Here is a 54,696-nt window from a genome sequence, read left to right on the forward strand (position 1 = left end):
CGGTCCGCCGGGCCGACACCTTCCCCGGCCTCGACGGCAGCTGGATCCGGATCGCCGTGCGGCCGCCCGCCACGACCGCCGTCCTGCTGGCGGGGCTGGCCGGCTAGGAGCCGCCGGCCGCCCCGCCGGCGGCGGACGCGACCACGGCCGCGGTCACCGCCGCGGTGACCGCGGCGTTGGCGGACGCGACGGCGGCGTTCACCGCCGCACCCGCCCACTCCCCGCGCGCAACGTCCTTGGCCCGCCGGACCGCGGCCCTCCGGTCCGGGCCGCCCACCAGCCTCGGCACGGCGCCGCCCGACGACAGCAGCCCGACGAGCGGACCGGTCACTTCGTCCGGCTCCGCCCGCCCCAGCAGGACCGCCAGCACCGGCGCGAGGAGCGCGTCGCGCCGGGCGATGTCGACGACGTCGTACCGGGTCGTGGTGAAGACCCACAGCACCTTCTCCCGCCGCGGCGCGAGCGCCTCCTCGGCGACGAGCTGGCCGAGCAGCCGCTGGCGGGCGCCCTTGCCGAGACGCGGGACGACGGTGGCGGCCTTGACGTCGCGCCCGGGCCGCAGGCGGGCCAGCGCGCCGTCGTGCGCCGCGGACCCGACCGGCGTCGTCGTCACCACCCGGACCCGCGCCCGCTTCGGCGGCCCCACCACGGCGCAGCGCCCGGCGAGGACCAGGTCGACGAGCAGCGCGCCGCCCACCACCGGATCGGTCTCGGTGCCGCCCAGCAGACTGCGCCCCGACACGGGGTCGGTGGTGATCAGGACCAGGTCGCCGGCGACGGTCATGTTTGCAAGCATAGGCAGGCCCCGACGGCCCCGGACGCCGCCGATTGGGCAGAAACCGCATGCCAACTGCCCGAATTGTTGCGGTTTGGGACCAAACCGCAACAACCGGAGCCCCGCAAAGCGGACAGCTCCCCACCACCCCTCGCCATGCCCTAGGCTCGCTCCCGCAGGCACGAGGAAGCCGGTGGGAATCCGGCACAGTCGCGCTACTGTGACACCGCCTCCGCCCTCGGACGGTGCGGTGAAGTCAGGAACGAGTGCCTGCACACCTCACATCCATTGACCAGGGACGCTGAATCCCTGAGGAGGCACCATGTCGCAGTCCCCTGCCACCCCTCTCGCCCCGACCGCGGTCGGCACGGCCGTCCAGGTCCCGGTCGTCCCGCTGCTGCAGCTCGGCAGCTGGGTCGTCTTCTTCGGCCTGCTGGCGATGCTGGCGATCTTCTTCGTGAGCGCCGACCAGGGCGCGATCTCGCTCCCGGCCGGCAACGCCGTGCACGAGTGGGTGCACGACGCCCGGCACCTGCTCGGCTACCCCTGTCACTGAGCGGGGCGACACGATGAGCAACCTTCCCGGGGACAGCCCTGCCCCCAGCCCCACCCCCAGCCCCACCCTCAGCCCTGCCGCCTTCCTGATCCGCGGTCTCGCCGTCGGCGTGGTCGCCGGTCTGATCGCCTTCGTCGTCGCATTCGCCTTCGGTGAGCCGCAGGTCGACGACGCCATCGCCCTCGAGGAGGCCGCCGCGGCCCAGCTGAGCCCCGCGGAGGTGGCGGCGGAGGAGGCCGCGGCCGCCGAGGAGGACCACGCGGGGATGGTGGAGGTCTCCCGCGACGACCAGAAGAGCTGGGGCCTGCTGACCGGCATGCTCGCCGTCGGCGCGGCGCTCGGTGGCCTCGCCTCGCTCGCCGCGGCAGCGGCGCTCGGCCGCCTCGGCCGCCTGTCCGCCCGCGGCTCCACCGCCCTGGTCGTGCTGATCGGTTTCGTGGCGGTGGCCCTGGTGCCGTTCGCGAAGTACCCCGCGACGCCACCGGCCGTCGGCAGCGGCGACACGATCGGTGGCCGCACGGCGGCGTACTTCGGGCTGCTCCTGGTCTCCGTCCTCGCCGCGATCGCGGTGGTGGTGCTGGCCAACCGGCTGGCGGCGCGGTTCGACGGCTGGACCGCCGCCTTCCTCGCGGCCGGGGCCTACCTGGTGATCGTCACGGTCACCGCGCTGCTGCTACCCACGGTCAACGAGCTCGGCGACTTCCCGGCCGACACGCTCTGGTACTTCCGGCGGGCCTCGCTGATCACCCTCGCCGTGCTGTGGGCCGCGATCGGCGTCGGGCTGACCGCCCTCGTCGGCCGGATGACCGACCAGGCCTCGGCCGAGACGGCGCGCCGCGAGCTCGCCGCCAGCCTCTGAACGCGCGCGCCGCGGGGCTGCTGCTCGGCTACGCCGCGGACCGGCTGCTCGCCGACCCACGGCGTGGTCATCCCGTCGCGGGCTTCGGGCAGGTCGCGGCCGCACTGGAGCGGAGGGTCTGGCGCGACGACCGCACCACCGGCGCCCTGTACGCCGGCGCGCTGGTCGGGGGCGCCGTCGTCCTGGGCGTCGGGGCCGAGCGGGCCCTCCCCCGCACGCTCGCCACCGCCGTCGCCGCCTGGGCGGTGCTCGGCGGCACCTCCCTGGACCGCGAGGCCGCCGCGGTGTCCCGGCTCCTCGCGACCGACAGCCTCCCGGCCGCGCGGGTCCGGCTCACCCACCTGGTCGGGCGCGACACACGCCGGCTGGACGAGGCCGAGGTGGTCCGCGCGACGCTGGAGTCGCTGGCGGAGAACACCTCCGACGCGGTCGTCGCGCCGCTCGTCTGGGGCGCCGCCGCGGGCGTTCCCGGGCTGCTCGGCTACCGCGCCGCCAACACCCTCGACGCGATGGTCGGGCACCACAGCGCCCGCCACGAGCGGTTCGGCTGGGCGGCGGCGCGCCTCGACGACCTGCTCAACCTGCCCGGCTCCCGGCTGACGGCCGCCCTCGCCACACTGCTCGGCCCCGACCCGCGCGGCGCGTGGCGGTCCTGGCGACGCGACGCGGCGGGACACCCCAGCCCCAATGCCGGACCGGTCGAGGCCGCCTTCGCGGGTGCTCTCGGCACCCGGCTGGGCGGCACCAACGACTACGGCGGCCGGATCGAGCACCGGGCGGTCATGGGCGACGGCCCGCCCCCCGATCGGGCCGACCTCGACCGCGCCCGCACGCTGGCCCGGCGCATCGGCGCGGCTGCCGCCCTCGTCGCCGCGGCCGTCGCCCTCCTGCCCCCGTCGTACCGGACAGAACGGTCGTGAATTCGCCGAGAACACGACCCGGATGTCCGGTACGACGGCGTCAGGTCCCGATGACCTCGTCGGCGTGCCGCCCGACCCAGCGCAGCAGCGGCACCATCACCTCGGCCAGCTCCTCGCCCAGCGGGGTCAGGCTGTAGTCCACCCGCGGCGGCATCACCGGCTGCTGCTCCCGGTGGACCAGGCCGTCGCCCTCGAGGGTCCTGAGCGTCTGGGCGAGCATCTTCTCGCTGATCCCCTGGGCGCGCCGGCGCAGGTCGCTCCAGCGCTGCGGCCCGTCGGTGAGGGAAACGAGCACCAGCACGCCCCACTTGCTCATCACGTGGTCGAGCAGCACCCGGCTCGAGCAGGCGGCCGGGAACACCCCGCCGGGGAACTGCTCGAAGATCGTCTCGGTACTTTCCGTCACGGAAGTACCTTACTTCAAAGTGCGTACTATCCAATGGGAAGCAACTTCCCAAAGGGTCGGTTGAGGACGTCGACAGCACGATCTCCCACCGTTCGAAAGGCGCCCCACCATGTCCCTCGTCGTCACCGGAGCCACCGGCCAGCTCGGCCACCTCGTCGTCACCTCCCTGCTCGCCAAGGGCGTGCCGGCCGAGCGGATCGTCGCGCTCGGCCGCGACGAGGAGCGGCTCGCCCGGCTCGCCGACCTCGGCGTCGCCACCCGTCGTGTCGACTACGCCGACCTGGCCGCGCTCGCCGACGCCGTCGCCGGTGCCGAGCGGGTGCTGCTCATCTCCGGCAGCGAGGTCGGCCAGCGCCTCCCCCAGCACCAGAACGTCATCGACGCCGCGAAGGCCGCGGGCGTGGACCTGCTCGCCTACACCAGCATCGCCAACGCCGACACCAGCGGGATCGTCCTCGCCGCGGAGCACCAGGCCACCGAGGACGCCATCGTCGCGTCCGGCCTCCCGCATACCTTCCTGCGCAACAGCTGGTACCTTGAGAACTACACCGGCCAGCTCGCGACGTACGCCGAGCACGGCAGCGTCCTGGGCGCCGCGGGTGACGGCCGGGTCAGCGCGGCCACACGCGCCGACTTCGCCGAGGCGGCCGCGGCCGCGCTCCTGCTCGAGCGGCCGAAGGCGGTCTACGAGCTCGGCGGCGCCGCCTTCAGCCTGAAGGAGCTCGCCGCCACCGTCGGCGACGTCCTCGGCCGCGACGTCACCTACACCGACCTGCCGGCCGAGGAGCTCACGAAGGTGCTGGTCGGAGCGGGACTCCCGGAGGCGTACGCCGCCGTCCTCGCCGACGCCGACCTCGGCTTGGGCCGCGGTGAGCTCTACGTCGAGCCGGACGACCTCGAGACGCTGCTCGGCCGTCCGAGCACCTCGCTCGCCGACGCCCTCCGCGCCGCACGCTGAGCCGCCCCGGTGGTCGAGCAGGTCGCGCAGCGGCCGTCGCGAGACCCCGGGCTCAGGACGCCAGGCGGGGCACGTCGAACCGATCGGCGTGCTCCGCCAGCCAGTCCGCGAACGTCCGCGCCGGGCGCCCCAGCACCCGCGCGACGGTGTCGACCGGCGTCCACGACGCCGCCGGCGGGTCGGCGTGCCACCCGACGACGTACTCCGCGTCGGCCGGGGACACGCCGTCCGCGACCAGCCGGGCCAACGCCTGCTCGCGGGTGATCCGGACGAGGTCGACCGGGTGCCCGATGGCCGCGGACAGCAGCGCGACGCGCTCCGACGACCGCAGGGCCTCGGGCCCGGTCAGGTTGTAGGCCTTGCCGGCGTGGCCGTCCTCGAGCAGCGCCGCCGCCGCGACCGCCCCGATGTCGCCCTCGTGCACCACGGCGCTCGGGAGGTCGAACGGTTCGCGCACCACGCCTTCGGCGCGGACGGAGTCGACCCAGGTCAGGGCGTTGGACATGAACTCCTGCGGCTCGAGCCGCGTCCACGTGACGCCGGAGTCCGCGACCGCCTCCTCGACCGGTCCGACGTAGCCGCCCCAGAGCACGGTGATCCGGCGCACCCCGGCGGCCACGGCCCGGCGCACCAGCTCCGGCCCGGTCTCCACGAGTCCTGCCGTCGCCGTGATGTGGAGGCGGTCCACCCCGTCGAGCGCGCCGCCGAGCGTCGCGAGGTCCGTGTGCGTGCCGGCCACCAGCTCGACGCCGTCCGGCAGCACCGGGGCCGCCCGCTCCGGGTCGCGGGTCAACGCCCGCACGCCCTCCCCGCGTCGTACCAGCTCTGCCACGACGTGGCGCCCGGTGTTGCCGGTCGCACCTGTCACGAGTGTCGTCATGGTCGATCTCCCTTCGTCGGGATCGACGCTAGAACCTCAAGTGATCTTGAGGTCAACGCCCACCCGTGTGCCGTGCCGGTCTGTGGGCATCGTCGTTGCATGGCGAGCCATGAGGAGCACACCCGGCCCGACGGCGTCGACGACCTGACGGTCGAGGCGCTTGGCAAGATCTCCGAGGCCCTGGAGGCGGCGGAGGTGGCCCGTGGTCATCTCTACGCCTTCCACCGGCTCAGCGGCACCGCCGACCTGACCCTCGGCGAGGGCGTCGACCGCCTGCGCGAAGCCGGCCACGATGCGCTCGCGGACCGGCTCGAGACCGAGCTGGTCGGGCGCAACGTGCTGCGGGGACGGTGGACCTTCCAGATCGTCGAGGAGTACGACGACGGCTACTACGCCGACTTCAAGCGACTCGAGTCCGCCGCCCGGGACGAGCTCGTCGCCGGGCGGCGGCACCTCTACGAGGCCGAGATGAAGGAGGACCGGCGTACCCACGGGCGTCCCGGCCACGGGCGCGAGCCCGCGGCCGGGAGCTGAGGAGCCACCCCGGCGTCCCCGGAGCCCGTCAGGCGACCACGAGCACCAGGTCGCCGCCCTCGGCCGCCTTCGGCCCGGCCAGCGCGACCCGCTGGACGGTCCCGTCGACGGGGGCGGTGATCGCGGCCTCCATCTTCATCGCCTCGATGGTCGCGACGGTGTCGCCGGCGCTGACCCGGTCGCCCTCGGCGACCACGACCGACACCACGCCCTGGAAGGGCGCGGCGACGTGGCCGGGCTGCGCGGGGTCGGCCTTCTCCGCGGCGGCCACCTCGGCCGACACGGCACGGTCCCGCACACTGACCGGCCGGATCTGGCCGTTGAGTGTGCAGAGCACGGTCCGGTAGCCCCGCTCGTCGGGCTCGCCGACCGCCTGGAGGCCCAGCAGCAGCTGCTTGCCCTCGGCCAGCTGGACGGCGTGCTCCTCGCCGGTCTGGAGCCCGTAGAGGAACTCCCGGGTCGGTACGACGGAAAGGTCGCCCCACCGCGACCGCGCCTCGTCGTACTCCCGGGTCGGGCCGGGGAAGAGCAGCCGGTTCAGCGTCGCCCGGCGCACCGTCGACCCGCTCGCCAGGTCGGCCTCGTCCTCGGCCGACAGCACCTCGGCGGGCGGCGTCCAGGAGCGCCCGGCGATGGCCTTGCTGCGGAACGGCTCGGGCCAGCCACCGGGCGGGTCGCCCAGCTCGCCGTGGAGGAAGCCGATCACCGACGCCGGGATGTCGTACGACGCGGGGTCGGCCGCGAACGCCTCCGGGTCGGCTCCCGCCGCGACCAGCGCGAGCGCGAGGTCGCCGATCACCTTCGAGGACGGGGTCACCTTCGGGATCCGGCCGAGGATGTCGTTCGCCGCGGCGTACATGTCCTCGACCTGCTCGAACTTCTCCCCCAGCCCCAGCGCGATCGCCTGCTGGCGCAGGTTGGAGAGCTGCCCGCCGGGGATCTCGTGGCGGTAGACCCGACCGGTCGGCGCCGGGAGTCCGGACTCGAAGGGTGCGTAGAGCCGTCGGGCCGCCTCCCAGTAGGGCTCGAGTGCGTTGACCGCGGCCAGGTCGAGGCCGGTGGACCGGCCCGCCTGGGCCGGGTGGTCGGTGGCCGCGACCAGCGACGACAGTGGCGGCTGGGACGTCGTCCCCGCCATCGACGCGGTCGCCGCGTCCACTGCGTCGACGCCCGCCGCGATGGCGGCCGTCAGGGTGGCGAGCTGCCCGCCCGTGGTGTCGTGGGTGTGCAGGTGCACCGGCAGGTCGAACCGCTCGCGCAGTGCCGTGACCAGCGTGGTCGCGGCCGGGGCGCGCAGCAGCCCGGCCATGTCCTTGATCGCGAGCACGTGCGCGCCGGCCTCGACGATCCGCTCGGCCAGGCGCAGGTAGTAGTCGAGCGTGTAGAGCTGCTCGCCCGGGTCGGACAGGTCGCCGGTGTAGCACAGCGCGACCTCGGCCACGCTGGTCCCGGTGGCGCGCACGGCCTCGATCGCCGGACGCATCTGCTCCACGTCGTTGAGCGCGTCGAAGATCCGGAACACGTCGATCCCGGTCGCGGCGGCCTCCCCGACGAACGCGTTGGTGACGCTCGTCGGGTACGGCGTGTAGCCGACCGTGTTGCGCCCGCGCAGCAGCATCTGCAGGCAGATGTTCGGCACGGCCGCGCGGAGCTTGGCCAGCCGGTCCCACGGGTCCTCGGAGAGGAAGCGCAGCGCGACGTCGTACGTCGCCCCGCCCCAGCACTCCAGCGACCACAGCTGGGGCGTGGTCCGCGCGACGTGCCCGGCGACGCCGAGCAGGTCGTGGGTGCGGACCCGGGTCGCCAGCAGCGACTGGTGGGCGTCGCGGAAGGTGGTGTCCGTGACGGCCACCGCGGTCTGCGCCCGCAGCTCCGCGGCGAACGCCTCCGGTCCCACCGCACGCAGCCGCTGGCGGGTGCCGTCGGGCGGGGTGAGCGACAGGTCGAGGGCCGGGAGCTTGGCGCGCGGGGCCACCGAGACCGGTACGGCACCGTGCGGCTGGTTGACGGTGACGTCGGCCAGGTAGGTCAGCAGCCGCGTACCGCGGTCACCGGAGGCCCGGGCCGTGAGCAGCTGCGAGTGGGTCTCGATGAAGCTCGTGGTCACCCGGCCCGACGCGAAGTCCGGGTCGTCGAGGAGCGCCTGCAGGAACGGGATGTTGGTCGCCACGCCCCGGATCCGGAACTCCGCCACGGCGCGCCGGGCCCGGGCGACCGCGTCGCCGAAGGTGCGACCCCGACAGGTCAGCTTGGCCAGCATCGAGTCGAAGTGCGGGCTCACCTCGGCGCCGGTGAACGTCGTACCGCCGTCGATCCGGACCCCCGCGCCGCCCGGCGAGCGGTACGCCGTGATGGTGCCGGTGTCGGGACGGAACCCGTTGGCGGGGTCCTCGGTCGTGATCCGGCACTGCAGCGCGGCACCGCGCAGCCGCACGGTGTCCTGGGACAGGCCGAGGTCGGCCAGGGTCTCACCCGCGGCGATCCGCAGCTGGGACTGGACCAGGTCGACGTCGGTGACCTCCTCGGTCACCGTGTGCTCGACCTGGATCCGCGGGTTCATCTCGATGAAGACGTAGTTGCCGTCCGGGTCGAGCAGGAACTCCACCGTGCCCGCGCACGCGTAGCCGATCTCGCGGGCGAAGCGGACGGCGTCGGCGCACATCCGGTCGCGCAGGGCGGGGTCGAGGTTCGGTGCCGGCGCGATCTCGACCACTTTCTGGTGGCGGCGCTGCACCGAGCAGTCCCGCTCGAAAAGGTGGATCACGTCGCCCTGACCGTCGGCGAGGATCTGCACCTCGATGTGCCGCGGGTCGACGACCGCCTGCTCGATGAAGACGGTGGGGTCGCCGAAGGCACCCTCGGCCTCGCGCATGCAGGTCTCGATCGCCTCCCGCAGCTGCGCCCGGTCGTCGACCCGGCGCATGCCGCGCCCGCCGCCGCCGGCGACGGCCTTGACGAACAGGGGCGCCGGGATCGCCTCCGCGGCGACCAGCAGCGCGTCGACGTCGGTCGACGGATCGACGCTGCGCAGCGTCGGCACGCCGGCGGCCTTGGCGGCCGCGATCGCGCGCGCCTTGTTGCCGGTGAGCTCGAGCACCGCGGCGGAGGGCCCGACGAACGTGATGCCGGCGGCGGCACACGCCTCCGCCAGCGCCGGGTTCTCCGACAGGAACCCGTATCCGGGATAGATCGCGTCGGCGCCGCACTGCACGGCCGCCGCGACGATCGCATCCGGGTCGAGGTAACTGCGGACCGGGTGCCCCCGCTCACCGATCTCGTAGGCCTCGTCGGCCTTGAGACGGTGCTCGGAACCCCGGTCCTCGTACGGGAAGACGGCCACGGTGGTGGCGCCCAGCTCGTACGCCGCGCGGAACGCTCGGATGGCGATCTCTCCGCGATTGGCGACCAGAACCTTCGAGAACAAGTGGATGACTCCTCGCTGTGCGTGTGGGTGGGGTTCCATCCCATCAGTCGTGAGCCGGGTCACGGGCTCGTGCCCACCTGGTGGAGACCCCTCACCCACACCCGTTCTGCGCTGGTCAGCCGTCGAGGAAGCGGCGCGCGTTGTCCCGCAGGACGAGCCGGCGCTCGTCGGCGTCGAGGAAGGCCGACCGGTGCACGACGCTGCCGGCCGGCCGCTCGCCGAGCGGGTAGGGGTAGTCGCTGCCCACCATCACCTGACCGGCGCCCAGCACGTCGACCAGGGTCCGCAGTGCGGCGGGTTCGAAGACCACGGAGTCGACGGAGAACCTCCCGACGTACGCCGACGGCGGCTGCGCCGACGTGCCGATGACGTCGTTGCGGTGGTGCCACGCGTTCTCGAACCTGCCCAGCCAGAAGGCGAAGGAGCCGCCGCCGTGGGCGAAGCAGATCCGCAGGCTCTCCGGCACCCGGTCGAAGACGCCGCCCAGGATCATCGCGATGACCGACAGGTGGGTCTCGGCGGGCATTCCGGCGAGCCACTGCGCCATCCACCGGTCGAGCCGGGGGGACGACGCCATGTCCCACGGGTGCACGAACACCGGTACGCCGAGCGACGCGGCGTGCTGCAGGAAGGTGACGACGCCCGCGTCGTCGAGATCGCGGTCGCCGACGTGGTTGCCGATCTCGACGCCGCGGTGCCCGGCGGCGACGGCACGCTCGAGCTCGCGGCACGCGGCGTCGGTGTCCTGGAGCGGGACCTGGCAGAAGGGCACCAGCCGTCCGCCCCCGGGCGCGCAGATCTCCAGGGCGAGGTCGTTGAAGATGCGGGCGACCTTCTCCGCCTGGCCACTCGGCTGCTCGTACCCGAAGAACACCGGCGTCGGGGAGACGACCTGGAGCTCGACGCCGTCGGCGTCCATGTCGGCGAGGCGGACCTCGGCGTCCCAGCAGTCCGACTGGATCCGGCGGAACTCGCGCGAGCCCACCATGATCATCGCCTCGGCCTCCGACTCCACCCGGAGCCAGGGCTGCTGCTCCCCCAGGTCGGGCCAGCCCTGGGGCACGTAGTGGGTGTGGACGTCGATGACGCCGTCCGGTCCGCCCACCGCGGCCTCAGCCCTTCCCGGGGTGGAGGGCGCCGCAGTGGCCGCAGGTGCGCGCCTCCTCGGAGGCGTAGAACTGCTCGAAGACCGGCGGCAGGTCGGCCACGATGTCGCGGACCTGGAGCTCGACCTCGTGCACGAGGCGGTCGCACTCCATGCAGAACCAGTTGAACTTCTCCAGCGTGCCCTCCTCGCGGATCCGCTCGATGACGATGCCGATCGAGTTCGGGTCGGGACGCTGCGGCGAGTGGTAGACGTTGCGCGGCAGCATCCACATCTCGCCCTCGCGGATGTCGATCCGGCGCGGCCCCTCGTCGGTCATCAGGTTGACGTGCATGTCGCCGCGGTACTGGTAGAACCACTCCTCGTACGGGTCGAGGTGGAAGTCGGTGCGCTGGTTGGGGCCGCCGACGACCTGCACGATGAAGTCGCCCATCGGCTCCCACATCTGCTGGTTGTTGACCGGCGGCTTGAGCTGGTCCTCGTGCTCGGCGATCCAGCGCTCGAAGTCGAGGACGGGTGGGATGGCGGTCATGGCTTCTCCTTGGTCGAGGGGGTCGATGAGGGGGTCGGGAGGCAGGCGACGGCCTGGATCTCGATGAGCAGGTGCGGGTGGGGCAGCTGGTGGACGGCGACGGTCGTGCGGGTGGGACCGGTCTCGTCGAAGTACTCCCCGTAGACCTCGTTGTAGCCGCCGAAGTCGTTCATGCTCACGAGGTACGTCGTCACCTGCACCAGGTCCTCCAGGCCGGCCCCGACGGCACCGAGGAGGTCGGCGATGTTCTCGATCACCGCACGGGTCTGGGCGCGGATGTCGAGGTCGGTGACACCGAGCGCGTCGACGCTCACGCCCTCGAAGGTGTTGTCGGGACGCCGGCTGCTGGTGCCCGACACGAACACCAGGTCGCCGACGACCTTCACGTGCGGGAACCGGCCGCGCGGGGTCGCCTTGCCGGCGACGACCTTGGCCTCGGCCATCACCGGGCTCCTTCCGTGAGCAGGCCGACGTCGCCGAGGCCGGCGACCGTCGCGGTGACCCGGGCCCCTGCGGGCAGCGGTACGGCGGCCGTGGCCGCCCCCGCGAGGAGCACACCGCCGCGCCGCAGCGCCTGTCCGTGTCGGGCGGCCATCCGCAGCGTGGCGGGCAGCGCGGCCCACGGGTCGCCGAGGATGTCGGCGCTCGAGCCCCGGGCGGCCTCGGCGCCGTCGACCGACAGCACGACCTCCAGCCCGGCGAGGTCGATCCCGGCGCGCACCCGCTCGACGGGCACCCAGTCCCCTACGGCGTACGCCGATGCGGAGGTGTTGTCGGCGACGACGTCGGCGAGGCTGAACCGGAAGTCGCGGTAGCGGCTGTCGATCACCTCGAGGGCGGGCGCGACATGGGTGATCGCCGCGGTCAGGTCGGCATCGGGGTCGGCCGGGTCGACGTCCGCCCCGAGCAGGAAGGCGATCTCGGGCTCGACTCGCGGATGGATCGAGCGGGTCAGGTCGAGCGAGGCGCCGGCCGGCACGGCCATCGCATCGGTCAGCGCACCGATGATGACGTCGGAGACGCCCATCTGCTCGGCCTTGGCCTTGCTGGTGAAGCCGAGCTTGGCGCCGCTCACCCGCTCGCCGCGGGAGGTCCGCAGCGCGACGCCGGCCCGCTGGACGGCGTACGCGTCGGCGAGGGAGAGCTCGCCCTCCGCCGACAGCTGCGGGATCGGCACCCCCGTCCGGACCGCACGGTCCAGACGCTCCGCGAGATCCTCGATAAGGGCGCTCACAGCTGCACGCACACGTTCGTGGGCTCGGAGTAGAAGTGCAGCGAGTGGGTGCCGCCCTCGCGGCCGATCCCGGACAGCCCGACGCCGCCGAAGGGCGACCGCAGGTCGCGCAGGTACCAGGTGTTGACCCAGGCCATGCCCACGCGCATCCGCTGCGCCACGCGGTGGCCGCGCTCCAGGTCCGTGGTCCAGACGGCGGCGGCCAGGCCGTAGTCGGTGTCGTTCGCGAGCCGGACCGCCTCCTCCTCGGTGTCGAACGGGATGAGCGCGGCGACCGGCCCGAACACCTCCTCGCGCACGACCCGGCAGCTGTTGTCGAGCCCGACCCAGAGGGTGGGCTCGATCCAGGCGCCGTCGCGCAGCTCCTCGCCGAGGTCGGGGACGCCGCCGCCGACGACCACCTTCGCGCCCTCCTCGATCGCGAGGTCGAGGTAGGACTGCACCTTGGCGCGGTGCTGGCGGGAGATGAGCGGTCCCGTGGTGGTGCCCTCGGCGTCCGGGCGACCGAGCCGGAGCGCCCGGGCCCGCTCGGCGAGGCCGTCGACGACCCGGTCGAAGACCGACCGCTCGACGTAGACCCGCTCGGTGCACAGGCACACCTGGCCGGTGTTGAGGAAGATCGAGCGGGTGAGCCCGTCGAGCGTGCGCTCGAGATCGCAGTCGGCGAAGACGACGGCCGCGTTCTTGCCGCCGAGCTCGAAGGACACCGGCCGTACCCGCGGGGCGACCGCCCGCATGATGGCCGAGCCGGTGCGGGACTCGCCGGTGAAGGTCACCCCGTCGACCCCCTCGTGGGTCGTCAGCAGCTCCCCGGCCGAGTCGGGCCCGAAACCGTGCACGACGTTGTAGACACCGTCCGGCACGCCGGCCTCGGCCATCACCTCGGCCAGCAGCGTGGCCGTCGACGGCGTCTCCTCCGACGGCTTGACCACCACCGCGTTCCCGCAGGCGAGGGCCGGGGCGACCTTCCAGGTGAGCAGCAGCAGCGGCAGGTTCCAGGGGACGATGATCGCGACCACGCCGAGCGGCTTCGGGACCGCGTAGTTGAGCGCCTGCCGGCCGTCCGCGAGGTCGGTCAGATAGGCGTCGAGCCCCTGGGCCGCGATCGTATCGGCGAACGAGCGGAAGTTGAGCGCCGCCCGGGCGACGTCGAGCTGACGGACCAGATGCTCCGGCTTGCCGGTGTCGCGGACCTCCGCCGCGACGAAGTCCTCGAAGCGCGCCTCGATCCGCTCGGCGACCCGGCGCAGCACGGTGGCCCGCTCGCCGACGGTCAGGCTCGCCCAAGGGCCGGCCAGGGCATCGCGGGCGGCCGCGACGGCGGCGTCCACGACCTCGGGCCCGGCCTCGTGGACCTGGGCGACCAGGGCGCCGTCGACGGGGTCGTACTTGGGGAAGGTGCGTCGCCCGTCGACCGGCCGTCCGGCCACGACGTTGCGCAGCTCGACTGATGTCATGGCACCGAGCGTAGGAAGCCTGGACATGCCTGACCAATGCTCTTTGCGGGGTTTGCCATGCTGTTTAGACATGGCGCAGCCCCTCGGCCTGCCGTAGCGTTCGGCCATGGACAGCCCGCGACTCCTCGACGGCCGGCTCAAGCTCCGGCACCTGCTGATCGTCGACGCGCTCACCGAGCAGGGCAGTGTGGTCGGCGCCGCCGCCGCGCTCCACGTCACGCAGCCGGTGGTGACCCGCGGGCTGCACGACCTCGAGGCGATCTTGGGGGTCCGGCTCTACGACCGGGGCCCGCGCGGCATCAGCCCGACCGAGTTCGGCACCGCCTTCACCGGTCACGCCCGCGCGGTCCTCGCGCAGCTCACCCAGGCGACGCGCCACGTCGAGGAGATCGCCGACGCCCGGCGCGGCCATGTCGTCGTCGGCACCCACCTCGCGGGCTCGAACCTGCTGCTCCCCCGGGCGATCGCCCACCTCAAGACGTCGCGCCCGCTCCTGACCGTGATCGTCCGGGAGGGTACGCCGGACTCCCTCCTCGTGGAGCTCACCGCCGGCCGGGTCGACCTCATCGTCGGGCGGCTGACCGGAGCGGTCGCCGAGGGCACCCGCCGGCGCACGCTGTACGACGAGTCGATCCGCCTGGTCGCCGGCGCCCACCATCCGCTGGCCGGGGCGCGGGACCTGGCGCTGGCCGACCTCGCGGCGTACCCGTGGATCCTGCCCGGCGCCGAGACCGTCCTGCGCGAGGAGCTGGAGACCTTCTTCGCCGCGCGGGGGTTCGAGGTGCCGCGCAACCGGGTCGAGGCGACCTCCTTCCTGACCGTCCGCGAGCTGCTCAACGAGACCGAGATGATCGCCGCGCTCCCCGGCCTGATCGGGGCCGACGACCCGCGGCTGACCACGCTGCCCGTCTCCCTGGAGCCGATCGGTCACAGCGTCGGCACGACCCTCGCCGCCGACCGGCGTCTGGGCCCGGCCACCGAGGCCCTCATCGCGTCCCTCGACACGGCGGCGGCGCGACTGCGGGACGGCTAGGGCCGGGCCCCGCCGAGTCCGCCCAGCCAGGCCACGACCTCGCCGACGCCGGCCACGGTGGGAACACCCTCGGGAGCGGCCGGCCGACGTACGACGACGACCGGGATGCCGAGCTCCGCGGCGGCCGCCATCTTGGGCCAGGTGTGCTCGCCGCCGGAGTCCTTGGTGACGAGGACGTCGCGGTCGATCATCAGCTCCCGCTCCCGGTCGATCGGGTAGGGCCCCCGGGAGGTCAGCAGCTCCCAGTCGGCGGGGATCGCGAGGTCCGGAGGGTCGACGACCCGGGCCAGCACCTGGCGCTCGGCCAGGGCCGGGACGAACCGCGCGAGCTCCTGGCGCCCGACGGTCAGGAAGGGCCTGCTGCCGAGCTCGCCGGCCACGGTCGCGGCCTGCTCGTGCGTGGCGACCCAGATCCAGGACGACGTCGCGCGCTCGGCCCAGCCGGGCCGCTCCAGGCGGAGCAGCGGCACGTCCTGCGCCGCGCAGGCCTCCGCGGCGTTGCGGCTGATCCCCCGGGCGAAGGGATGCGTCGCGTCGATCACCGCGTCGTAGTCGGCCAGCACCGCCCGCAGCCCGGGCACTCCCCCGAAACCGCCGATCCGCACCTCGCCGACGGGCAGCCGGGGCCGGGCCACCCGGCCGGCGAGCGACGACACCACCGCGACGCCGTCCGCGACCAGGCGCGCGGCGAGGTCGCGGGCCTCGCCGGTGCCGCCGAGCAGCAGCACCCTCATCGGGTCAGCTCCAGGATCGCGTCGAGATCGAGGTGCTCCTCGACCAGGTCACCGAGCAGGTCGAGCCGAGCCGCCCGCGCCGCGGGGAAGGACGCGGTGCTCGTGACGCCGAGGCTCGCCGCGAGGTACGCCGCCCGGGCCGCGTCGTCCTCGAGGCCGCCGTGCACCATCGTCCCGGTCACCGTTCCGTTCGTGGTCGCGCCGGTGGTCCGGCCGTGGTGGATCTCGTAGCCGGCGGGCTCGTGCAGCGCGAGCCGCTTCTCGGCCGCGAACCGGGTGGTCAGGTCGAGCAGGCCGAGCCCGTCGACGGCCGCGCCGACGGTGCCCTCGGTGCCGTCGGGGTCCTCGATCCGCCGGCCGAGCATCTGGCAGCCGCCGCAGATCCCCAGCACCGGGCGGCCTGCGGCGGCATGCCGCTGGATCGCGATGTCGAGTCCCCGCTCCCGCACCCAGGCCAGGTCCGCGAGCGTCGCGCGGGTGCCGGGCAGCACGATCAGGTCCGCGTCGGCCAGGCGGGCCGGGTCGGACACGAACTCCACGTCCAACGCCGGCTCCAGTCCGAGCGCGTCGACGTCGGTGAAGTTGCTGATCCGCGGCAGCCGGACGACGGCCACCTTGCGTACGCCCGCCCGCGCGTCGGCCCGGCGCCCGGCCAGGTCGAGCGCGTCCTCCGAGTCGAGCCACAGGTCGGGATGCCACGGCAGCACGCCGTACGTCGGCCGGCCGGTACGTCGCTCCAGGTCGGCCAGTCCGGGCCGCAGCAGGTCGACGTCGCCACGGAAGCGGTTGACGACGTACCCCTTGATGAGAGCCTGGTCGGCCGCGTCGAGCAGCATCAACGTCCCGTAGGCCGACGCGAACCACCCGCCGCGGTCGATGTCGCCGACCACGATCGTCGGCACGTCGCCGTGCCGGGCGAGGCCCATGTTGACGTAGTCGCTGGACCGGAGGTTGATCTCGGCCGGGCTGCCGGCGCCCTCGGCGACGACGAGGTCGAAGCGCGAGCGCAGGTCGTCGAACGCGGCGAACGCGGTCTCGGCGAGGTGGGCGCGCCCCTCCTGCCAGTTGCGCGAGGAGACCTCGCCGGCCGGCTGCCCCATCCGCACGACGTGGCTGCGGCGGTCACTGCCGGGCTTGAGGAGCACCGGGTTCATCGCTGCCTCGGGCGTCACGCCGGCGGCGATCGCCTGCACCCACTGGGCCCGGCCGATCTCGCCGGGCTCGCCGGCGGGTCCGGTGACGACCATCGAGTTGTTGGACATGTTCTGCGCCTTGTACGGCGCCACCCGGATCCCGCGCCGCGCGAACGCCCGGCACAGGCCGGTCGTCACCACGCTCTTGCCCGCGTCGGAGGTCATCCCCGCGACGAGCAGCGCCGCGCCGCGGCTCATCCGCGCTTCCCGCGGAAGACGTGGCGCTGCAGCGCGTCCGGCACCGGACCACCCTCACGCACCCAGTCGACGACCGCACCGGTCGCCGCCCCGGACAGCACGCCGCCGAGCCAGGTGTCCTTGGGCCGCCGGCCGCCGGGGAACCAGGTGAAGTCGCGCACCAGTACGACGTTGGACCGATCGCACTCGTCCAGGCAGTCGACCACCCGCACCCGGACCCGCGGGCCGCGCCGGCCGGCGGGATCGTCGAGCGCCTCGATCTCGTCGCGCTGGGCGGCATGGTCGGCGCCGGGGTGCTTCTTGGCCGTGCCGCAGCAACAGTCGCGGCACAGCAGGACGTCGCGCTCGGGCAGGGCCACCTCAGGCCTCCGGTCCGCGCAGAAGGAACAGGTCCATCACCCAGCCGGCCTCGGCCTTCGCCGCGGTCCGCGCCGCCTCGATCTCCCCGACGACCGCGCCGACCCGGCCGGCGACCAGCTGCTCCCCCGCCCCGCCGAGGTTGGCTCCCCACCAGATCGTCCAGTCCTCGAAGCCGTCGAGGTCGACGCCGGCGGTGAGCATCACGACGAGGTTGCGCTGGCCGGCGGCCACGTCGGAGCGCAGCCGCCGGGCGGTCGTGACGTGGACGGGCTGGCCGACCTCGTGCAGCACGATCCGGTGCCGCGCCGCGAGCACCTGCGGAGCGCTGACGCCGGGGAGCACGTCGCACGGCACGCCGAGCTCGCGCGCGAGGCGGATCGTGCCGTCGTACAGGGAGGGATCGCCCCAGACCAGGAAGGCGCAGGTGCCACCGCGCTCCTCCAGCACCGCGCGGTACGCGGCCAGCCGGGCGGCGTACCAGTCGGCGACGGCACCCTCGTACCCCGTCCGGTCCAGGCCGGGTGATCGGTCCCGCTCCGGATCCCGTACGACGACCAGCTCCACGCCGTGCGCCGCGGCGACCGCGCGCCGGACGTCGAGCAGCGGGTCCTCGTCGCCCTTCTGGACGGCGAGCGCGTAGTCGCAGCCGCGCAGCGCCGAGGCGACCTCGGGCGTGACGTGCTGCGGCCCCATGCCGAAGCCGAGCACCCGGACGGTCGCGCTCACCTGTCCTCCAGGTCGCCCTCGACCTCGAGGTAGGCGGCCTGCAGCGCGGCGATCACCTCGGGGTCGGGCGACTCCCACAGGCCGCGGTCCTTGGCCTCGTGCAGCCGCTCGACGATGCTGCGCAGCGCCCACGGGTTCGACCTGCGCAGGAACTCCTGGTTGGTCTCGTCGAGCACGTACTCCTTGGCGAGCGACTCGTACATCCAGTCGTGCACGACGCCGGCGGTCGCGTCGAAGCCGAAGAGGTAGTCGACGGTCGCCGCCAGCTCGAACGCGCCCTTGTAGCCGTGCCGCTGCATCGCGCCGATCCAGCGCGGATTGACCACCCGGGCCCGGAAGACCCGGTTGGTCTCCTCCTGCAGCGTGCGGGTGCGGACGGCGTCCGGCGAGGTCGAGTCGCCGACGTACGCCTTGGGCGCGTCGCCGGTCAGCGCCCGGATGGTGGCGACCATGCCGCCGTGGTACTGGAAGTAGTCGTCGCTGTCGGCGATGTCGTGCTCGCGGGTGTCGATGTTCTTGGCCGCGACCTTGATCCGCCGGTAGTTGGCACGCATGTCGTCGGCGGCCGGTACGCCGTCGAGGTCGCGCCCGTAGGCGAAGCCGCCCCACGCGGTGTAGACCTCCGCGAGGTCGGCGTCGTCGCGCCACGAGCCCGACTCGACCGCCTGCAGGATGCCCGCGCCGTAGGAGCCCGGCTTGGAGCCGAAGATCCGGGTGGTCGCGCGCCGCTCGTCGCCGTGCTCGGCGACATCGGCCTGCGCGTGGGCGCGCACGTAGTTCCGGTCGGCCGGCTCGTCGAGCTCGGCGACCATCCGGACCGCGTCGTCGAGCATCGCCACGACGTGCGGGAAGGCGTCGCGGAAGAAGCCGGAGATCCGCACCGTCACGTCGATCCGCGGCCGGCCGAGCTCGTCGAGCGGGATGACCGTCAGGGCGTGCACCCGCTTGGACGCCTCGTCCCACTCCGGGCGGACGCCGAGCAGTGCGAGCACCTCGGCGATGTCGTCGCCCGAGGTGCGCATGGCCGACGTACCCCACACGGAGAGGCCGACCGACTCGGGATAGGAGCCCTCCTCCGCCACATAGCGCGCCACCAACGACTCGGCCATCGCCTGGCCCGTCTCCCAGGCCAGCCGGGACGGGACGGCGCGCGGGTCGACGGTGTAGAAGTTGCGGCCGGTCGGCAGCACGTTGACCAGTCCGCGCAGCGGCGAGCCGGAGGGTCCGGCGGGCACGAACCCGCCGGCCAGGGCGTGCAGCGTGTGGTCGAGCTCGTCGGTCGTCCCGGCCAGGCGCGGGACGACCTCGCTCGCGGCGAACGCCAGGACCTGCCGCACCTGCGGGTCCGGGTGGAGGTCGTCGACCCGGGCCGGGGCCCAGCCGGACTTCTCCATCGCCTCGACCAGCTCGCGCGCCTCGGCCTCGACCCGGTCGACCTCGGTCGTCGGGGCATCCGGCGCGAGGCCGAGCGCGGCCCGCAGTCCAGGCACGGCGTGCGACCGGCCACCCCAGACCTGCGCGGCACGCAGGACCGCGAGCACCAGGTTGACCCGGGCCTCCCCCTCGGGGGCCTGGCCGAGGATGTGCAGCCCGTCGCGGATCTGGACGTCCTTGATCTCGCAGAGCCAGCCGTCGACGTGGAGCAGGAAGTCGTCGAAGTCGTCGTCCTCGGGCTTCTCGTCGAGGCCGAGGTCGCGGTGCAGCTCGGCGGCGTGCATGAGCTGCCAGATCTCGCCGCGGATGGCGGCCAGCTTGGCCGGGTCCATCGCGGAGATCTTGTCGTACTCCTCCAGCAGGCCCTCGAGTCGCGCGATGTCGCCATAGCTCTCGGCGCGCGCCATCGGGGGAATGAGGTGGTCGATGATCGTGGCGTGCGCGCGGCGCTTGGCCTGCGCGCCCTCGCCGGGGTCGTTGACGAGGAACGGGTAGATCAGCGGCATGCTGCCGATCGCCGCGTCGGTGCCGCAGGACGCCGACAGCGCGGCGTTCTTGCCCGGCAGCCACTCCATCGAGCCGTGCTTGCCGAGATGGACGACGGCGTGGGCCCCGAAGCCGTGCTCGACCCAGCGGTAGGCCGCCAGGTAGTGGTGCGACGGCGCGAGGTCCGGGTCGTGGTAGATCGCCACGGGGTTCTCCCCGAAGCCGCGGGGCGGCTGGATCATCAGCACGACATTGCCGGCCTGGAGCGTGGCGAGCACGATCTCGTCCTGCCCGGAATCCGGCGCCGTGTTGACGAACAGCGTGCCGGGCGACTCACCCCAGGCCTCGACCATGCCGTCGCGCAGGTCGGCCGGCAGATCGGCGGTCCATGCGTCGTAGTCGGTCTTGCTGATCCGCACGTGCGCGTCGGTCAGCTGCCCGGACGTCAACCACTCCTCGTCCTGGCCGCCCGCCGCGATGAGCGCATGGATCAGCCGGTCGCCGGCGACCGTGTCGTCGTCGAGGTCGAGGACGCCGAAACCGTCGCCGACGTCGTACCCGGCGTCGCGCAGCCGGCGCAGCATCCGCACGGCCGACACGGGGGTGTCGAGGCCGACGGCGTTGCCGATCCGGGAGTGCTTGGTCGGGTAGGCGCTGAGCATCAGCGCGATCCGCTTCTCGGCGTTGGGGACGTGGCGCAGACGGGCGTAGTTGACCGCCAGGCCCGCGACCCGGGCGGCGCGCTCCGGGTCCGCGACGTACGACGGCAGGCCGGCCGGGTCGCTCGGGTCGATCTCCTTGAACGAGAACGGCGCGGTGCTGATCCGGCCGTCGAACTCGGGGATAGCGATCTGGTTGGCGTAGTCGAGCGGCGAGACGCCGTCGTCGGAGGCCTCCCACTCGGCGCGACTGCTGGTCAGGCACAGGCCCTGGAGCACTGGGATGTCGAGCGCGGCGATCCGGGCGACGTCCCAGGTCTCGTCCTCGCCGCCCGCGCTCGCGCCGGCCGGGACGCTGCCGCCGGCCGCCAGGACGGTGACGACCAGCGCGTCGAGCTCGCCGAGCGCGGTGAACAGCTCGTCGGGCGCGGCGCGCAGCGAGCCCGCGAAGACCGGGACGCCGACGGCCTCGCCGGTCGCGTCGATGGCGTCGCAGAGCGCGTGCACGAACGCGGTGTTCCCGCTGGCCTGGTGGGCTCGGTAGAAGAGCACACCCACCCGCGCCCGTCGTACCGGACCTTTCGGTCGCTCTTCGGCCGAATTCACGACCGTTTTGTCCGGTACGACGGTGGCGCGGTCGACCAGACCCCACGCCGGGATGACCTCCGGCGGCTCGAACCCCTCACCGGTCAGCAGCACGGTGTCGGACAGGAAGGCATGCAGCTGCGCCAGGTTCCGCGGGCCGCCCTCGGCCAGGTAGCGGTGCGCCTCGGCGGCGAGGCCGACCGGCACGGTCGACGTCTCCATCAGCTCGGCGCTGGGCGTCTGCTCGCCGCCGAGCACCACGAGCGGGCGGCCTGTGGCCCGCAGCGCGGCCAGCTCGTCGTCGTACTGCTGGGGGGAGCCGAGGAGCCGGACGACGACCAGGTCGCTGTCCCCGGCGAGCGCGACGAGACCGTCGCGACCGCTCCGGCCGGGGTTGGCCCAGCGGTAGTCGGCGCCGCTGGCCCGCGCGGAGAGCAGGTCGGTGTCGGACGTGGACAGCAGTGCGATGCGCGCCATGACGCTCAAGGCCTCCTCGGGGTTCTCGCCCCTCATCGGTAGGTGTGTCCGTGGCCAGTGTCTGGCTGCCCGGCAGCACCCTCACGGAGGCTGTCGGGATCACAGTGGCGGAACCGCCCCGGTCTCACACCGGGTTCCTGGACCACGGACCTGTGGGGAGTCAGCCTACGGTGGTGGCGTGAGTTCTCCGCAGGCGCCCGGCATCTCCGTAGCCGTGCACGGCCACCCCAACCTGGACACCCTCCTGCTGTGGCACCCCGCGGTCCGCACGGACGCCGACGCCGTCGGCGCGCTGGCGAGCCGGATCGCGACCCGCGGCGGTGTCCGGGTCGTCGTACCGACCTGGGAGGACGGGCGCGACCTGCTGCGCTCGGTGCGCTACGCCCGCGGCTCGTCGGTGCACCCGCCGGACCAGCTCGCCGTCGTCGGGTACGGCGAGGCCGGCATCGCCGCGCTGAGCCTGGCCCAGCACCAGCGCCGCCTCGGCATCGGCCTGCGCCGCGTCACCTGCGTCGACGGTGCGGCCGGTCTGACCGACCCGATCAGCGGGCAGCCGCTCGACGCGCCGGCCCCGCGCCCCGACAAGGTCGCGACCGAGGTCGACGTCGTCGCGACCGGGGACGGCGACTGGGCGACGACCACCGTGACGGCGTGGCAGGCCGCGGGATGGGCCGCCACGCTCGTCCCGGCCGATCAGTTCACCTGGCGGGTGAGCCCCTCCCAGTAGGGCGCGCGCAGCTTGAACTTCTGCAGCTTGCCGGTCGCCGTACGCGCCAGCTCGTCGCGGAACTCGACCGAGGTCGGCGACTTGTAGCCGGCCAGCCGGTCCTTGCACCAGCGGATCAGCTCGGCCTCCATCTCGGGGCCCGCCGTGGCATCGGGCGCGAGGACGACGAGCGCCTTGATCGTCTCGCCCCACTTCTCGCTCGGCACGCCGATCACGGCGACCTCGGCGACGGCCGGGTGCGAGAAGAGCGTGTCCTCGACCTCGATGGAGGTGACGTTCTCGCCGCCGGTGATGATCACGTCCTTCTTGCGGTCGGCGATGGTGAGGTAGCCGTCGTCCCCGACGAAGCCGCCGTCACCGGTGTGGAACCAGCCGTCCTTGAGCGCGGCGGCGGACTCCTCCGGCTGCTCCCAGTAGCCCTCGAGGATGACGTTCGAGCGCGCGAGCACCTCGCCGGCCCCCTCCTCGGACTCGTCGATCGCCAGCCGGACGCCGATCGCAGGCGCGCCCGCGCGGGTCAGCCGGGACGCGCGCTCCTCGGCCGAGAGGTCGTCCCACTCGGCGCGGGTGCGGTTGATGGTGAGCAGCGGCGAGGTCTCGGTGAGGCCGTAGATCTGGATGAACTCCCAGCCCAGCTCCTCCTGGACCCGGATGACCGTCTTGGTCGGCGGCGGGGCCCCGGCCATGATGATCCGCACCTTGTCGCGCCCGGGGATCTCGCCCTCCCAGGCCTGCGCGGCCTCCAGCACCGCCGCCGCGACCGCCGGCGCCGCGCACATCACGGTCACGCCGTGGTCGCGGACCCGGCGCAGGATCTCGGCGCCGTCGACCTTGCGCAGGATGATGTGCCGCGCCCCGACCCCCGTCATCGCGAACGGCATCCCCCAGCCGTTGGCGTGGAACTGCGGGAGCGTGTGCAGGTAGACGTCGCGGTCGTTGATCCCGGCGTGCAGGCCAAAGGTCACCGCGTTCACCCAGATGTTGCGGTGGGTGATCTGGACGCCCTTGGGCCGCGCGGTGGTGCCGGAGGTGTAGTTGATGGTGGCGGTCGCGCCCTCGTCGTACTCCCAGGCCTTGGGCTCGGCGCCCGGGGCGGCGTAGAGGGCGTCGTCGTCGCCGAGGAGGTACTTCTGCTCGCAGGTGACGCCGGCCAGCGACTCCTCGAGCTCGGGGTCGATGTAGAGGACCCGGGCACCGGAGTGCTCGACGATGTACTGCACCTCGTCGGGGCTGAGCCGGAAGTTGACCGGCACCAGCACCCGGCCCCAGCCGCTGACGCCGAAGAAGGACGTGAGCAGCCGGCTGCTGTTGTGGCTGACGACCGCGACCCGGTCGCCCACGCCGATCCCGAGCTCGTCGAGCCGGGCGGCCTGGCGGCGCGCGAGCTCGCCGATCTCGGCGTAGGTCAGCTCACCCTGGCTGGCGGCGGGCTGGGTCGGCTCGTCGACGACACCCACCCGCTCGCCGTACACCTGCACGGCCCGGTCGAGGAAGTCGTTGACGCTGAACGGGACGAACACGCGGGGCCTCCCAGGGCAGACGGATGTGACGCCTACCACCCTAGGCCCCGTGCCCCGCTCCGTGTGCCCTCGAAAGGATGCATCCGCGTGGCGCGGGCAGCACGGCCGGCAGCGTGGCGGACGGCGGCGTAGCGCATCGAGGGCAAGGGCGGGCCCGAAGGGTCCGTCCGCCGCGCTCGATCGGCGACACGCTCGGCCCATCCCGGCCGGGAGCGTGGCGCCCGCGCGTAGCGCATCGAGGGCAAGGGCGGGCCCGAAGGGTCTGTCCGCCGCGCTCGATAGGCGACACGCTCGGCCCATCAGACATGAGAGGACTCTCATCGGTCTCTCACCGACGGCCCACGATCGGGCAGGATGGTGGCGTCATGAGCCGGGTGGGGAAGGTGCTGCTGCCGGTCGCGGCGCTGTTGCTGCTGACCGGGTTCGTCGTCGCGGCCGTGGTGCGTGCCGGAGCCGACGAGCCGGATCCGCGACCTCCCCTCGACCTCGGCTCCCTGCCGCCCGGCGAGACCCCCGCGCCACCGGCCTCGCCGCCCACCCCGCCCGCGAGCGAGCCCACCCCGTCGCGGGCCACGGTGATCACGCCGCAGCCCGAGATCGACGATGACGACGACGATGATGATGACGACGGCCGCGACGACGGCCGGTGGGGTCGGGGCGATGACCGGCGCGGTGGGGACGACCGCGACGACCGGGGCGATCGCGACGACCACCCCGACCAGGACGACGCCCCGGACGAGCCCGACGAGCCCGATGACGACTGAGCGCCGTCCGGATCGGGCGGGGCTCTCGGTCCGGACCCGGATCACCGCGGCCGTGGCGCTCCTCGTGACGGTCGCACTCGCCGGCGCCGGCCTGATCGTCTACTGGGTCGAGAACCGCGCGGTCACCGACGCCGTGCAACGGGAGGTCGAGCAGGAGCTCGACGAGTTCGTCGCGCTGCAGCGCACCGGCGACTTCACCTCCGTGCAGGACCTGCTGGAGGGCTTCCTCAAGCGCAATGTTCCCGACGACGACGAGCTGCTCGTCGGCTGGATCGGCGACGGCCGGCTGGTCCAGTTCCCGAAGGACTCCCTGGTCCAGGACCCAGCCTTCCTGGAGGCCGTGGCCCCGCTGGTCGTCGACGGCGGGACGACCTATCTCGACACCGACCGCGGCGACGTACGCATCACCGCCCAGCCGGTCACCCAGGGCAGCCAGCGCGGCGCCCTGCTCGTGGCGACCTTCCTCGCTGAGGACCGCGACGAGCTCCTCCAGACCATGCGCACCTATGCGCTCGTCGCCGCGCTGTCTGCCGTCCTCGTGACCGGGACCGCGGCGTGGGTGTCGGGGCGGCTGCTCCGCCCGCTGCGGACCTTGCGCGTGGCCGCCGAAGCGACCAGCGCCACGGACCTGTCGCGCCGGCTGCCCGAGCGCGGCAACGACGACATCACGGCGCTCACCCGCACCGTCAACGGCATGCTGGACCGGCTCGAGCATGCCTTCGCCGGTCAGCGGCAGTTCCTCGACGACGCCGGCCACGAGCTGCGCACCCCGCTCACGGTGCTGCGCGGCCATCTCGAACTGCTCGACGTCGGCAGCCCTCAGGAGGTCGCCGAGACCCGGACGCTGCTGCTCGACGAGGTCGACCGGATGGCGCGGCTGGTCGGCGACCTGATCATGCTGGCCAAGAGCGATCGGCCGGACTTCCTCTCCCCCGGGCCCACCGACCCGTCGGCACTGCTCGCCTCCGTGCTCAGCAAGGCCAGCGCTCTCGGCCGGCGGGACTGGGTCCTCGAGGCCTCCCCCGACCTGCCGACGGAGGTGGTGGTCGACGGCCAGCGGATCACCCAGGCCCTGCTGGCCCTGGCCGACAACGCCGTCAAGCACACCGTGCCCGGTGGCCGGATCGCGATCGGCGCGGCCGTCGTCGGCCCGCTCCTGCGCTGCTGGATCCACGACGACGGCGCGGGCGTGGCCCCGGAGGACCGGGAGCGGATCTTCGGCAGGTTCGGTCGCGCTGCCGTGCCTCCCGGCGACGAGGGGTTCGGGCTCGGCCTGTCGATCGTCGGCGCCATCGCGCAGGCCCACGGCGGGGCGGCGTACGTCGACCCGCACCGGGCCGGTCCCGGTGCACGGTTCGTGCTCGACGTGCCCGTCGTCCTGCCCGCCGCCCTCCCCGTGGACGCCCCCGACGGCGCCGCGGCCCCGAAGGGAGCCCCATGGCCCACATCCTGATCGTCGAGGACGAGGAGCGGATCGCGTCCTTCGTCGCCAAGGGCCTGCGGGCCGAGGGACACCGCACCACGGTGGCCGCCGACGGCGCGACGGGTCTCGACCACGCCCTGGCGGGCGATGTCGACCTGGTCGTGCTCGACATCGGCCTGCCCCGCATCGACGGCTTCGAGCTGCTCGACCAGCTGCGCTCGCAGGGCTCGCGGGTCCCCGTCATCGTGCTCACGGCCCGGGACTCGGTGACCGACACGGTCACCGCCTTGGAGGGCGGCGCCGACGACTACATGCCCAAGCCGTTCCGGTTCGCCGAGCTCAGCGCCCGGGTCCGGCTGCGCCTGCGCCAGGCCACCGCCGCCACGGCGGCCACCGCGACCAACGGGACCGGCGACCAGCTCTCGGCCGGCGGGATCGAGCTGGACCTGCGCACCCGCCGCGCGAGCGTGGCCGGCGACGAGGTGGAGCTGTCCGCCCGGGAGTTCGCGCTCGCCGAGATCTTCCTGCGCAACGCCGGCCAGGTGCTCTCCCGCGAGCAGTTGCTCGACCACGTGTGGGGCCTGGACTTCGACCCCGGCTCCAATGTCGTCGACGTGTACGTCGGCTACCTCCGCCGCAAGCTCGGCGCCCGCGCCATCACCACCGTGCGCGGGATGGGCTACCGCTTCGATCGTTGAGTCGTCGGGTTTGACCTGTTGAGTCGTCGGATCTGACCTGTCGACTCGTCAGTTGCGGACAGGAGTGCCCACACGGAGTGGCCGCTCGCCAGGTCGAAAATGACGACTCAACGGGTCAGAGGTGACGACTCAACCCTTCCAGTGCAGCCGGGGCGCGGGCAGCGCGGCGATCTCGGGCTCGAGCGCCTCGGCCACCTCCCGCGGCAGCGGTCGGGACGCCGGGTCCGGCTCGAGCAGCGCGTGGACCACCTTCGCGACCGCGGCGGGTACGTCGTCGGGCAGCTCCGCCGGCGCCTCGAGGAGCTGCGGGAAGCGGTCCCGGGCCTCGGGCGCGTCCGGATCCCCGTCGCGAAACGGGCGGTAGCCCGCGATCGCGTGGAAGAGGGTCGCCCCGAGGCCCCAGAGGTCGCTGGCATGACCGGGCACGCCGTACGCCGCCCCGGGGGCGGCCTGCTCGGGGGCCATATAGGCGTCGGTGCCGATGTGACCGGTGATCTCGGCCGCCTGGGCGGCCTGGCGGGCGACGGAGAAGTCGATCAGCCGCGCCGGCGAGCCCATGATCACGTTGCTGGGCTTGAGATCGAGATGGCACACGTCGGCATGCCGGAAGAAGTGCAGCGCCGAGGCGAGGTCGACCGCCAGCGGCAGGTACTGCTGCGGCGAGAGCCGCCGGTGCCGGCGGATCAGCCCGGCCAGGCTGGGGCCCTCCACGTGCTCGAGCACCAGGTGCGGCCGCGGCCCGCCGGCGTCGTACCGCAGGCCGCGGACCGTGACCGGGTGGTGGGCCACGTCGAGAGCGGTCGCCTCCCGGACCAGGTTGTCGAGGGTGTGCTCGTCGCCGGCCTCCGCCGGGCGCACCACCTTGACCACGACCGGGCCGTAGGTGATCTCGTCGAAGGCGAGGTAGGCCTCGTAGGCCGAGCCACCCCCGAGCAGCCGCAACGCGGTCAGCTCGGGGGTGATCGCGTCACCCTCGGCGAGGTCCCAGGACGACAGCGAGGCGCTCATCGAAGGTCAGCCCCGGGTGTTGTTGCGGCTACGGTCGTTGGTGTGGTTGCGCGACCAGTCGCGGGTCTTGGGACCGGGGCCGTCGTTGGTCCAGTCCGCCTTGGCCCGGCCGGTGCGGCTGTTGTCACGGCCACTGCGGTTGCCGGTCCGGCTGCGGTCGCTGCGCGTGTTGGCCGTGTTGGCCGTGTTGGCGGTCCGGGTGTCCTGGTTCGTCGCGTTGGTGTCGTCGTCATCGGCGGCCCGGGCCCGGAGGTCGTCGCCGTCCGGGTCGTCGTCATCGGCGACGAGCACGATGTCCGGCGTGTCCTGCTCGCGCTTGACCGCGACCTTCGTCTCACCGCCCGCCTGGGCGGGCCACGCCAGCACGCTGACCGCGACGCCCGTCGCCGTCACGCCGGCCAGGCCGCTGATCGCGAGCATCAGGGGCTTCTTCATGGGTTCCTCCTCGATCGGTGGGTGCCGACTCCTCGTCGACACCGCAACCCTCCCGAGTGGGCGTGAGGCAGGCATGAGTCCCCGATGAGAGGGTTCTCATCGGGGCGTGTCCTACAGTTCGGCCATGGACGCGATGCGGTCTGAGGAGCACCGCCGCCGGGTTCCGCGCCGGTGGGTCCTCCGCACCGCCGTCGTCGTGACGATCGTGGGCTTCCTCCTCACCGTCATCCACCCGACGATCGACGAGGGGCGGCAGGCACGAGGTGCCGCCGAGGAGCCCGCCACCTGCCTGGCGCCGTTCCACACCGTGCTCGACGGAGCCGACAACTTCCCGGGCGGGGAGCCACCGCTCAACGGCGAGTCGATCGCGGCGAAGTGCCGGGAGGCCGGCCGGACCCGCTACCGGCAGGGCATCGTCTTGATGGGCGTCGGCGGCCTGGCCGGGCTCGGCGTCGCGATCGCTGTCCTGCGCTCCCGGGTCCGGGAACGCAGGAACCGGGTCAGCGCTTGATCTTCGGCGACATCGTCGCGTTGCCGTACAGCGACATCCCGGTCGCCAGCGCGTCGTCGTCGTAGCTCGCGTCGGTGAAGAGGGCGACGGTCGTCAGCACCGCGCCGAACTTGAACCACCGCGGGTTGCCCAGGCACGAGCGCGGCACCGCGATCCGCACTGACAGGCGGTCGGCGCCGACGGTGCGCTTGATCCCGCGGCAGCGGGACGCGTCCTCGTCCATCGAGAGCTCCATCAACTCGGTGCTGGAGAACCCTGGCATCTTCGGGGACATCACCATGAACCGCTTGCCCGGGACGCGAAGCATCGCGCTGATCATGAACGGCCCGGTGAGCGGCGCGCGCATCCGCATGGTGATGCTCACCTTCCGGGCCTTGTGCGTGCCCGTCACCTGGACGATGTCCCCGTTCGCCTGCTCAGGCAGGGGTGTAACGGTGATCGAGGTGTCGGTCACCGCCTGCGTCGTGACGTCGCCGGCCGCGTCGTCGTACGTCCAGCGGTCGGCCTGCGCAGGTGCCGCCACCGCGACAGCGGCCCCGGTCACCACGAGCGACAGGAGCAGGGCGAGGAGGGCACGGGGGGCGGAGCGGTTTATGGCGGTCACCCTGGCACAGTTCTGCCGACCTGTTGGCAATATTCGCGCGTCCGTGCTGGTCGAGCTAGATTTGGACATTGATACAATTTGTATCCATGTACAACTCACTCCGGAAGGCACCCCGATGCGTCCCCTGACCCGCGACGAGGTCCGTCGCTGCGTCGTGAACCTGTACCCCGCCACCGCCGGGGTCCGGCTGCCCGCCTGGTTCGACGACACCCGGTGGGAGCGGATCGACTACCTCGGCTGGCGGGACACCCGGGCGTATCAGCGCGCCTACCTGGTCGCCGACGTCGATGGCCGGGCCCAGGGCATGGTCCTGCGCCAGAACCCCAGCCAGGCCGCGCTCGCCTCGCGCGCCGTCATGTGCGATCTGTGCCGGTTCACCCGCAGGTTCAACGAGGTCTCGCTCTTCACCGCTCCGCGCGCGTCCACGGACAAGCGCCGGCGCCTGAGCACCGTGGGCCTCCTGCTGTGCACGGATCTGGACTGCGTCCGTAATGTGCACCGCACGCCGACCACCGGCCCTCACGACCCACCACCGGAGCAGATCATCGAGAACCGACGCAGCGGACTGCGCGCCCGCACCATCGACTTCCTGCGCTCGGTGCCGGACACGACCGGCGTGCCCCGAGGGCCGGGCCGATGAGCTACCTGGCCCGAGCCGAGCGACGCCGGTCCATCGTGGCGGCGGCCGCCGCCGTCGTGGCCCGCGGCGGCCTGAGCGCGGTGACCGCTCGGATCGTCGCCGAGGAGCTCCGCGGTTCCCCCGGCCAGATCCACCACCACTTCGCGTCGACCGACGAGCTGGCAGCGGAGGCATGGAGCCACTTCGCGCGGGCCGAGATCGAGGCCTACCGCGACGAGGTCGCCGGTCTCGACGCGAGGGCGGCACTCGCCCTGTTCTTCGGCGACCTGCTGAGCGAGGAGGGCGACGAAGCGGGCGACGGGACCGCCCTCGCGCGGTGGGCCGAGGCCGGGGCGCACGCCCAGCTGCGCCCCCTCGTCGGCGCCAGCTATCTGGAGACGCTCGCCCAGCTCACCGACGTCCTGGCCTCGATCCTGTCGACCCGCCGCCCCGACCCGGCGCAGGCGCGCCCGGCCGCCGGCCGCCTGCTCATGCTGGGCGTCGGGCTCGCCGGGACGACCCGCATCCACGGCACCCCACCGGTGCCGGTCCAGGTCGTGATGCGCTCGGCGATCGACGCCGAGACCAGCTGACCGGCCCACTGCGCCGACCAGAGGCCGGTCTCGGCCGTGGTGGGCGCAGAGGGGATCGAACCCCCGACCACCTCGTTGTAAGCGAGGGGCTCTACCGCTGAGCTATACGCCCCGAAGCCGGGACAGCGTACCGAAGCCCCGGCCCCGCGCCGAAACGCCTGGCGAGCGCGGCGGCGGCGCAGCGTGGCGGACGGCGGCGCAGCCGCATTGAGCGACGGCCGCAGGCCGAGCGCAGCGAGGTCTGTGCGGCGAGCTCGATCTCCGACACGCTCGCGCCAAAAAAAGCTGAGCCGCTGGCGTCTCGGGTCACCAGCGGCTCAACGAGATGAACAGTACCGGCCTCGTCCGGTCCTTCCAACCGATCATGCCGAAATAGTTGAAAAATGACCCAAATGGACTAGGCGAGCGGGCCGAACGGCCTAGCCCGCGGCCGCGCGCAGCGCGTCGAGCAGGTCGTCGGCGCTCCGCGCGGCGGGCTTCGGGTTGTGGACGGCCCAGGTCAGGCGGCCCGCCTTGTCGAGGACGTACGACGACCGCTCGGGGCTCCCGCCGCGCTCATCGAAGACGCCGTACGCCCGCGCGACCTCGCCGTGCGGCCAGAAATCGCTGAGCAGCCCGAAGTTGAGGCCGTCGGCGTCGCTGAAGGCCCGCAGGGCGTAGACCGGGTCGCAGGAGATCGCCAGCACCTCGGTGTCGAAGGTCAAGAACTCGTCGAGCCGGGTGCGGATGCCGTGCATCTCCCCGCTGCACACGCCGCTGAACGCGAAGGGGTAGAAGACCAGCGCCACCGCCTTCACCCCGCGGTACGACGACAGCGTGACGTCCTGCCCGAACTGGTCGCGCAGCGTGAAGTCGGGGGCGAGACCGCCGATCTCGATGCCGGTCGCGGCGCTGGCGGGACCTGCCACGTCCGGCCTCACGCGGTGACCCCGGGAGCCCCGGGAGCCTCGGAGCCCTCGGAACTGTCGGTGGAGCCGTCGGCGGGGTCGAACGCGGCGAGCTCGCGCTTGAGGACCTTGCCGGTGGCGTTGCGGGGCAGCTCGTCGAGGAACACGATCTCGCGAGGGACCTTGAACCGGGCGAGGCTCTCCTTGACGAGCTCCTTGAGCTCGTCGGCGGAGACCGGCTCCGTCTCCGGGACGCGCACGACGAAGGCACGCAGCCGCTTGCCGAAGTCGGGGTCGTCGATGCCGATCGCAGCGACCTCGGCGACCCGCTCGTGGGCGGCGAGGCAGTCCTCGACCTCCTTGGGGAAGACGTTCTCGCCACCGGAGACGATCATCTCGTCGTCGCGGCCCTCGACGTACAGCCGACCCTCGGCGTCGAAGCGGCCGACGTCGCCGGAAGACATGAGGCCGTCGATCATCTCCTTGCCGCCGCCGCCGGTGTACCCCTCGATCTGCAGGCTGTTGCCGACGAAGATCCGTCCGGACTCCCCCACCGGCAGCTCGCGTCCGTCGGCGTCGAGGATCCGCACGATGGTCTGGTGCGGCAGCCGTCCGGCGGTGCCGGGTGCCTCGCGGAGGTCCTGCGGGGAGGCGATCGAGGCCCAGGCGACCTCGGTCGAGCCGTAGACGGAGTAGAGGTTGTCGCCGAAGCGGTCCATCCACTGCGTCGGCAGATCGCCCGGGAGCGCGGAGCCGGACGACGCGACCGCCACCAGATGCGGCAGCGGGTAGCGGTCGAGCACCTCGGCGGGCAGGGCCAGGATGCGCTGCAGCATGACCGGGATGACCGCGAAGGACTCGCACTCCTCCTCGTGCAGGATCCGCAGGGCGTCCTCGGGATCGAACCGACGCGTCAGCACCAGCGTGGTGCCGAGCATCATCGCGAGCTGGTAGTGCGCGAAGCCCCAGGTGTGGAACAGCGGCGCGGCCACGTGGCACTTCCAGCCGCTGCGCAAGGGCATCCGTGACAGCAGCGAGATCGCCGCCGGCAGGCCGCCCTGGGGGCGCGGCGCGCCCTTCGGCGTACCGGTCGTGCCCGAGGTCAGGATGATGGTGCGGCCCTTGCCGGCGGGCGGCGCGAGGTCCTCGGTCCGTCCCGCGGCCAGCCCGGCCGCGATCAGGCCCTCGATGCTGTCCTCACCCGCGTCACCGTCGGTCCAGCCGAGCACCCGGTCGGCGATGTCGGCTCCGGCGAGAAGTCCGGTGAACTCCTCGTCGTGGACGACGACCCGCGGCTTCTCGCGGGCGATCACGTCGGCCAGCTGGGGCCCGGCGAAGGCGGTGTTCAGGTAGAGGACGTCCGCGCCCAGCTTGCTGATCGCGATGGACGCCTCGATGAACCCGCGGTGGTTGCGGCACATGACGGCCACGCCGTCGCCGGGCCGGACGCCGCGGGCGCGCAGGCCGTGGGCCAGCGCGTTGGTGCGCGCCTGCAGTTCGCCGAAGGTGAGCGAGCCGCGCTCGTCGATGACCGCGGTCCGGGTCGGCATCCGCAGCGCGATGGTCTTGAACCCGCCCGCGGGCGTGGTGCTCCACTGGCGCAGCGCGTTCGCCATGCCCGCGACCACCAGCGGCGAGTACGGGCGGACGATCCCCGACTCGGTCAGGATCTTGAGGCTGGTGCCGGCGTCCTTGACCCGGCCGGTGAGCCGGTTGGAGAGCTTGCCCATGCCCCTATTCAAGCCCACCGCGTCAGGTGACCGACTTCGGCGCCACCAGACGAGTCGCCGCCCAGTCCTTGCTGACGGCCGCGGCGGTGGTCTGCGAGAGGCCGGCGATGGGTGCCGCCTCGGCGATGTCGGCCGCGTCGACCGCACCGGGCCGCCCGATCTTGGGGGTCAGCAGCCAGATCACCCCGCCGCCGACGAGGTCGGTGAGCGCGTCGACGAGGCCGTCGACCAGGTCGCCGTCGTCGCTGCGCCACCACAGCAGGGCCGCATCGACGACATTGCCGTAGTCGCCGTCGACCAGGTCGCCGTCGATGGCGTCCTCGATCGCGACACGCAACTCGTCGTCGGTGTCGTTGTCCCAGCCGAGCTCCTGGACCACCTGCCCCTGCTTGAGGCCCATCCTCTCGGCGGGTCCGGTCGGGCCGGATGAGCTGGTGCCGCCGGTGGCGGTCGAAGTCACGGTGTTTCCTCCAGGGTTTCGGGTACGACGAACATCCCACAGCGTGCGGGTTGGGGAGTAGTCCAGCGGAGTCAGGGTGCGCGGCGCAACCCTCCGGCCGCAGAACGGCCCACTTCGTGTACTGACGGGTAGATTTTCCGCCCATCGACGAGGTGCAACGATGGGGCACGTGACCTCCGACACCCACTCCGACACCCACTCCGACGGCACCACCCCGGCCGTGCGCGCGGCGTCGACGCCCTCCGTCATCCACGAGGGCCTGCCGACCCAGCTTCCCGACATCGACCCCGACGAGACCCAGGACTGGATCGACTCGTTCAACGCGCTGGTCGACGAGCGCGGTCGCGAGCGCGCCCGCTACGTCATGCTGCGCCTCCTGGAGCGGGCCCGCGAGGCCCAGGTCGGCGTGCCGGCGCTGCGCAGCACCGACTACATCAACACCATCCCGCCCGAGCGCGAGCCGTGGTTCCCCGGCGACGAGGACGTCGAGCGCCGGATCCGGGCGTTCATCCGCTGGAATGCCGCCGTGATGGTCTCCAGCGCCAACCGGAAGGGCCTCGAGGTCGGCGGTCACATCGCCACCTACCAGTCGAGCGCCTCCCTCTACGAGGTCGGTTTCAACCACTTCTTCCGCGGCAAGGACGCCGTCTCCGATGCGGGGGTGGTCGGCGGCGACCAGCTGTTCATCCAGGGCCACGCCTCTCCCGGCATCTACGCCCGCGCCTTCCTCGAGGGCCGGCTGAGCGAGGAGCAGCTGTTCCGCTTCCGCCAGGAGGTCCAGCACGGCAAGGGCGCCGGCCTCCCGTCGTACCCCCACCCGCGGCTGATGCCGGACTTCTGGGAGTTCCCCACGGTCTCCATGGGCCTGACGGGCATCAACTCGATATACCAGGCCCGGTTCAACCGCTACCTCCACAACCGCGGCATCAAGGACACCAGCCAGCAGCACGTCTGGGCGTTCCTCGGCGACGGCGAGATGGCCGAGCCCGAGTCGCTCGGCGCGATCCGGATCGCCGCCCGGGAGGAGCTCGACAACCTCACCTGGGTCGTCAACTGCAACCTCCAGCAGCTCGACGGCCCCGTCACGGGCAACGGCAAGATCATCCAGGAGCTCGAGGCCAACTTCCGCGGCGCGGGCTGGAACGTCATCAAGGTCATCTGGGGCCGCGAGTGGGACGCCCTGCTCGCCCGCGACGTCGACGGTGTGCTGGTCAACCAGATGAACTCCACGCCCGACGGCGCCTTCCAGACCTTCTCGGTCGAGTCCGGCGCCTACAACCGGGAGCACTTCTTCGGTCCCGACCCGCGGCTGCGCGCCATGGTCGAGCACATGACCGACCGGCAGATCGAGAAGCTGCCCCGTGGCGGCCACGACTACCGCAAGGTGTACGCCGCCTTCGACGCCGCCACCAAGCACGTCGGGCAGCCGACGGTGATCCTGGCCCACACGGTCAAGGGGTGGACGATCGACGCCCTCGAGGGCAAGAACGCCACCCACCAGATGAAGAAGCTGACCCAGGAAGACCTCAAGAAGTTCCGCGACCGGCTCTACCTGCCGATCAGCGACCGGGACCTCGAGTCGGCCTACGAGGCCACCGGCGCCGCGCCCTTCTTCCACCCGGGCGCCGACTCGCCGGAGATCGAGTACATGATGGAGCGGCGCCGCCAGCTCGGCGGGTCGCTCCCCCGGCGGGTCGACCGATCGACGATGCTCACTCTGCCCGGCGACAGCGTGTACGCCGAGCTCAAGAAGGGCGCCGGCAACAACAAGGTCGCCACCACGATGGCCGCGGTCCGGCTGCTCAAGGACTGGATGAAGGACCCGGGCATCGGGCCGCGGATCGTCCCGATCGCGCCCGACGAGTACCGCACCTTCGGCATGGACGCGATGTTCCCGTCCGCGAAGGTCTACGACCCGCACGGCCAGCAGTTCGAGTCCGTCGACCGCAACATGCTGCTGCAGTACAAGATGTCCGCGCAGGGCCAGATGCTGCACGAGGGCATCTCCGAGGCCGGGGCGATGGCCTCGGCGACCGCCGCCGGATCGTCGTACACGACCCACGGCGAGCCGATGATCCCGTTCTACATCTTCTACTCGATGTTCGGCTTCCAGCGCACCGGCGACTCGATCTGGGCGATGGCCGACCAGCTCGCGCGCGGCTTCCTGATCGGCGCCACCGCCGGCCGCACCACCCTCACCGGCGAGGGCCTGCAGCACGCCGACGGGCACTCCCCGCTGCTGGCCGCGACCAACCCCGCCGTCGTCCACTACGACCCGGCGTTCGGCTACGAGGTCGGACACATCATGCGAGCCGGTCTGGAGCGGATGTACGGCCCCAGCGCCGAGCACCCGCGCGGCGAGGACGTCATCTACTACATGACGGTCTACAACGAGCCGGTCACGCAGCCGGCCGAGCCCGCGGACCTCGACGTCGCCGGCCTGCTCAAGGGCATGTACCGCGTCAGCGGGCTCGACACCGAGGCCGGGCAGGGCCCGGCCGTGCGGCTGCTCGCGTCGGGCGTCGGCTTCCCGTGGATCGACGAGGCCAAGCGGATCCTCGCCGACGACTGGGGCGTCCGGGCGGAGACCTGGTCGGTGACTTCGTGGAACGAGCTGGCCCGCGACGGCATCGCGACCGAGAAGTGGAACCTGCTCCACCCGGGCGAGGCCCACCGCACGCCGTACGTCACCGAGGTCCTGGCCGGTGGCCAGGCCGCGCAGGCGCCGGTCGTGGCGGTCTCCGACTACATGACGGCGGTGCCGCTGCAGATCGCGCAGTGGGTCCCGGCGGGCTACCACGTCCTCGGCGCCGACGGCTTCGGCTTCGCCGACACCCGTCCCGCCGCGCGCCGGTTCTTCCAGGTCGACGCCCAGTCGGTCGTGGTCCGGGCGCTCGCGGCGCTCGCCGACGCCGGCGAGATCGATCCGGCGAGGGTCAAGGAGGCGGTCGAGCGCTACCGGATCGACGACCCGACCGCCGTCTCCGGCGTGCTCCAGGAGGGTGGCGACGCCTGACCCCGTCCGTCGGCCCGTCGTGCGGGATCTCCTCCGGGAGGTCCCGCACGACGTATTTCAGCTGTTCCCGATGGCGTCGAAATGCTCGTCGACGGCCCGCATCGCCGCCTCCGGGTCGCCGGCGAGGATGGCGTCGTAGATCCGGGTGTGGTGGTCGACCAGGAGTGCCTGGCGGGAGGTGCTGAGCGGCTCCTGGGTGAGTCGCTCGCTGCGCTCGGCGAGGTCCTTGGTGAGCACGCTGGAGAGCGCCTCGGCGAAGAACGTCAGCGACGGGTTGCCGGCCGCGCGCAGCAACGACTGGTGGAACGCGCGGTCGGCGGCGAGCACGTCGACGCGCAGCTCGGTGGCCGCCATGGTGTCGATGGCGCGCTTCATGTAGGCGATGAGCACGGGGTCGGCGCGGCGGGCGGCCTCGGCGGCGGCCTGCCGCTCCAGGGCGATCCGCACCGACTCCAGCGAGGCCAGCGGGAGGTTCGAGCTGCTGATCGCGAGGTTGAGCGCGAAGGCCAGGGCGTCGGGACGCAGCGTCTCGACGAAGGTCCCGGCGCCGGTACGACGGCGCAGCACGCCGAGGCCCTCGAGCATGCCGAGTCGGTCGCGCAGCGCGGTCCGGCTGACGTCGAGGCGGACCGCGAGGTCCCGCTCGCTCGGGAGCTTGTCGCCCGGGCGCATCTGCTGGATCAACTCGCCGAGCGCGACGGAGAGCGGGTCGTCGGCGAACAGCGCGCTGAGCGAGCCGGCGTCGTTCTCGATCGACATGCGTGGGCCTTTCCTGCTGGGGGCGCAGCGACTGTAGCCGGGCCCGGATTTCGCCGACCCCCTTGACATCCGGTCGTGGGCCAGATCACTATTCACTCAATTGGTAGTACCACTTGATCAAGCGGTAACACCACCTTAGCAACCCCTGCCCCCGACCGAAAGGACTTCGGTGAGCACTTCCGTCTCGATCACAGAGCTGGGCGACGGCGTCGAGGAGGCCGTCCTCGCGACCTGGCTGTGCGCCGTCGGCGACACGGTCGCCGCCGGCGAGCCGATCGCCGAGGTGATGACCGACAAGGTCAACCTCGAGATCGAGGCCCCGGTCGCCGGCGTCGTGACCGCCCTCCACGTCGAGCCCGAGGACGCCGTCCGGATCGGCCAGGTCATCGCCGAGATCGGCGCGCCCGCATGACCACCGAGCTCGCGCTCTGGCAGGCGATGGTCGAGGCGCGCGCCTTCGACCAGGCGATGTGCCGGCACAACGGCCACTGGCACGAGGCCCGCGGCGAGGAGGCCGTCTTCGTCGGCGCGTACGCCGATCTCGGCCCCGATGACGTCGTGGCACCACACTTCCGCGGCACCTGCGCGGTCGCTCTCCAGCGCGGCACGTCCCCGGAGACCCTCGCGGCCGGCGTCTTCGGCACCCGCGGCAGCGACTCCGGCGGGCATTGGCGCGGGGACATCTGCCCCACCCCGGGCCCCCGCTCGATCGGGATGTTCTCCGGCTCGCTCGGCACGTCCGTCTCCTACGCCACCGGTGCCGCCCTGCACCTGGCCCGCACCTCCCCCGGCGCGGTGGCCGTCTGCAGCTTCGGCGACGGCACGGCCAACAGTGGGATCGTCGCGGAGTCCCTCAACCTCGCGGCGATGCTCGCGCTGCCGATCGTCTACGTGTGCCAGGACAACCAGTACGCCACCTCACTGCCGTCCGCGGTGGCGCTGGCCGGCGAGCGGGTGTCCGACCGGGCCCGCGCCCTCGGCATCGTCGCGACCGACATCGACGGCAACGACGTGCTCGCCGTCCGCGAGGCCGTGGGCCAGGCGGTGGCCCGGTCCCGTGCCGGTGCGGGACCGTCGTTCGTGCACGCGCTGACCTACCGGATGGGTGGGCACTACATGAACGACCCCGAGACCTACCGCACCCCCGAGGAGGTGGCGGCCTGGGCCGAGCGCGACCCGATCGCCCGGCTCCAGCAACTGCTCGTCGGCCACGGCGTCCTCGACCCTGCCGAGGCCGAGGCGCACAGCGCCGCGACCCACGCCCGGCTGGAGGCCATCGTCGCCGAGGCGAAGGAGCGCGACGACGAGGAGATCACCCCGACCGTCAGCGCGTTCGCGGAGGACGTGCGGCCCGAGCTGAGGAGCGCCTCGTGACCCGGATGACGATGAGCGAGGCGATCGTCGCCGCGGTCGCCGACGAGATGGCCGCGGACCCGTCGGTCTACCTGATCGGTCAGGACATCGGCGTCTTCGGCGGCCCGATGCAGTCGGCCAAGGGCCTGTGGGAGGCCTTCGGCGCCCAGGGCCGGGTCATCGACGCGCCCATCTCCGAGGCCGCCATGGTCGGCACGGCGGTCGGCGCCGCGATGGCCGGCAGCCGCCCGATCGTCGACCTGATGTTCGCCGAGTTCCTCGCGCTGACGATGACCCCGCTGGCCCTCGAGGGCGCCTCGGTCGCCTTCCGCACCCGCGGCCAGGTCACCGTGCCGCTCGTCGTCCGCGCGAAGTGCGGCGTCGGCCCGCACCGCGGTCACGCCGAGAGCTGCGTCGGCATGCTGATGTCCTTCCCCGGGCTCAAGGTCGCGATGCCGACCACCCCGCAGGACGCCTACTCGCTGATGCGCTCCGCGATCCGCGACGCCAACCCCGTCGTCGTACTCGAGCACATGAGTCTCCTGCACGGCGCCCGTGCGGAGGTCGACCCTGAGTTGGTGATACCGCTCGGTGCCGCCGCCGTACGCCGCGACGGCACCGACCTCACCGTCGTCGCATCCGGACTGATGGTCCAGCGCGCGCTGCGGGCCGCGGCCGAGCTGGCCAAGGAAGGCGTCGAGGCGGAGGTCGTCGACCTGCGCTCCGTCGCTCCCCTCGACGTCGGCCTGGCCCGCGCCAGCGCCGAGCGGACCGGCGCGCTGATCGTCGTCGAGGAGTCCTGGCCGGGCTCCGGTCCCGCCGCGGCACTGTGCGCCGGCCTCCTCGACACTCCCCTGGGTCGCACCGGTTTCCCCGTCCGGCTGCTCCAGCCGCCGGCGACCCCGGTGCCCTTCGCCGCCTCCCTCGAGACCGCGTTCGTCCCGTCCGTCGCCGACATCGCCCACGCCGCCCGCACGCTGCGCTCGACCATGAGAGGAACCGTGACCGCATGAGGACGTTGCCGGCCAGCCAGGTCTTCCACCGCGACCTGGTCCATACCGCCCCGGTGGTCGACCGCGCCGCCGGCGTCCACGTGTGGGACGTCGACGGCAACCGCTATCTCGACGCCTCCTCCGGAGGCAATATCGTGATCAGCATCGGATACGGCGTCCAGGACGTCCTCGACGCGATGGCCGAGCAGGCCGCCAAGGTCAGCTTCTGCGGCCAGTTCACCAGCGAGCCGCAGGAGCAGCTGGCCCGCGAGCTCGCCGACTTCGCGCCCGAGGGCATGGACTATGTCCGGTTCACCTCCGGCGGCTCGGAGGCCAACGAGACGGCGATCAAGCTCGCCCGGCACTACTTCGTCGAGTCCGGCAAGCCGTCCAAGCACAAGATCGTCGGCCGCTGGCGCAGCTACCACGGCAACACCCTCGGGGCCCTCTCCGCCACCGGCCACGTGATGCGGCGGGTCGGCTACGCGCCGATGCTGCTGCCCTTCGCACACGCCGCCCCGCCGTACCGCTACCGCTGCACCCTGTGCGCCCAGGCCGGCACCTGCACGCTGTCGTGCGCCGACGACGTCGAGCGGGTGATCCTCAACGAGGGTCCCGAGCACGTCGCGGCGTTCATCGCCGAGCCGGTGGTCGGGGCGGCGGCGATGGGCATGGTCCCGCCCGAGGGCTACTTCGAGCGGGTCCGCGAGATCTGCGACCGGTACGACGTCCTGCTGATCGTCGACGAGGTGCTCAGCGGGATGGGCCGGACCGGGCGCAACTTCGCTGTCGAGCACTTCGGGGTCGTGCCCGACCTGATCACCTGCGGCAAGGGCATCAGCAGCGGATACTCGCCGCTCGGCGCGGTGATCGCCCGCAATGAGATCTACGACGCGGTCGCCCAGGGCAGCGGCATGTTCGAGCATGGCTTCACCTACGGCGGCAACCCGCTCTCGTGCGCGGTGGGGCTCGCCGTGCTCCGCCACATCCGCAAGCACGACCTGGTCGCCCGGGCCGGCGAGGTCGGCGACTACCTGCTCTCCGAGATCCGGGCCGCGATCGGAGACCACCCGATGGTCGGCGAGGTCAGCGGACTCGGGATGCTCGCCGGCATCGAGGTCGTGGCGAACCGCACGACCAAAGAGCCGTTCCCCTACGAGCTCGGCGTCAACAAGCGGATCGCGCGGGCATGTCAGGAGCGAGGGGTGCTGATCAACCCCTCCTTCAGTGGCAATGCCGACGGCTACCGGGGCGACCGGTTCGGCATCTGCCCGCCCTACATCTTCGAGCGCGCCGACGTCGACCGCACCGTCGCCGTCCTCGCCGAGGCCGTGGCCGCCGTGGCCGCGGAGATCGGATGACCACGCCGCCGGCCCACGCCGGACGGCCCTCGGGTTCCACCCACCACCAAGGAGTCCCTGTGAAGCGCACCTACCTCGCCCTGGCCGCCTCCGCCCTCGCCTGCACGACGCTCGCCGCCTGCGGCGAGGACGGCGGTGGAGGCGCCAGGGACGCCGGCGACGCCAAGGTCTGCGTCGACCAGTACGCCACCGCCACCGTCATCGACGACCTGCTCACCGGCATCAAGGCCGGCCTCGCCGACGCCATCGACGACGGGCTCGAGCTCGACGTGCAGAATCCCAACGCGGACGCCGCGACCGAGCAGACGCTGGCGCAGAAGTTCATCTCCGGCGGCTGCGACGTCATCGTCCCCGTCGGCACGTCGGCCTCCCAGCTGATGGCGACCGCGACAAAGGACATCCCGATCGTCTTCGCCGCGTCCTCGACGCCCGTCGACGCCGAGCTGGTCGCATCGATGGACGAGCCCGGCGGCAACGTCACCGGCGTCGCCGACGTCATCGACCCGGTGCCGGACATCGACGCCATGAAGCAGCTCATCCCCGACCTCGACAAGGTCGGCCTGATCTGGAAGCTCGGCGACCCCGCCGGTGACGCCCAGGCCGACAAGGCCCGCGCGCACCTCGACGAGCTCGGCGTCGAGTACGTCGAGGCGACGATCAGCAACGGCTCCGACATCACCCAGGCGGCCCAGAGCCTGGTGGGGAAGGTCGACGCGATCGAGATCCCCGGCGACACGACCACGATCAGCGCGGTCGAGGGTCTGATGAAGGTCGCTGACGACGCGAAGTTGCCGGTCTACGGCGGCACCGGCGAGGCGGTGGCGGCCGGTGCCGTCATCTCCTCGTCCTACGACTACGAGGTGGTCGGTAAGGAGGTCGCCACGCTGGTGTTGGCCGTCCTCGACGGTGCCGACCCGGCCACCACCGCGGTCGTCGTCCCCGAGACCGGGGGTTTCGACCTCAACCGGACCAAGCTCACCGAGCTCGGCATCGACGTACCGGCGGAGATCCTCGACGCCGCGCTCACCACGCAGTGACCAGGAGGAGCACATGATCTGGAACCTCATCGAGATCGCCGTCCAGGTGGGGCTGCTCTACGTCCCCCTGGTGCTCGGCATCTACCTCGCGATGGGAGTGATGAGCCTCCCGGACCTCACCTTGCAGGGCTCCTTCGGCGTCGGCGGGTCGACGGCCGCGGTGCTCACCATCAACGGCCAGCATCCCGTGGTCTCGCTCGGCGTGGCCATGCTGGCGGGGGCCGCAACGGGGCTGGTCACCGTACTGCTGCACATGAAGCTGCGACTCAACGTGCTGCTCGCGAGCATCCTGGTGGCCACCGCGGCGTACTCGATGTGCCTGGTGATCATGAGCTCCGGCAACCTGTCGCTGTTCGGCACCACCACCGCGTTCTCCTGGGCCGACGGTGTCGGCCTGACCTACCGCGAGGGCACCATCCTCACCGGTGCCGGAGTAGCGCTGCTGCTCGTCGCGGTCCTGCTCTGGTTCCTGCGCACCGACTACGGGCTGTCCCTGGTCGCCACCGGCCAGAACATCCAGACCGCTCGTGGACTGGGCGTCCGCACCGAGCTGCGCCAGGCCGTCGGTCTCGCCGTCGCCAACGCGCTGGCCGCGCTCTCCGGCGGGCTGGTGGTGCACAACCAGGGCTTCATGGACGTGACCATCCAGAACGGCGTCATCGTCATCGGCTTGGCCGGCATGATGCTCGGCCTCAGCTTCACCCGGTCCAGCCGGGTGCTGCCGATCCTGGTGGCGCTGGTCGCCGGCGTCGTCGTCTACCGGTTCGCGGTCGCGACGTCGCTGCAGATCGGCCTGAACCCCAACCTGCTCCAGCTGCTCACCGCCGCGGTCGTCGTCGTGGTCATCGCCGTCCGCAGCCAGGGCCGCAGCTGGCTGAGCACACTCACCGCCACCGGCCGCCGCCAGAGCCGGATCGCCCGTACCCGGTACTACGAGGAGGATCGTGTTGCGAGCTTCATCTGACCCCACCCTCGACCTGCAACTGAGCGGGTGCACCAAGCGCTTCATCGCGCCCGGCCGCGAGCTGGTCACCGCGGTCGACAACCTCAGCCTCGAGGTGGAGGCCGGCACCTTCGTCTCGATCATCGGGTCCAACGGTGCCGGGAAGTCCACGACACTCGCAATGATCGCCGGCAACCTGCTGGCCGACGAGGGCCATGTAGTGGTGCGCGGCCAGGACGTGACCACACTGCCGTCGTGGCGCCGGATCGGCCTGGTCTCCCGGGTTCGCCAGAATCCGCAGGACAACATGGTCTCCAACCTGACCATCGAGGAGAACTTCGCGCTCGCCCTGGCCGGGCGGCGCGGGCGGTTCCCCCTGCGTCGTACGTCGCCCGGCAAGGTGCGCGCCGCGGCCCAGGAGCTCCTCGAGCCGCTCGGGATGGGGCTGGAGGATCGCCTCGGCGCCATCTCCGGCTCGCTCTCGGGCGGACAGCGGCAGGCGATCGCGGTCGCCATGGCCTGCCTCGGGTCCCCGGCGGTGATGCTGCTCGACGAGCATGTCGCCGCGCTCGACCCCAACAGCGCGGCCCGGGTCAACGCCGCGACCGAGCGGCTGATCCGCGAGCGCGGGATCACGACACTCATGGTCACCCATGACATGAAGCACGCGCTCGACCACGCCGACCGGCTGCTGATGATGCACCAGGGCACGATCGTCGTGGACGTGTGTGGCGACGAGCTGACCGGGATCACGCCGCGCGACCTGCAGCAGCGCTTCGCCGCGCTGTCCGGCGGGAGCCTGTCCGACGCCAGCCTGCTCGCCGAGAGCAGCCCGGCATGACGACGGCCGCGGTGACCCGCACTCCCCTGACCGGCATCCGCAAGGCGATCGCCGATCGGATGGCCCAGTCCCACGCCCAGATCCCGGGGGTGCACGTGGTCGAGGAGTGCGACGTCTCCCGCGTCGACCTGCGGCTCCTGCTCGCGCACGTGTGCCGGGCCGTCGCCGAGCTCGCCGCCGCGCACCCACTGTTCAACGCCCACGTCGTCGGCGACGAGATCCTCGCCTTCGACGACGTGGCGGTCGGGTTCGCCGTCGACACCCCGCGCGGGCTGGTCGTCCCGGTGCTGCGCAACCCGCTCTCCTACTCCCCCGAGGAGCTGACCGCGCAGGTCGCCGACCTCGCCGAGCGGGCCCGGGCCGGGCGGATCCCCGCCCGCGACATCAGCGGCGCCACGGTGACCGTGACCAGTCCGGGCAAGAGCGGCGGCGTCCTCGCGACACCGCTGATCAACCCGCCCCAGACCGCGATCATCGGGGTGCACCGCGCGACCGACCGGGTGGTCGCGCTGGCCGGCGGGGTCGCCGTACGCCGCATGCTCAACCTGACGGTCACCTTCGACCACCGGGTGATCGACGGCGCCGAGGCCGGGCGGTACGCGCACGAGCTGCGCGCGCTGCTGGAGCGGGAGGCCTGATGACCGCTCTGCCGGAGGGGCGCAAGCTCCTGCGCCTGGAGGTCCGCAACGCGCAGACCCCGATCGAGCGCAAGCCGTCCTGGATCAAGGCCAAGGCCAAGATGGGCCCCGAGTACACCGCGCTGCACGAACTGGTGAAGTCCGAAGGCCTCCACACCGTGTGCCAAGAAGCTGGCTGCCCCAACATCTTCGAGTGCTGGGAGGACAAGGAAGCCACCTTCCTCATCGGCGGCGACCAATGCACCCGACGCTGCGACTTCTGCCAGATCCACACCGGCAAACCCCAACCCCTCGACCGCGACGAACCCCGCCGCGTCGCCGAATCCGTCCAGACCATGGGCCTCAAGTACGCCACCATCACCGGCGTCGCCCGCGACGACCTCCCCGACGGCGGCGCCTGGCTCTACGCCGAAACAGTCCGCACCATCCACGACCTCAACCCCGACACCGGCGTGGAGAACCTCATCCCCGACTTCAACGGGATCCCCGACCTCCTCACCGAGGTGTTCGAGTCACGCCCCGAGGTCCTGGCCCACAACGTCGAGACCGTCCCCCGCATCTTCAAACGAATCCGCCCCGCCTTCCGCTACGAGCGCTCCCTCGACATCCTCACCCAGGCCCGCGCCTTCGGACTCGTCACCAAGTCCAACCTCATCCTCGGGATGGGCGAGACCCGCGAGGAGGTCTCCCAAGCACTCCACGACCTCCACGACGCCGGCTGCGAACTCCTCACCATCACCCAATACCTACGCCCCTCGGTGCGCCACCACCCCGTCGAACGCTGGGTCAAGCCCGAGGAGTTCGTCGAACTCGCCACCGAAGCTGAACAGATCGGCTTCAGCGGCGTCCTGTCCGGACCCCTCGTCCGTTCGTCGTACCGAGCCGGACGGCTCTACCGGACCGCTCGCCGGGCCCGGCTGGAGCGGGTTCGCTAGATCCACCCGGCGGCGACCGCCCCGCGGGTGAGAACCAGCAGGACGAGCAGGAACACCACGTTGACGGTCGTGAAGAGGCGCAGGAAGGTGGCCGTCTCCCCCGGCCGCAGCGCGGCGTACTGGCGCAGCGCGATGAGGCTCGCCAGCGACGCGACGACCGTCCCTACCCCACCGACGTTGACGCCGACCAGCAGCTGCGCGTGCTCGGCGGTGAACGGCGCGGCGAGGACGGCCGTCGGGACGTTCGACAGCACCTGGCTGGCCAGCGCGCTCACCAGCAGCGGGTCGTGGGCGAGCAGCTCGCCCAGGGCCGAGGCGACGCTCGGCACCCGGGCGAGGGCCTCGGCGACCACGAAGAAGAGGGCGAGGACCCCGAGCAGGAGGTAGTCGACCTTCAGCAGGGCCGACCGGTCGGCCACGAGCAGCACCGCGACCACACCGATACCCGCCCACCACGGCAGCACCCGCAGCACGATCGCGACCGTCGCCGCGAACAGCGCGAGGTAGAGCAGGCTCCGGCCCACCGCCATCCGGTGCGGGAAGGCGACCGGCTCGTGGGGGGTGCGTCGTACCGGCAGACAGGCGAGCACGATCAGCACCACCGACGCCGCGAAGGGCAGCGCCATGATCCGCAGGAAGTCGCCGATCCCGAGCGCATAGTGCTGGTAGAGGTAGAGGTTCTGCGGGCTGCCGAACGGCGTGATCATGCCGCCGAGGTTCGCCGCGACCGTCTCCATCACGAAGGTATAGGCCAGCAGGTCGTCGTTCCCGGTCACGCGCAGGGTCACCGCGGTGAGTGGCAGCAGGGTGAGCAGTGCCATGTCGTTGGTGATCAGCATCGAGGCCAGCAACGTCAGGAGGACCAGGCCCAGCACCAGCGAGCGGCGTGTGCGCAGCAGCTCGACGATGCGCTCCGCGACGGCGCCGAAGAAGTGCACCCCGTCCAGCGCGCGGACCACCGCGAGCAGGCAGAGGACGCTGGTCAGCGTGGTGAGCACAGGGCCATCAGACAGACATCAGAAGGACATCAGGCGGGCGCGACCGCCTCGTCGCGGGCCTCGGCCGCGGCGACGGCCGCCAGCGGCCCGAGCGGCGCCGTCGCACCGGCCTTGAGCATCCGCCGGAACCGCGCCCGGTTGTACGACGCCGGCTCGGTCGTCGAGATGAAGTCGTCGAGCAGCCGCACGAACTCGTCGGGGTGGTCCTTGTGCGGGAAGTGGCCGGCGTCCGCCAGCACGTCCACGCGCACGTCGGGGGCCAGCGCCCGGGCGTTCTCGGCGTGCGCGACCGGGATCACCTGGTCCTCGATGCCCCACAGCACCGCCATCGGCATGGCCTCGCTCAGGTAGGCGCGGTCGGACATCGTCACGATCTGGCCGCGCCAGTCGATGACGGCCCGGACCAGGTGACGGATCGCGAACCGGGTGCGCCGGTCCTTCCAGGACTCGACGATGTCGGCGACCTCGTCGAGGTCGCGGGTGTACTTGCGCAGCGGCCCGAAGGTCAGATGTCCCGACGCCGCCCGCAGGGCGAGGGTCTCGACGTGACGGATCCCGGGCAGCGTCAGCAGCCCGACGGCCCGGAACCAGCCCGGCACCTGGATCAGCCGGATCATCGGGGTCACCTCGCCGCCGAGGCCGCCGGTGGACACGAGCATCACCCGCTGGGTGCGCTCGGGGAACTGGTAGGCGAACTGCATCGCGACACCGCCGCCGAAGCTGTGCCCGACGACGGTGACCTTGTCGATGCCGAGGACGGTGAGCAGGTCCCGCATCCCGTTGGCGTAGCCGCCCAGCGTGTAGTCGGCGCGCGGCTTGTCGGAGAGCCCGTGCCCGAGCAGGTCGGGAGCGATCACGGTGTAGCGCTCGGCCAGCTCGTCGATCACCGGCGTCCAGGTCGTGTGGTCGCAGGCGAGACCGTGCAGCAGCAGCACCGCGGGCCCCGAGCCCTTGCGGACGTACGCGCGGCGCTTGCCGTGCAGCGTGACGTACCGGACGTCCTCGCTCCCCACCGACATCACCACGCCCCCTCCGCGCTCGGCTAGCAGATGCTTGCTCCTGCTAGCGGTCGTGCCCGATTCAACCACGGTGCCCGGGCGCTCGACACCCCGCCTCCGGAACCGGTCGGCGCACCGCGCAATAGGCTGGCGCCATGTCCCCCACCGGTTCGGCGCAACGGGCCGAGGCCACCCGCCAGCTGCGCGCGGCCACCGGCTCCCTGAGCACGGCGGCGACCTCGCGGATGGATGCCGACCTGCCCTGGTTCCGCGACCTGAGCGCCGAGGAGCGCTCGTACGTCGGGATGATCGTCCAGGCCGGCGTGAAGGGCTTCGTGGACTGGTTCGCCGACGGCGGCGGCGCCGACCCGCAGGATCACGCCCTCGTCGGTCAGGTCTTCGGCGCCGCGCCCCGCGCCATGGCCGGCACGGTCGACCTGCACCAGACCGTCGAGCTGATCAAGCTGACCATCGACGAGGTCGAGGCCAACATCGAGCGCCTGCTCGCTCCCGAGGTGCTGCCCGACGTCCACGCCGCGGTGCTGCGGTACGGCCGCGAGGTCGCCTTCGCGACCGCGGAGGTGTACGCCCGCGCCGCCGAGGTCCGCGGCCGCTGGGACGCCCGGCTCGAGGCGCTCGCCGTCGACGCCGTCCTGCGCGCCGAGACCGACGAGGCCGTGCTGTCCCGTGCCAGTGCCGTCGGCTGGTCCTCCCGCGGCGAGGTCGCGGTGGTCGTCGGCACCGCTCCCCCGGAGGCGTCCGGCGCGGCGACCGGCGTCTTCGACGACGTCCGGCGTGCGGCCCGCGAGCACGGCCTCGACGCCCTCAGCGCCGTGCAGGGCCACCTCCTGGTCGTGATCCTCGGCGGCGTCGACCAGCTCGAGAAGGACGCGAGCTCCGTCGCGCCCCTGTTCGGCGACGGCGCCGTCGTCGTCGGCCCGACCGCCGCCGACCTCGCCCACGCCCACCTCTCGGCCCGGGTCGCGCTCGACGCGCTGCGCGCGGCGGTCGGCTGGCCCGACGCCCCCCGCCCGGTCTCGGCCCACGACCTCCTCCCCGAGCGGATCCTCGCCGGCGACGACCGCGCCCGGCTCGAGGCTGTCGACGACCTCTACCGCCCCCTGGCCGACTCCCGCGGCGAGCTCGTCGAGACGCTGGTGGCCTACTTCGCCAACGGCGGCGGGATCGAGGCGACCGCCCGCTCCCTCTTCGTGCATGCCAACACCGTGCGCTACCGCCTCGGGCAGATCGCCGACCTCACCGGGCTCACCCCGTCGGTCCCCCGCGACGCGCTCAGCCTGCAGCTCGCGCTCGCCCTGGGCCGCCAGGCGGCGGCCGGCTCCAGCCGGGGCACCACCGCGTCCTAGGCCGACGGGCCGCACCGGCGCCATCCCCACGCCCCGTCCCCACTCCGTCCCCGCCTTGTAGGACTCCCACAAGGTCCGGCCGCCAAGTTCGTGGACGGTGCAGGCGCGGTCCCAACCACGGGGACGGCAGGCTGGAGGGGTGCTCGTGATCGTGGCCCCCGGACAAGGCGCGCAGACCCCAGGATTCCTCACCCCATGGCTGGAGGACCCGGACGTCGCCGCGTACGTCGACTGGCTCTCCGCCGTCTCCGGTCTGGATCTGGCCCACTACGGCACGGCGGCCGACGAGGACACCATCCGCGACACGAAGGTCGCCCAGCCACTCCTGGTGGCGGCCGGACTGGTCGCCGCCCGCCAGCTCGCGCTCGCGTCCGGCCCGATGCTCGCCGGCGCGGTCACCGGGCACAGCGTCGGTGAGCTCACCGCCGCGGTCGGCGCCGGCGTGATCACGGCCGAGCAGGCCATGGTCCTGGTCCGGGAGCGGGGCAACGCGATGGCCGACGCGGCCGCCGTCACCCCGACCGGCATGACCGCCGTCCTCGGCGGCGATCGCGACGAGGTCCTCGCCGCGATCGCGGCCCACGGCCTGACCGCCGCCAACGACAACGGTCCCGGCCAGATCGTCGCCGCCGGCACGACCGAGCAGCTCGCGGTGTTCGCCGACAACGGCCCCTCGGGCGCCCGGCTGCGGTCGCTGTCGGTCGCCGGGGCCTTCCACTCCCCCCACATGGCGCCCGCGGTCGACCACGTGACCGGCCTCGCGCGATCGGTCTCCGTGACCGATGCGCACACCCCCTTCATCACCAACTCCGACGGCACCGTGGTCCGCGACGGCCGTGACGCGCTGGACCGGATCGTGGGCCAGATCGCTCGCCCGGTGCGGTGGGACCTGTGCCTGGAGACGATGGCCGGGCTGGGCGTCACCGGGGTCCTCGAGCTGCCTCCGGCCGGCACCCTGACCGGCATCGCGAAGCGCTACTTCCGCGGTCGCGAGCCGGGCGTCGAGACCTTCGCGCTCTCCGGCCCCGAGCAGCTCGACGAGGCCCGCGCCTTCTGCGAGCGGCACGCCGCGGCCGCCCACACCGAGGTCGTGCCCGCATGAGCGGCCTCCAGGTCGAGTCCGTGTCCGCCCATGCCACGATCCTCGGCGTCGGCGCCTACCGTCCCGTCCGCGTGGTGCCCAACGCCGAGATCGTCGACGCGATCGACTCCAGCGACGAGTGGGTCCAGCAGCGTTCGGGCATCCGCACCCGCGGGATCGCCGGCGAGTCCGAGACCGTGGTGTCGATGTCGGTCGAGGCCTCGAAGGCGGCCCTCGAGAGCGCCGGGGTCGACGTGCAGCAGGTCGACGCCGTCATCGTCGCGACGGTCAGCCACCTCATGCAGCTGCCGTCCGCCGCCGCCATGATCGCCCACCAGCTCGGCACGGCGCAGCCGGCCGCCTTCGACATCTCGGCCGCGTGCGCCGGCTTCTGTCACGGTGTCGCCCTCGCCAACGACATGGTCCGCGGCGGCACCGCCCGGCACGTGCTGGTGATCGGCGTCGAGAAGCTCTCCGACATCACCGACCCGACCGACCGCGGTTCGGCCTTCATCTTCGCCGACGGCGCCGGCGCGGTGGTCGTCGGACCCGCCGACCGGCCCGGTATCGGCCCGGTCGTGTGGGGCTCCGACGGCGAGCACTACGACCACATCCGGTCCCGCAAGGACTGGACCGAGGTCGTCGCGTCCGGTGACCTCCGTGAGGCGGCGATCACCATGAAGGGCAGCGAGGTCTTCCGCTGGGCGTCGTACGGGATGGCCAAGGTCGCCCAGCAGGCGCTGGACCGGGCGGGCATCACCGTCGACGAGCTCGACTGCTTCATCCCGCACCAGGCCAACAACCGGATCACCGACGCGATGGCGCGCTCGCTGCGCCTGCCCGACACGGTCCGGATCGCCCGCGACATCATCGACTCCGGCAACACCTCCGCCGCGTCCGTCCCGATGGCCCTGCAGCGGATGATCGACGACGGCGACGCGAAGTCGGGAGACACCGCGCTCCTCATCGCCTTCGGCGCCGGTCTCGCGTACGCCGCCCAGGTCGTCGTCATCCCCTGACGGGCCCCGGCGCCCGCCCACGTTTCCGCACCACCCAGCACCACCCATCAACCACGGGAGAACACCAAGAATGAGCACCGAAGAGATCCGCGCCGCCCTCGCCGAGATCGTCAACGAGGTCGCCGGCATCCCGGCCGACAGCGTGCAGCTGGACAAGTCGTTCAGCGACGACCTGGACGTCGACTCGCTCTCGATGGTCGAGGTCGTCGTCGAGGCCGAGGAGAAGTTCGGCGTCACCATCCCCGACGACGAGGTCAAGAACCTCAAGACCGTCGGCGACGCGGTCGCCTACATCGAGCGCAACATCGCCGCCTGATCATTCTGATCCGCTGACTCACCAAGGGAGACCGACAGCCATGTCCCGCACTCGTGTCGTCGTCACCGGCCTGGGCACCACCAGCCCGCTCGGCGGCGATGTCGCCAGCACCTGGGAGGGCCTCCTCGCCGGTCGTTCGGGGGTCCGTCCCCTCGGCGACATGGCTGACGGTCTCCCCGTGACCATCGGCGCCACGGCCGCCGTCGATCCGGCGGAGGTCCTCGACCGGGTCGTGGCCCGCCGCCTCGACCGCTCCTCGCAGTTCGCGCTGATCGCCGCGCTCGAGGCCTGGGCCGACTCCGGCCTGGCGTCCGCCCAGGAGTCCGGCGCCCTCGACGGCGACCGGTTCGGCGTCGCCTTCGCCTCGGGCATCGGCGGCGTGCACACGCTGCTGTCCAACCACTCGACGCTCCTCGAGAAGGGCCCGCGGCGCGTCTCCCCGATCGCCGTGCCGATGCTGATGGCCAACGCTCCGGCGGCGACCATCAGCCTCAAGCTGGGCGCTCGTGGCCCGGTCAACACCCCCGTGTCGGCCTGCGCGTCGGGCAACGAGGCGGTCTCGCTGGCCGCCGACCAGATCCGGCTCGGCCGGGTCGACGTCGCGATCGCCGGCGGCACCGAGGCCGCGATCCACCCGCTGCCGATCGCCGCGTTCGCCAACATGATGGCGTTGTCCAAGAACGACGGTGACCCGACGAAGGTCTCGCGCCCGTTCGACACCGGTCGCGACGGCTTCGTCCTCGGCGAGGGCGCCGGTGCGCTGGTCCTGGAGTCGCTCGAGCACGCCCAGGCCCGCGGCGCCCGGATCTACGCCGAGGTCCTCGGCACCGGCATCACCGCCGATGCGCACGACATCGCGCAGCCCGACCCCGCCGGCCGGGGTGGTGCCCGCGCCATCCGTGCCGCCGTCCAGGACGCCGGCGTGGCCCCCGGCGACATCGCCCACGTCAACGCGCACGCGACCTCGACCCCTCAGGGCGACGTCGCCGAGTCGCTGATGCTGCACGCCGTGCTCGGCGCGGCTGCCGACGACCTCGTGGTCTCGGCCACCAAGTCGATGACCGGTCACCTGCTCGGCGGCGCCGGCGCGCTCGAGGCGGTCGCGACGGTCCTGGCGATCCACCACCGCACCGCGCCGCCCACGATCAACCTCGACGAGAAGGACCCCCAGGTGGAGCTCGACGTCGCCACCAAGCCGCGGGACCTCCCGCTGGGCGACATCGCCGCGATCAACAACTCCTTCGGCTTCGGCGGCGCCAACGTCGCCGTCGTCTTCGGATCGCCCACCTGATCCCGAGCGCGGCAGACCCGGCCGCGACCCCAGCGCCTCACCGCGCTCCACGTGCCAGGGCCGCTGGAACACCTCCCGTCCAGCGGCCCTGACTTCGGATTGCTCCTCCACAGAGAAAGCGCCCCGGCTCACCAGAGCCGGGGCGCTTTCGGGTCGCAGCGGGTCGGTGCTCAGACCACCTGGTGCAGCCAGCGCACCGGGGCGCCCTCTCCGGCGTGCCGGAAGGTCTCCAGCTCGTCGTCCCAGGGCTTGCCCAGCAGCTTGTCGATCTCGTTCTCCAAGGTCACCTCGCCGAGCGCGGCGCGGACCACGGAGGCCTTGAGCCGGTCCTCGGGGATCATGATGTCGCCGTGCAGCCCCATCACGGCGTGGAAGACACCGAGGTCGGGGGTGTAGGAGAACCGGGCGCCCTCGGTCGACGACGTCGGCTCCTCGGTCACCTCGAAGCGGAGGTGGTTCCAGCCGCGCAGCGCGGAGGCCATCTCGGCGGCCGCGCCGACCTTGCCGGTCCAGGAGAACTCGGCCCGATAGGTCCCCGACTGCGCCGGTTGCGGCGTCCAGTCAGGGTTGACGGGCACGCCGAGGACGCCGCCCACGGCCCACTCGATGTGCGGGCACAGCGCGGACGGCGCGGAGTGGACGTAGAACACGCCCCTGGCTGCACTCATGCTTCCGGTCACCACGAACCCTCGCTTCTTCCTACCTCCGGCGTGAGATACGCCTTCCCCAGCGGTCTCGACGGAGGTGTCGGCGTCGCGAACGTGCGTAGGCACAGCGGCAGAGTGACACCTGTGTTGTTGTGCTCCCATTGTGGCCCATGGGACGGCGTGACACCAGCGCCACGTCCGCGTGTCTGGCCTCACACGGCCCGCGGTCGGCTCCCGAGGGCGACCAGCTCCTCCAGTACCGATCTCCCGATGCCGAGACCGCCGAGGTGGCTCTCCCCGTCGATGACCGTCAGCGTCGCGTCGGGCAGCCGCTCGACGCAGTGCCGGCCGTGCCGGAACGGCACGATGTGATCGTCGTCGCCGTGCCACCAGCGAACGGGGACGCGCACGTCGGCCAACCGGAAGCCCCACTCCCTGGTGAAGAGCAGCAGATCGGCCAACGGCGCCGTCATCTGGAACCGGCTGCCGTTGAGCAGGTCGTCGAGGAACATCGCCTTGAACTCCGGTCGCCCCAGGAGGTGCCGGTCGCCGGCCGGCTGCACCGCGGCGTACAGGTCCAGCGCCGGGCCGGCCAGGGGCTTCACCGCACGGATGGCCCCGGTGAGCGCCACCCCCAGCGGCACCCGGCTCGCGGCCAGTACCGGGGCCGCGCGCACCGCGAGCTGGATGATCCCGCCCTCCGCCGCGTCCGGGCCCCGGGTCGGTGCGACTCCCCGAGCACGCCCACCCCCTCGCCCCGTTCCGGCAGCGCGGCGCCCGCAGCCAGGGCGTAGGGCCCGCCGCCGGACAGGCCGATGACGCGCAGGGTGTCGACCGCCAGGGCGTCGAGCAGCAACCCGAGGTCGGCGGTCCAGTCGAGCACGTTCGCGTACACGTGAGGCGTCGAGGACCCGATCCCCGGGCGGTCGATGCCGATGATCCGGACGCCCGCCTCCTCGGCGTACGCGCGGGCGTCGACGGGGATCTGGCGCCGCGCCCCGGGGGTTCCGTGCATCCACACGATGGCCGGGCCCCGCGGCGAGCCGTACTCCGCGAAGCTGAGCCGACGGCCGGCCCGCACCGCCACGCTCCCCTCGAGGGTGGGCCGCCTGGGCTGCTCCGGGATGCGGGGAGCCGGGAACGTCATGCGCAGGAGTGTGACAGGTGCGACGCGCCCCCGCCGCCCGTGTCCTACGCTTCGGCCATGACCGACGCAGGATCCGCGCCCAGCAGCGCGCCCGCACCGGGCCGCCGTCGCGCCGAGCGCCCCGCACGCACGCGTGCCGCCGGGCTCGGCACCCCGCGCGTCCCGCGTCCCACGTTCCGGTCGCGCGGCTGGCGCATCGGTCTGCTCGTCGTCGCTCTGGCTCTCGTCGTGTCCTGGCTCGCCTGGTACGCCACGACGCCGGAGAAGCTGCCCGTGACCACGAAGGTGGTCAACGCCAACGGCGTCGTCGGGACACCGTTGTACGTCGGGATGTTCGCGGCGCCGTCCGACTTCGGCCGGGCCATCCGGGTCTCCGGGATCAAGGTCCGCACGACCAGCGACGTCGATCTCGAGGTGACCCCGCTGCTCTGCCGCCGCGGCACCATCGGCGTG

The 54,696-nt window shown here is 72.6% G+C and carries 57 protein-coding genes, 1 tRNA gene and 2 riboswitches (2 of these 60 cut by a window edge); of the genes, 30 read left to right on the plus strand and 28 right to left on the minus strand.

Annotated features, from left to right (window positions below):
- Positions 1 to 107: the 3' portion of an Rv2231c family pyridoxal phosphate-dependent protein CobC gene (cobC, locus tag RB608_RS17370; RefSeq protein WP_308089301.1), read on the plus strand. The gene continues 886 nt to the left of window position 1, outside the view; 107 of the gene's 993 nt are visible here — the last part of the coding sequence; the start codon falls outside the window, past its left edge; its stop codon occupies positions 105 to 107.
- On the opposite strand, the gene RB608_RS17375 is transcribed toward cobC, so the two are convergent.
- Positions 104 to 784, minus strand: a complete 681-nt coding sequence (locus RB608_RS17375) for a GPP34 family phosphoprotein (protein WP_308089302.1) — start codon at positions 782 to 784, stop codon at positions 104 to 106. The two genes, cobC and RB608_RS17375, sit on opposite strands and share 4 nt — an antisense overlap.
- Before the next feature lie 137 nt (positions 785 to 921).
- Positions 922 to 1,064, plus strand: a riboswitch (cobalamin riboswitch).
- 33 nt (positions 1,065 to 1,097) lie between these two features.
- Here RB608_RS17375 and RB608_RS17380 point away from each other — a divergent pair.
- Genes RB608_RS17380 through RB608_RS17390 form a run of 3 tightly spaced genes read left to right on the plus strand, consistent with a single transcriptional unit; the run spans position 1,098 to position 3,110 of the window.
- Entirely contained in the window at positions 1,098 to 1,331 is a 234-nt protein-coding gene (locus RB608_RS17380; protein WP_308089303.1) for a CbtB-domain containing protein, read from the plus strand.
- A 13-nt stretch (positions 1,332 to 1,344) separates the two neighbouring features.
- Complete coding sequence (locus tag RB608_RS17385; RefSeq protein ID WP_308089304.1) at positions 1,345 to 2,190, plus strand: CbtA family protein; 846 nt, start codon at positions 1,345 to 1,347, stop codon at positions 2,188 to 2,190.
- Positions 2,091 to 3,110: a cobalamin biosynthesis protein gene (locus tag RB608_RS17390; protein WP_308089305.1), complete on the plus strand. Its 1,020-nt coding sequence runs from the start codon at positions 2,091 to 2,093 to the stop codon at positions 3,108 to 3,110. The genes RB608_RS17385 and RB608_RS17390 overlap by 100 nt, the downstream gene beginning before the upstream one ends.
- A 40-nt stretch (positions 3,111 to 3,150) precedes the next feature.
- Here RB608_RS17390 and RB608_RS17395 read toward each other — a convergent pair whose 3' ends face one another.
- On the minus strand, positions 3,151 to 3,516 hold the full coding sequence (locus RB608_RS17395) for a helix-turn-helix domain-containing protein (RefSeq protein ID WP_308089306.1): 366 nt from the start codon (positions 3,514 to 3,516) through the stop codon (positions 3,151 to 3,153).
- 109 nt (positions 3,517 to 3,625) lie between these two features.
- Here RB608_RS17395 and RB608_RS17400 point away from each other — a divergent pair, with 109 nt between their 5' ends.
- Positions 3,626 to 4,474 carry an NAD(P)H-binding protein gene (locus RB608_RS17400; RefSeq protein ID WP_308089307.1) on the plus strand — a complete coding sequence of 283 codons (849 nt, stop codon included), beginning with the start codon at positions 3,626 to 3,628 and terminating at the stop codon, positions 4,472 to 4,474.
- Positions 4,475 to 4,526: 52 nt separating this feature from the next.
- On the opposite strand, the gene RB608_RS17405 is transcribed toward RB608_RS17400, so the two are convergent.
- Positions 4,527 to 5,354 (minus strand): NmrA family NAD(P)-binding protein, encoded by an 828-nt coding sequence (locus RB608_RS17405; protein ID WP_308089308.1) that lies wholly within the window; start codon positions 5,352 to 5,354, stop codon positions 4,527 to 4,529.
- Positions 5,355 to 5,453: 99 nt separating this feature from the next.
- Between RB608_RS17405 and RB608_RS17410 the strand changes: the two genes are divergently transcribed.
- Positions 5,454 to 5,888: a hypothetical protein gene (locus RB608_RS17410; protein WP_308089309.1), complete on the plus strand. Its 435-nt coding sequence runs from the start codon at positions 5,454 to 5,456 to the stop codon at positions 5,886 to 5,888.
- 28 nt (positions 5,889 to 5,916) lie between these two features.
- On the opposite strand, the gene RB608_RS17415 is transcribed toward RB608_RS17410, so the two are convergent.
- The 6 genes from RB608_RS17415 to RB608_RS17440 form a co-directional block, all read right to left on the minus strand.
- Positions 5,917 to 9,312 carry a pyruvate carboxylase gene (locus RB608_RS17415; protein ID WP_308089310.1) on the minus strand — a complete coding sequence of 1,132 codons (3,396 nt, stop codon included), beginning with the start codon at positions 9,310 to 9,312 and terminating at the stop codon, positions 5,917 to 5,919.
- Between the two features lie 115 nt (positions 9,313 to 9,427).
- A complete protein-coding gene (locus tag RB608_RS17420) occupies positions 9,428 to 10,417 on the minus strand; it encodes an amidohydrolase family protein (protein WP_308089311.1) in 990 nt (329 codons plus the stop codon).
- A 7-nt stretch (positions 10,418 to 10,424) separates the two neighbouring features.
- A complete protein-coding gene (locus RB608_RS17425) occupies positions 10,425 to 10,949 on the minus strand; it encodes a 3-hydroxyanthranilate 3,4-dioxygenase (protein WP_308089312.1) in 525 nt (174 codons plus the stop codon).
- Positions 10,946 to 11,392 (minus strand): RidA family protein, encoded by a 447-nt coding sequence (locus tag RB608_RS17430; RefSeq protein WP_308089313.1) that lies wholly within the window; start codon positions 11,390 to 11,392, stop codon positions 10,946 to 10,948. The genes RB608_RS17425 and RB608_RS17430 overlap by 4 nt, the downstream gene beginning before the upstream one ends.
- A complete protein-coding gene (locus RB608_RS17435; RefSeq protein WP_308089314.1) occupies positions 11,392 to 12,183 on the minus strand; it encodes a fumarylacetoacetate hydrolase family protein in 792 nt (263 codons plus the stop codon). The genes RB608_RS17430 and RB608_RS17435 overlap by 1 nt, the downstream gene beginning before the upstream one ends.
- The gene (locus tag RB608_RS17440) at positions 12,180 to 13,640 is read right to left on the minus strand and encodes a 2-hydroxymuconic semialdehyde dehydrogenase (protein WP_308089315.1); all 1,461 of its coding nucleotides are present in this window, start codon (positions 13,638 to 13,640) and stop codon (positions 12,180 to 12,182) included. The genes RB608_RS17435 and RB608_RS17440 overlap by 4 nt, the downstream gene beginning before the upstream one ends.
- 106 nt (positions 13,641 to 13,746) lie before the next feature.
- Here RB608_RS17440 and RB608_RS17445 point away from each other — a divergent pair, with 106 nt between their 5' ends.
- Positions 13,747 to 14,673, plus strand: a complete 927-nt coding sequence (locus RB608_RS17445; protein WP_308089316.1) for a LysR substrate-binding domain-containing protein — start codon at positions 13,747 to 13,749, stop codon at positions 14,671 to 14,673.
- Here the strand turns inward: RB608_RS17445 and RB608_RS17450 are convergent.
- The 5 genes from RB608_RS17450 to cobN are packed head-to-tail and all read right to left on the minus strand — an operon-like array spanning position 14,670 to position 21,525.
- Positions 14,670 to 15,407, minus strand: coding sequence for a cobalt-precorrin-6A reductase (locus RB608_RS17450; protein WP_308089317.1), 738 nt, complete (start codon positions 15,405 to 15,407; stop codon positions 14,670 to 14,672). The genes RB608_RS17445 and RB608_RS17450 overlap by 4 nt on opposite strands.
- Positions 15,404 to 16,798 carry a cobyric acid synthase gene (locus tag RB608_RS17455; protein ID WP_308089318.1) on the minus strand — a complete coding sequence of 465 codons (1,395 nt, stop codon included), beginning with the start codon at positions 16,796 to 16,798 and terminating at the stop codon, positions 15,404 to 15,406. Before RB608_RS17455 ends, RB608_RS17450 begins: the two co-directional genes overlap by 4 nt.
- Positions 16,795 to 17,157, minus strand: a complete 363-nt coding sequence (locus RB608_RS17460) for a (2Fe-2S) ferredoxin domain-containing protein (protein ID WP_308089319.1) — start codon at positions 17,155 to 17,157, stop codon at positions 16,795 to 16,797. Before RB608_RS17460 ends, RB608_RS17455 begins: the two co-directional genes overlap by 4 nt.
- A 1-nt stretch (position 17,158) precedes the next feature.
- Positions 17,159 to 17,884: an SAM-dependent methyltransferase gene (locus tag RB608_RS17465; RefSeq protein ID WP_308089320.1), complete on the minus strand. Its 726-nt coding sequence runs from the start codon at positions 17,882 to 17,884 to the stop codon at positions 17,159 to 17,161.
- Positions 17,881 to 21,525, minus strand: coding sequence for a cobaltochelatase subunit CobN (gene cobN, locus RB608_RS17470; protein WP_308089321.1), 3,645 nt, complete (start codon positions 21,523 to 21,525; stop codon positions 17,881 to 17,883). Before cobN ends, RB608_RS17465 begins: the two co-directional genes overlap by 4 nt.
- Before the next feature lie 34 nt (positions 21,526 to 21,559).
- Positions 21,560 to 21,687: riboswitch (cobalamin riboswitch) on the minus strand.
- Between the two features lie 16 nt (positions 21,688 to 21,703).
- Between cobN and RB608_RS17475 the strand changes: the two genes are divergently transcribed.
- Positions 21,704 to 22,252, plus strand: coding sequence for a hypothetical protein (locus RB608_RS17475; protein WP_308089322.1), 549 nt, complete (start codon positions 21,704 to 21,706; stop codon positions 22,250 to 22,252).
- Here the strand turns inward: RB608_RS17475 and RB608_RS17480 are convergent.
- Positions 22,219 to 23,772 (minus strand): AMP-binding protein, encoded by a 1,554-nt coding sequence (locus tag RB608_RS17480; RefSeq protein ID WP_308089323.1) that lies wholly within the window; start codon positions 23,770 to 23,772, stop codon positions 22,219 to 22,221. The genes RB608_RS17475 and RB608_RS17480 overlap by 34 nt on opposite strands.
- Positions 23,773 to 24,137: 365 nt before the next feature.
- On the opposite strand from RB608_RS17480, the gene RB608_RS17485 reads away from it, so the two are divergent.
- Genes RB608_RS17485 through RB608_RS17495 form a run of 3 tightly spaced genes read left to right on the plus strand, consistent with a single transcriptional unit; the run spans position 24,138 to position 26,657 of the window.
- Positions 24,138 to 24,536, plus strand: coding sequence for a hypothetical protein (locus tag RB608_RS17485; protein ID WP_308089324.1), 399 nt, complete (start codon positions 24,138 to 24,140; stop codon positions 24,534 to 24,536).
- Positions 24,526 to 25,989 carry a HAMP domain-containing sensor histidine kinase gene (locus tag RB608_RS17490; RefSeq protein ID WP_308089325.1) on the plus strand — a complete coding sequence of 488 codons (1,464 nt, stop codon included), beginning with the start codon at positions 24,526 to 24,528 and terminating at the stop codon, positions 25,987 to 25,989. Before RB608_RS17485 ends, RB608_RS17490 begins: the two co-directional genes overlap by 11 nt.
- Positions 25,974 to 26,657, plus strand: a complete 684-nt coding sequence (locus RB608_RS17495; RefSeq protein ID WP_308089326.1) for a response regulator transcription factor — start codon at positions 25,974 to 25,976, stop codon at positions 26,655 to 26,657. The genes RB608_RS17490 and RB608_RS17495 overlap by 16 nt, the downstream gene beginning before the upstream one ends.
- A 129-nt stretch (positions 26,658 to 26,786) precedes the next feature.
- On the opposite strand, the gene RB608_RS17500 is transcribed toward RB608_RS17495, so the two are convergent.
- Together RB608_RS17500 and RB608_RS17505 are read right to left on the minus strand one after the other, a co-directional pair.
- Positions 26,787 to 27,665: a serine/threonine-protein kinase gene (locus RB608_RS17500; RefSeq protein WP_308089327.1), complete on the minus strand. Its 879-nt coding sequence runs from the start codon at positions 27,663 to 27,665 to the stop codon at positions 26,787 to 26,789.
- 6 nt (positions 27,666 to 27,671) lie between these two features.
- Positions 27,672 to 28,100 (minus strand): hypothetical protein, encoded by a 429-nt coding sequence (locus RB608_RS17505; RefSeq protein WP_308089328.1) that lies wholly within the window; start codon positions 28,098 to 28,100, stop codon positions 27,672 to 27,674.
- Positions 28,101 to 28,224: 124 nt separating this feature from the next.
- Between RB608_RS17505 and RB608_RS17510 the strand changes: the two genes are divergently transcribed.
- Positions 28,225 to 28,611: a hypothetical protein gene (locus tag RB608_RS17510; protein ID WP_308089329.1), complete on the plus strand. Its 387-nt coding sequence runs from the start codon at positions 28,225 to 28,227 to the stop codon at positions 28,609 to 28,611.
- Here the strand turns inward: RB608_RS17510 and RB608_RS17515 are convergent.
- Positions 28,601 to 29,215 carry a hypothetical protein gene (locus RB608_RS17515; RefSeq protein WP_308089330.1) on the minus strand — a complete coding sequence of 205 codons (615 nt, stop codon included), beginning with the start codon at positions 29,213 to 29,215 and terminating at the stop codon, positions 28,601 to 28,603. The genes RB608_RS17510 and RB608_RS17515 overlap by 11 nt on opposite strands.
- 115 nt (positions 29,216 to 29,330) lie before the next feature.
- Between RB608_RS17515 and RB608_RS17520 the strand changes: the two genes are divergently transcribed.
- Positions 29,331 to 29,855, plus strand: a complete 525-nt coding sequence (locus RB608_RS17520; RefSeq protein ID WP_308089331.1) for an FBP domain-containing protein — start codon at positions 29,331 to 29,333, stop codon at positions 29,853 to 29,855.
- Positions 29,852 to 30,427: a TetR family transcriptional regulator gene (locus RB608_RS17525; protein WP_308089332.1), complete on the plus strand. Its 576-nt coding sequence runs from the start codon at positions 29,852 to 29,854 to the stop codon at positions 30,425 to 30,427. Before RB608_RS17520 ends, RB608_RS17525 begins: the two co-directional genes overlap by 4 nt.
- A gap of 37 nt (positions 30,428 to 30,464) precedes the next feature.
- Here the strand turns inward: RB608_RS17525 and RB608_RS17530 are convergent.
- From RB608_RS17530 to RB608_RS17545, 4 genes are all read right to left on the minus strand, one after another.
- Positions 30,465 to 30,539, minus strand: a tRNA-Val gene (locus tag RB608_RS17530).
- 307 nt (positions 30,540 to 30,846) lie between these two features.
- A complete protein-coding gene (locus RB608_RS17535) occupies positions 30,847 to 31,335 on the minus strand; it encodes a peroxiredoxin (RefSeq protein WP_308089333.1) in 489 nt (162 codons plus the stop codon).
- Between the two features lie 8 nt (positions 31,336 to 31,343).
- Complete coding sequence (locus RB608_RS17540) at positions 31,344 to 33,044, minus strand: AMP-binding protein (RefSeq protein ID WP_308089334.1); 1,701 nt, start codon at positions 33,042 to 33,044, stop codon at positions 31,344 to 31,346.
- A gap of 22 nt (positions 33,045 to 33,066) precedes the next feature.
- A complete protein-coding gene (locus RB608_RS17545) occupies positions 33,067 to 33,444 on the minus strand; it encodes a DUF3052 domain-containing protein (RefSeq protein ID WP_308089359.1) in 378 nt (125 codons plus the stop codon).
- A 280-nt stretch (positions 33,445 to 33,724) separates the two neighbouring features.
- Between RB608_RS17545 and aceE the strand changes: the two genes are divergently transcribed.
- Positions 33,725 to 36,520, plus strand: a complete 2,796-nt coding sequence (gene aceE / locus RB608_RS17550; protein ID WP_308089360.1) for a pyruvate dehydrogenase (acetyl-transferring), homodimeric type — start codon at positions 33,725 to 33,727, stop codon at positions 36,518 to 36,520.
- Positions 36,521 to 36,577: 57 nt separating this feature from the next.
- Here the strand turns inward: aceE and RB608_RS17555 are convergent, their stop codons facing one another.
- Entirely contained in the window at positions 36,578 to 37,279 is a 702-nt protein-coding gene (locus RB608_RS17555) for an FCD domain-containing protein (RefSeq protein WP_308089335.1), read from the minus strand.
- Between the two features lie 169 nt (positions 37,280 to 37,448).
- On the opposite strand from RB608_RS17555, the gene RB608_RS17560 reads away from it, so the two are divergent.
- From RB608_RS17560 to lipA, 9 genes are read left to right on the plus strand one after another with little or no spacing between them, the layout of a single operon-like run.
- The gene (locus RB608_RS17560; RefSeq protein ID WP_308089336.1) at positions 37,449 to 37,691 is read left to right on the plus strand and encodes a biotin/lipoyl-containing protein; all 243 of its coding nucleotides are present in this window, start codon (positions 37,449 to 37,451) and stop codon (positions 37,689 to 37,691) included.
- A complete protein-coding gene (locus RB608_RS17565) occupies positions 37,688 to 38,653 on the plus strand; it encodes a thiamine pyrophosphate-dependent dehydrogenase E1 component subunit alpha (RefSeq protein ID WP_308089337.1) in 966 nt (321 codons plus the stop codon). Before RB608_RS17560 ends, RB608_RS17565 begins: the two co-directional genes overlap by 4 nt.
- 5 nt (positions 38,654 to 38,658) lie before the next feature.
- Positions 38,659 to 39,645 carry a transketolase C-terminal domain-containing protein gene (locus RB608_RS17570; protein ID WP_308089361.1) on the plus strand — a complete coding sequence of 329 codons (987 nt, stop codon included), beginning with the start codon at positions 38,659 to 38,661 and terminating at the stop codon, positions 39,643 to 39,645.
- Positions 39,642 to 40,985, plus strand: a complete 1,344-nt coding sequence (locus RB608_RS17575; RefSeq protein ID WP_308089338.1) for an aspartate aminotransferase family protein — start codon at positions 39,642 to 39,644, stop codon at positions 40,983 to 40,985. The genes RB608_RS17570 and RB608_RS17575 overlap by 4 nt, the downstream gene beginning before the upstream one ends.
- A 59-nt stretch (positions 40,986 to 41,044) precedes the next feature.
- Complete coding sequence (locus RB608_RS17580) at positions 41,045 to 42,022, plus strand: ABC transporter substrate-binding protein (protein WP_308089339.1); 978 nt, start codon at positions 41,045 to 41,047, stop codon at positions 42,020 to 42,022.
- A 13-nt stretch (positions 42,023 to 42,035) separates the two neighbouring features.
- Positions 42,036 to 42,986 carry a hypothetical protein gene (locus RB608_RS17585; RefSeq protein WP_308089340.1) on the plus strand — a complete coding sequence of 317 codons (951 nt, stop codon included), beginning with the start codon at positions 42,036 to 42,038 and terminating at the stop codon, positions 42,984 to 42,986.
- Entirely contained in the window at positions 42,970 to 43,806 is an 837-nt protein-coding gene (locus tag RB608_RS17590; protein WP_308089341.1) for an ATP-binding cassette domain-containing protein, read from the plus strand. The genes RB608_RS17585 and RB608_RS17590 overlap by 17 nt, the downstream gene beginning before the upstream one ends.
- The gene (locus RB608_RS17595) at positions 43,803 to 44,444 is read left to right on the plus strand and encodes a 2-oxo acid dehydrogenase subunit E2 (protein ID WP_308089342.1); all 642 of its coding nucleotides are present in this window, start codon (positions 43,803 to 43,805) and stop codon (positions 44,442 to 44,444) included. Before RB608_RS17590 ends, RB608_RS17595 begins: the two co-directional genes overlap by 4 nt.
- Positions 44,444 to 45,379 carry a lipoyl synthase gene (lipA, locus tag RB608_RS17600; RefSeq protein ID WP_308089343.1) on the plus strand — a complete coding sequence of 312 codons (936 nt, stop codon included), beginning with the start codon at positions 44,444 to 44,446 and terminating at the stop codon, positions 45,377 to 45,379. Before RB608_RS17595 ends, lipA begins: the two co-directional genes overlap by 1 nt.
- On the opposite strand, the gene RB608_RS17605 is transcribed toward lipA, so the two are convergent.
- Complete coding sequence (locus RB608_RS17605; RefSeq protein ID WP_308089344.1) at positions 45,376 to 46,377, minus strand: SLC13 family permease; 1,002 nt, start codon at positions 46,375 to 46,377, stop codon at positions 45,376 to 45,378. The genes lipA and RB608_RS17605 overlap by 4 nt on opposite strands.
- Before the next feature lie 29 nt (positions 46,378 to 46,406).
- Positions 46,407 to 47,396: an alpha/beta fold hydrolase gene (locus tag RB608_RS17610; RefSeq protein ID WP_308089362.1), complete on the minus strand. Its 990-nt coding sequence runs from the start codon at positions 47,394 to 47,396 to the stop codon at positions 46,407 to 46,409.
- Positions 47,397 to 47,530: 134 nt separating this feature from the next.
- Here RB608_RS17610 and RB608_RS17615 point away from each other — a divergent pair, with 134 nt between their 5' ends.
- From RB608_RS17615 to RB608_RS17635, 5 genes are all read left to right on the plus strand, one after another.
- Positions 47,531 to 48,742 carry a helix-turn-helix domain-containing protein gene (locus RB608_RS17615; protein WP_308089345.1) on the plus strand — a complete coding sequence of 404 codons (1,212 nt, stop codon included), beginning with the start codon at positions 47,531 to 47,533 and terminating at the stop codon, positions 48,740 to 48,742.
- Between the two features lie 139 nt (positions 48,743 to 48,881).
- Positions 48,882 to 49,844: an ACP S-malonyltransferase gene (locus RB608_RS17620; RefSeq protein ID WP_308089346.1), complete on the plus strand. Its 963-nt coding sequence runs from the start codon at positions 48,882 to 48,884 to the stop codon at positions 49,842 to 49,844.
- The gene (locus RB608_RS17625; protein WP_308089347.1) at positions 49,841 to 50,842 is read left to right on the plus strand and encodes a beta-ketoacyl-ACP synthase III; all 1,002 of its coding nucleotides are present in this window, start codon (positions 49,841 to 49,843) and stop codon (positions 50,840 to 50,842) included. The genes RB608_RS17620 and RB608_RS17625 overlap by 4 nt, the downstream gene beginning before the upstream one ends.
- Before the next feature lie 70 nt (positions 50,843 to 50,912).
- On the plus strand, positions 50,913 to 51,158 hold the full coding sequence (locus RB608_RS17630) for an acyl carrier protein (RefSeq protein ID WP_308089348.1): 246 nt from the start codon (positions 50,913 to 50,915) through the stop codon (positions 51,156 to 51,158).
- Positions 51,159 to 51,198: 40 nt separating this feature from the next.
- Positions 51,199 to 52,449 carry a beta-ketoacyl-[acyl-carrier-protein] synthase II gene (locus RB608_RS17635; RefSeq protein ID WP_308089349.1) on the plus strand — a complete coding sequence of 417 codons (1,251 nt, stop codon included), beginning with the start codon at positions 51,199 to 51,201 and terminating at the stop codon, positions 52,447 to 52,449.
- A gap of 170 nt (positions 52,450 to 52,619) precedes the next feature.
- Here the strand turns inward: RB608_RS17635 and RB608_RS17640 are convergent, their stop codons facing one another.
- The 3 genes from RB608_RS17640 to RB608_RS17650 form a co-directional block, all read right to left on the minus strand.
- Complete coding sequence (locus tag RB608_RS17640; protein WP_308089350.1) at positions 52,620 to 53,117, minus strand: DUF3145 domain-containing protein; 498 nt, start codon at positions 53,115 to 53,117, stop codon at positions 52,620 to 52,622.
- A 191-nt stretch (positions 53,118 to 53,308) separates the two neighbouring features.
- The gene (locus tag RB608_RS17645; RefSeq protein WP_308089351.1) at positions 53,309 to 53,701 is read right to left on the minus strand and encodes an alpha/beta hydrolase; all 393 of its coding nucleotides are present in this window, start codon (positions 53,699 to 53,701) and stop codon (positions 53,309 to 53,311) included.
- On the minus strand, positions 53,698 to 54,243 hold the full coding sequence (locus RB608_RS17650) for an alpha/beta hydrolase (protein WP_308089352.1): 546 nt from the start codon (positions 54,241 to 54,243) through the stop codon (positions 53,698 to 53,700). The genes RB608_RS17645 and RB608_RS17650 overlap by 4 nt, the downstream gene beginning before the upstream one ends.
- A gap of 57 nt (positions 54,244 to 54,300) precedes the next feature.
- Between RB608_RS17650 and RB608_RS17655 the strand changes: the two genes are divergently transcribed.
- Positions 54,301 to 54,696, plus strand: the 5' portion of a protein-coding gene (locus tag RB608_RS17655; protein WP_308089353.1) for a hypothetical protein. 213 nt of this gene lie beyond the right edge of the window; the window shows 396 of its 609 coding nt (coding positions 1-396); its start codon is at positions 54,301 to 54,303; the stop codon falls past the right edge of the window.

This window comes from Nocardioides sp. LHD-245 (genome assembly GCF_030929495.1).
Taxonomy (GTDB): domain Bacteria; phylum Actinomycetota; class Actinomycetes; order Propionibacteriales; family Nocardioidaceae; genus Nocardioides.

Excerpts from the sequence above, each read along its gene's own strand:
- RB608_RS17440 (WP_308089315.1), bottom strand. The coding sequence starts at position 13,640 with ATGACATCAGTCGAGCTGCGCAACGTCGTGGCCGGACGGCCGGTCGAC.
- RB608_RS17570 (WP_308089361.1), top strand. The coding sequence starts at position 38,659 with ATGACGATGAGCGAGGCGATCGTCGCCGCGGTCGCCGACGAGATGGCC.
- RB608_RS17510 (WP_308089329.1), top strand. The coding sequence starts at position 28,225 with ATGGACGCGATGCGGTCTGAGGAGCACCGCCGCCGGGTTCCGCGCCGG.
- RB608_RS17555 (WP_308089335.1), bottom strand. The coding sequence starts at position 37,279 with ATGTCGATCGAGAACGACGCCGGCTCGCTCAGCGCGCTGTTCGCCGAC.
- RB608_RS17445 (WP_308089316.1), top strand. The coding sequence starts at position 13,747 with ATGGACAGCCCGCGACTCCTCGACGGCCGGCTCAAGCTCCGGCACCTG.
- RB608_RS17640 (WP_308089350.1), bottom strand. The coding sequence starts at position 53,117 with ATGAGTGCAGCCAGGGGCGTGTTCTACGTCCACTCCGCGCCGTCCGCG.
- RB608_RS17400 (WP_308089307.1), top strand. The coding sequence starts at position 3,626 with ATGTCCCTCGTCGTCACCGGAGCCACCGGCCAGCTCGGCCACCTCGTC.
- RB608_RS17490 (WP_308089325.1), top strand. The coding sequence starts at position 24,526 with ATGACGACTGAGCGCCGTCCGGATCGGGCGGGGCTCTCGGTCCGGACC.
- RB608_RS17450 (WP_308089317.1), bottom strand. The coding sequence starts at position 15,407 with ATGAGGGTGCTGCTGCTCGGCGGCACCGGCGAGGCCCGCGACCTCGCC.
- cobN (WP_308089321.1), bottom strand. The coding sequence starts at position 21,525 with ATGGCGCGCATCGCACTGCTGTCCACGTCCGACACCGACCTGCTCTCC.
- RB608_RS17575 (WP_308089338.1), top strand. The coding sequence starts at position 39,642 with ATGAGGACGTTGCCGGCCAGCCAGGTCTTCCACCGCGACCTGGTCCAT.
- RB608_RS17630 (WP_308089348.1), top strand. The coding sequence starts at position 50,913 with ATGAGCACCGAAGAGATCCGCGCCGCCCTCGCCGAGATCGTCAACGAG.
- RB608_RS17585 (WP_308089340.1), top strand. The coding sequence starts at position 42,036 with ATGATCTGGAACCTCATCGAGATCGCCGTCCAGGTGGGGCTGCTCTAC.
- RB608_RS17410 (WP_308089309.1), top strand. The coding sequence starts at position 5,454 with ATGGCGAGCCATGAGGAGCACACCCGGCCCGACGGCGTCGACGACCTG.
- RB608_RS17455 (WP_308089318.1), bottom strand. The coding sequence starts at position 16,798 with ATGAGCCGCGGCGCGGCGCTGCTCGTCGCGGGGATGACCTCCGACGCG.
- RB608_RS17635 (WP_308089349.1), top strand. The coding sequence starts at position 51,199 with ATGTCCCGCACTCGTGTCGTCGTCACCGGCCTGGGCACCACCAGCCCG.
- RB608_RS17545 (WP_308089359.1), bottom strand. The coding sequence starts at position 33,444 with ATGGGCCTCAAGCAGGGGCAGGTGGTCCAGGAGCTCGGCTGGGACAAC.
- RB608_RS17495 (WP_308089326.1), top strand. The coding sequence starts at position 25,974 with ATGGCCCACATCCTGATCGTCGAGGACGAGGAGCGGATCGCGTCCTTC.
- RB608_RS17485 (WP_308089324.1), top strand. The coding sequence starts at position 24,138 with ATGAGCCGGGTGGGGAAGGTGCTGCTGCCGGTCGCGGCGCTGTTGCTG.
- RB608_RS17380 (WP_308089303.1), top strand. The coding sequence starts at position 1,098 with ATGTCGCAGTCCCCTGCCACCCCTCTCGCCCCGACCGCGGTCGGCACG.
- RB608_RS17540 (WP_308089334.1), bottom strand. The coding sequence starts at position 33,044 with ATGGGCAAGCTCTCCAACCGGCTCACCGGCCGGGTCAAGGACGCCGGC.
- RB608_RS17595 (WP_308089342.1), top strand. The coding sequence starts at position 43,803 with ATGACGACGGCCGCGGTGACCCGCACTCCCCTGACCGGCATCCGCAAG.
- RB608_RS17615 (WP_308089345.1), top strand. The coding sequence starts at position 47,531 with ATGTCCCCCACCGGTTCGGCGCAACGGGCCGAGGCCACCCGCCAGCTG.
- RB608_RS17425 (WP_308089312.1), bottom strand. The coding sequence starts at position 10,949 with ATGACCGCCATCCCACCCGTCCTCGACTTCGAGCGCTGGATCGCCGAG.
- RB608_RS17650 (WP_308089352.1), bottom strand. The coding sequence starts at position 54,243 with ATGACGTTCCCGGCTCCCCGCATCCCGGAGCAGCCCAGGCGGCCCACC.
- RB608_RS17430 (WP_308089313.1), bottom strand. The coding sequence starts at position 11,392 with ATGGCCGAGGCCAAGGTCGTCGCCGGCAAGGCGACCCCGCGCGGCCGG.
- RB608_RS17520 (WP_308089331.1), top strand. The coding sequence starts at position 29,331 with ATGCGTCCCCTGACCCGCGACGAGGTCCGTCGCTGCGTCGTGAACCTG.
- RB608_RS17610 (WP_308089362.1), bottom strand. The coding sequence starts at position 47,396 with ATGTCGGTGGGGAGCGAGGACGTCCGGTACGTCACGCTGCACGGCAAG.
- RB608_RS17385 (WP_308089304.1), top strand. The coding sequence starts at position 1,345 with ATGAGCAACCTTCCCGGGGACAGCCCTGCCCCCAGCCCCACCCCCAGC.
- RB608_RS17375 (WP_308089302.1), bottom strand. The coding sequence starts at position 784 with ATGACCGTCGCCGGCGACCTGGTCCTGATCACCACCGACCCCGTGTCG.
- RB608_RS17405 (WP_308089308.1), bottom strand. The coding sequence starts at position 5,354 with ATGACGACACTCGTGACAGGTGCGACCGGCAACACCGGGCGCCACGTC.
- RB608_RS17500 (WP_308089327.1), bottom strand. The coding sequence starts at position 27,665 with ATGAGCGCCTCGCTGTCGTCCTGGGACCTCGCCGAGGGTGACGCGATC.
- RB608_RS17565 (WP_308089337.1), top strand. The coding sequence starts at position 37,688 with ATGACCACCGAGCTCGCGCTCTGGCAGGCGATGGTCGAGGCGCGCGCC.
- RB608_RS17505 (WP_308089328.1), bottom strand. The coding sequence starts at position 28,100 with ATGAAGAAGCCCCTGATGCTCGCGATCAGCGGCCTGGCCGGCGTGACG.
- lipA (WP_308089343.1), top strand. The coding sequence starts at position 44,444 with ATGACCGCTCTGCCGGAGGGGCGCAAGCTCCTGCGCCTGGAGGTCCGC.
- RB608_RS17625 (WP_308089347.1), top strand. The coding sequence starts at position 49,841 with ATGAGCGGCCTCCAGGTCGAGTCCGTGTCCGCCCATGCCACGATCCTC.
- RB608_RS17525 (WP_308089332.1), top strand. The coding sequence starts at position 29,852 with ATGAGCTACCTGGCCCGAGCCGAGCGACGCCGGTCCATCGTGGCGGCG.